At 62.1% G+C, this 56,944-nt stretch carries 54 protein-coding genes (2 of these 54 running past the window's edge); 37 read left to right on the top strand and 17 right to left on the bottom strand.

Annotation, left to right across the window (positions count from 1 at the left end):
• Both ACRTG1_RS00820 and ACRTG1_RS00815 read right to left on the bottom strand, forming a co-directional pair.
• On the bottom strand, positions 1-694 hold the 5' portion of the coding sequence (locus tag ACRTG1_RS00820; protein WP_432515548.1) for a phosphodiesterase. The gene continues 155 nt to the left of window position 1, outside the view; the window shows 694 of its 849 coding nt (coding positions 1-694); it begins with the start codon at positions 692-694; its stop codon lies off the left edge, out of view.
• Between the two features lie 212 nt (positions 695-906).
• A complete protein-coding gene (locus ACRTG1_RS00815; protein WP_222474168.1) occupies positions 907-1,800 on the bottom strand; it encodes a helix-turn-helix domain-containing protein in 894 nt (297 codons plus the stop codon).
• Between the two features lie 210 nt (positions 1,801-2,010).
• Here ACRTG1_RS00815 and ACRTG1_RS00810 point away from each other — a divergent pair, with 210 nt between their 5' ends.
• The 11 genes from ACRTG1_RS00810 (at position 2,011) to ACRTG1_RS00760 (ending at position 12,599) form a co-directional block, all read left to right on the top strand.
• Entirely contained in the window at positions 2,011-3,036 is a 1,026-nt protein-coding gene (locus ACRTG1_RS00810; RefSeq protein ID WP_432515547.1) for a TRAP transporter substrate-binding protein, read from the top strand.
• A 191-nt stretch (positions 3,037-3,227) separates the two neighbouring features.
• Positions 3,228-3,725 (top strand): TRAP transporter small permease, encoded by a 498-nt coding sequence (locus tag ACRTG1_RS00805; RefSeq protein ID WP_113156938.1) that lies wholly within the window; start codon positions 3,228-3,230, stop codon positions 3,723-3,725.
• Positions 3,725-5,011: a TRAP transporter large permease gene (locus ACRTG1_RS00800; protein ID WP_113156939.1), complete on the top strand. Its 1,287-nt coding sequence runs from the start codon at positions 3,725-3,727 to the stop codon at positions 5,009-5,011. The genes ACRTG1_RS00805 and ACRTG1_RS00800 overlap by 1 nt, the downstream gene beginning before the upstream one ends.
• A gap of 26 nt (positions 5,012-5,037) precedes the next feature.
• Positions 5,038-5,856 (top strand): dihydroorotate dehydrogenase electron transfer subunit, encoded by an 819-nt coding sequence (locus ACRTG1_RS00795; protein ID WP_432515546.1) that lies wholly within the window; start codon positions 5,038-5,040, stop codon positions 5,854-5,856.
• Complete coding sequence (locus tag ACRTG1_RS00790; RefSeq protein WP_113156941.1) at positions 5,850-6,794, top strand: dihydroorotate dehydrogenase; 945 nt, start codon at positions 5,850-5,852, stop codon at positions 6,792-6,794. Before ACRTG1_RS00795 ends, ACRTG1_RS00790 begins: the two co-directional genes overlap by 7 nt.
• On the top strand, positions 6,791-8,086 hold the full coding sequence (locus tag ACRTG1_RS00785; protein WP_432515545.1) for a Zn-dependent hydrolase: 1,296 nt from the start codon (positions 6,791-6,793) through the stop codon (positions 8,084-8,086). The genes ACRTG1_RS00790 and ACRTG1_RS00785 overlap by 4 nt, the downstream gene beginning before the upstream one ends.
• Before the next feature lie 101 nt (positions 8,087-8,187).
• Positions 8,188-8,883 carry an orotate phosphoribosyltransferase gene (locus tag ACRTG1_RS00780; RefSeq protein ID WP_113156943.1) on the top strand — a complete coding sequence of 232 codons (696 nt, stop codon included), beginning with the start codon at positions 8,188-8,190 and terminating at the stop codon, positions 8,881-8,883.
• A gap of 19 nt (positions 8,884-8,902) precedes the next feature.
• Positions 8,903-9,226, top strand: coding sequence for a hypothetical protein (locus tag ACRTG1_RS00775; RefSeq protein WP_113156944.1), 324 nt, complete (start codon positions 8,903-8,905; stop codon positions 9,224-9,226).
• Positions 9,227-9,455: 229 nt separating this feature from the next.
• The gene (locus ACRTG1_RS00770; protein WP_432515544.1) at positions 9,456-9,968 is read left to right on the top strand and encodes a TRAP transporter small permease subunit; all 513 of its coding nucleotides are present in this window, start codon (positions 9,456-9,458) and stop codon (positions 9,966-9,968) included.
• Positions 9,965-11,515: a TRAP transporter large permease gene (locus ACRTG1_RS00765; RefSeq protein ID WP_113156945.1), complete on the top strand. Its 1,551-nt coding sequence runs from the start codon at positions 9,965-9,967 to the stop codon at positions 11,513-11,515. The genes ACRTG1_RS00770 and ACRTG1_RS00765 overlap by 4 nt, the downstream gene beginning before the upstream one ends.
• A 25-nt stretch (positions 11,516-11,540) precedes the next feature.
• Entirely contained in the window at positions 11,541-12,599 is a 1,059-nt protein-coding gene (locus tag ACRTG1_RS00760) for a TRAP transporter substrate-binding protein (RefSeq protein ID WP_113156946.1), read from the top strand.
• A 72-nt stretch (positions 12,600-12,671) separates the two neighbouring features.
• Here ACRTG1_RS00760 and ACRTG1_RS00755 read toward each other — a convergent pair whose 3' ends face one another.
• Positions 12,672-13,640 (bottom strand): helix-turn-helix domain-containing protein, encoded by a 969-nt coding sequence (locus tag ACRTG1_RS00755; RefSeq protein ID WP_432515543.1) that lies wholly within the window; start codon positions 13,638-13,640, stop codon positions 12,672-12,674.
• 208 nt (positions 13,641-13,848) lie between these two features.
• Between ACRTG1_RS00755 and ACRTG1_RS00750 the strand changes: the two genes are divergently transcribed.
• The 12 genes from ACRTG1_RS00750 to ACRTG1_RS00695 all read left to right on the top strand — a co-directional run bounded on the left by ACRTG1_RS00750 (position 13,849) and on the right by ACRTG1_RS00695 (position 25,509).
• A complete protein-coding gene (locus ACRTG1_RS00750) occupies positions 13,849-15,795 on the top strand; it encodes an alkyl/aryl-sulfatase (protein ID WP_432515542.1) in 1,947 nt (648 codons plus the stop codon).
• 252 nt (positions 15,796-16,047) lie between these two features.
• Positions 16,048-16,809, top strand: coding sequence for an IclR family transcriptional regulator (locus ACRTG1_RS00745; RefSeq protein ID WP_432515541.1), 762 nt, complete (start codon positions 16,048-16,050; stop codon positions 16,807-16,809).
• A gap of 75 nt (positions 16,810-16,884) precedes the next feature.
• Positions 16,885-17,835 (top strand): tripartite tricarboxylate transporter substrate binding protein, encoded by a 951-nt coding sequence (locus tag ACRTG1_RS00740; protein WP_222474186.1) that lies wholly within the window; start codon positions 16,885-16,887, stop codon positions 17,833-17,835.
• Between the two features lie 17 nt (positions 17,836-17,852).
• On the top strand, positions 17,853-18,299 hold the full coding sequence (locus ACRTG1_RS00735) for a tripartite tricarboxylate transporter TctB family protein (protein ID WP_432515540.1): 447 nt from the start codon (positions 17,853-17,855) through the stop codon (positions 18,297-18,299).
• A gap of 22 nt (positions 18,300-18,321) precedes the next feature.
• A complete protein-coding gene (locus ACRTG1_RS00730) occupies positions 18,322-19,827 on the top strand; it encodes a tripartite tricarboxylate transporter permease (RefSeq protein WP_113156952.1) in 1,506 nt (501 codons plus the stop codon).
• Between the two features lie 19 nt (positions 19,828-19,846).
• Complete coding sequence (locus ACRTG1_RS00725; RefSeq protein ID WP_206553140.1) at positions 19,847-21,088, top strand: CaiB/BaiF CoA transferase family protein; 1,242 nt, start codon at positions 19,847-19,849, stop codon at positions 21,086-21,088.
• Entirely contained in the window at positions 21,085-21,963 is an 879-nt protein-coding gene (locus ACRTG1_RS00720; RefSeq protein WP_432515539.1) for an HpcH/HpaI aldolase/citrate lyase family protein, read from the top strand. The genes ACRTG1_RS00725 and ACRTG1_RS00720 overlap by 4 nt, the downstream gene beginning before the upstream one ends.
• A 57-nt stretch (positions 21,964-22,020) precedes the next feature.
• Positions 22,021-22,440: a hypothetical protein gene (locus ACRTG1_RS00715; protein WP_432515538.1), complete on the top strand. Its 420-nt coding sequence runs from the start codon at positions 22,021-22,023 to the stop codon at positions 22,438-22,440.
• 64 nt (positions 22,441-22,504) lie between these two features.
• Positions 22,505-22,999 (top strand): copper chaperone PCu(A)C, encoded by a 495-nt coding sequence (locus ACRTG1_RS00710; RefSeq protein ID WP_206544825.1) that lies wholly within the window; start codon positions 22,505-22,507, stop codon positions 22,997-22,999.
• The gene (locus ACRTG1_RS00705) at positions 22,999-23,604 is read left to right on the top strand and encodes an SCO family protein (RefSeq protein WP_299935776.1); all 606 of its coding nucleotides are present in this window, start codon (positions 22,999-23,001) and stop codon (positions 23,602-23,604) included. The genes ACRTG1_RS00710 and ACRTG1_RS00705 overlap by 1 nt, the downstream gene beginning before the upstream one ends.
• A 12-nt stretch (positions 23,605-23,616) precedes the next feature.
• Positions 23,617-25,044: a PepSY-associated TM helix domain-containing protein gene (locus ACRTG1_RS00700; protein ID WP_432515537.1), complete on the top strand. Its 1,428-nt coding sequence runs from the start codon at positions 23,617-23,619 to the stop codon at positions 25,042-25,044.
• Positions 25,045-25,134: 90 nt separating this feature from the next.
• Complete coding sequence (locus ACRTG1_RS00695) at positions 25,135-25,509, top strand: hypothetical protein (protein WP_113156959.1); 375 nt, start codon at positions 25,135-25,137, stop codon at positions 25,507-25,509.
• Positions 25,510-25,525: 16 nt separating this feature from the next.
• On the opposite strand, the gene ACRTG1_RS00690 is transcribed toward ACRTG1_RS00695, so the two are convergent.
• Positions 25,526-26,536, bottom strand: a complete 1,011-nt coding sequence (locus ACRTG1_RS00690; protein WP_206544822.1) for a sugar-binding transcriptional regulator — start codon at positions 26,534-26,536, stop codon at positions 25,526-25,528.
• A 210-nt stretch (positions 26,537-26,746) separates the two neighbouring features.
• Between ACRTG1_RS00690 and ACRTG1_RS00685 the strand changes: the two genes are divergently transcribed.
• The 5 genes from ACRTG1_RS00685 to ACRTG1_RS00665 are packed head-to-tail and all read left to right on the top strand — an operon-like array spanning position 26,747 to position 32,427.
• Positions 26,747-27,727, top strand: coding sequence for an ABC transporter substrate-binding protein (locus ACRTG1_RS00685; RefSeq protein ID WP_113156961.1), 981 nt, complete (start codon positions 26,747-26,749; stop codon positions 27,725-27,727).
• A 12-nt stretch (positions 27,728-27,739) separates the two neighbouring features.
• Entirely contained in the window at positions 27,740-29,443 is a 1,704-nt protein-coding gene (locus tag ACRTG1_RS00680) for an ABC transporter permease (RefSeq protein ID WP_113156962.1), read from the top strand.
• Positions 29,431-30,510 (top strand): ABC transporter ATP-binding protein, encoded by a 1,080-nt coding sequence (locus ACRTG1_RS00675; protein WP_113156963.1) that lies wholly within the window; start codon positions 29,431-29,433, stop codon positions 30,508-30,510. Before ACRTG1_RS00680 ends, ACRTG1_RS00675 begins: the two co-directional genes overlap by 13 nt.
• On the top strand, positions 30,510-31,697 hold the full coding sequence (locus tag ACRTG1_RS00670) for an MBL fold metallo-hydrolase (protein WP_432515536.1): 1,188 nt from the start codon (positions 30,510-30,512) through the stop codon (positions 31,695-31,697). Before ACRTG1_RS00675 ends, ACRTG1_RS00670 begins: the two co-directional genes overlap by 1 nt.
• Complete coding sequence (locus ACRTG1_RS00665; RefSeq protein ID WP_206544819.1) at positions 31,675-32,427, top strand: 5'/3'-nucleotidase SurE; 753 nt, start codon at positions 31,675-31,677, stop codon at positions 32,425-32,427. The genes ACRTG1_RS00670 and ACRTG1_RS00665 overlap by 23 nt, the downstream gene beginning before the upstream one ends.
• On the opposite strand, the gene ACRTG1_RS00660 is transcribed toward ACRTG1_RS00665, so the two are convergent.
• The 6 genes from ACRTG1_RS00660 to phnD form a co-directional block, all read right to left on the bottom strand.
• Positions 32,417-34,804, bottom strand: coding sequence for a dermonecrotic toxin domain-containing protein (locus tag ACRTG1_RS00660; protein WP_432515535.1), 2,388 nt, complete (start codon positions 34,802-34,804; stop codon positions 32,417-32,419). The two genes, ACRTG1_RS00665 and ACRTG1_RS00660, sit on opposite strands and share 11 nt — an antisense overlap.
• A 191-nt stretch (positions 34,805-34,995) precedes the next feature.
• Positions 34,996-36,666: a Na/Pi cotransporter family protein gene (locus ACRTG1_RS00655; RefSeq protein WP_206548650.1), complete on the bottom strand. Its 1,671-nt coding sequence runs from the start codon at positions 36,664-36,666 to the stop codon at positions 34,996-34,998.
• 598 nt (positions 36,667-37,264) lie between these two features.
• Positions 37,265-38,068, bottom strand: coding sequence for a phosphonate ABC transporter, permease protein PhnE (phnE, locus tag ACRTG1_RS00650; RefSeq protein WP_113156968.1), 804 nt, complete (start codon positions 38,066-38,068; stop codon positions 37,265-37,267).
• A complete protein-coding gene (phnE, locus tag ACRTG1_RS00645; protein WP_222474171.1) occupies positions 38,062-38,868 on the bottom strand; it encodes a phosphonate ABC transporter, permease protein PhnE in 807 nt (268 codons plus the stop codon). Before phnE (ACRTG1_RS00645) ends, phnE (ACRTG1_RS00650) begins: the two co-directional genes overlap by 7 nt.
• Positions 38,865-39,659 (bottom strand): phosphonate ABC transporter ATP-binding protein, encoded by a 795-nt coding sequence (gene phnC / locus ACRTG1_RS00640; protein ID WP_113156970.1) that lies wholly within the window; start codon positions 39,657-39,659, stop codon positions 38,865-38,867. The genes phnE (ACRTG1_RS00645) and phnC overlap by 4 nt, the downstream gene beginning before the upstream one ends.
• Positions 39,660-39,734: 75 nt before the next feature.
• The gene (gene phnD / locus ACRTG1_RS00635) at positions 39,735-40,736 is read right to left on the bottom strand and encodes a phosphate/phosphite/phosphonate ABC transporter substrate-binding protein (RefSeq protein WP_206544814.1); all 1,002 of its coding nucleotides are present in this window, start codon (positions 40,734-40,736) and stop codon (positions 39,735-39,737) included.
• A 226-nt stretch (positions 40,737-40,962) separates the two neighbouring features.
• Between phnD and ACRTG1_RS00630 the strand changes: the two genes are divergently transcribed.
• The 3 genes from ACRTG1_RS00630 (at position 40,963) to gndA (ending at position 44,065) form a co-directional block, all read left to right on the top strand.
• Complete coding sequence (locus ACRTG1_RS00630) at positions 40,963-41,778, top strand: HAD-IIB family hydrolase (protein ID WP_432515766.1); 816 nt, start codon at positions 40,963-40,965, stop codon at positions 41,776-41,778.
• Positions 41,778-42,548 (top strand): DeoR/GlpR family DNA-binding transcription regulator, encoded by a 771-nt coding sequence (locus ACRTG1_RS00625; protein WP_113156971.1) that lies wholly within the window; start codon positions 41,778-41,780, stop codon positions 42,546-42,548. The genes ACRTG1_RS00630 and ACRTG1_RS00625 overlap by 1 nt, the downstream gene beginning before the upstream one ends.
• Before the next feature lie 104 nt (positions 42,549-42,652).
• Positions 42,653-44,065, top strand: coding sequence for an NADP-dependent phosphogluconate dehydrogenase (gene gndA, locus ACRTG1_RS00620; protein WP_432515534.1), 1,413 nt, complete (start codon positions 42,653-42,655; stop codon positions 44,063-44,065).
• Between the two features lie 67 nt (positions 44,066-44,132).
• Here the strand turns inward: gndA and ACRTG1_RS00615 are convergent, their stop codons facing one another.
• The 4 genes from ACRTG1_RS00615 to trpB all read right to left on the bottom strand — a co-directional run bounded on the left by ACRTG1_RS00615 (position 44,133) and on the right by trpB (position 47,650).
• A complete protein-coding gene (locus ACRTG1_RS00615; RefSeq protein ID WP_113156973.1) occupies positions 44,133-44,675 on the bottom strand; it encodes a peroxiredoxin in 543 nt (180 codons plus the stop codon).
• A 184-nt stretch (positions 44,676-44,859) separates the two neighbouring features.
• On the bottom strand, positions 44,860-45,468 hold the full coding sequence (locus ACRTG1_RS00610; protein ID WP_432515533.1) for a LysE family translocator: 609 nt from the start codon (positions 45,466-45,468) through the stop codon (positions 44,860-44,862).
• A gap of 82 nt (positions 45,469-45,550) precedes the next feature.
• Complete coding sequence (trpA, locus tag ACRTG1_RS00605; RefSeq protein ID WP_432515532.1) at positions 45,551-46,381, bottom strand: tryptophan synthase subunit alpha; 831 nt, start codon at positions 46,379-46,381, stop codon at positions 45,551-45,553.
• Between the two features lie 48 nt (positions 46,382-46,429).
• Positions 46,430-47,650 carry a tryptophan synthase subunit beta gene (gene trpB, locus ACRTG1_RS00600; RefSeq protein ID WP_299935743.1) on the bottom strand — a complete coding sequence of 407 codons (1,221 nt, stop codon included), beginning with the start codon at positions 47,648-47,650 and terminating at the stop codon, positions 46,430-46,432.
• Positions 47,651-47,857: 207 nt separating this feature from the next.
• On the opposite strand from trpB, the gene ACRTG1_RS00595 reads away from it, so the two are divergent.
• The 6 genes from ACRTG1_RS00595 to ACRTG1_RS00570 all read left to right on the top strand — a co-directional run bounded on the left by ACRTG1_RS00595 (position 47,858) and on the right by ACRTG1_RS00570 (position 54,612).
• A complete protein-coding gene (locus ACRTG1_RS00595) occupies positions 47,858-48,841 on the top strand; it encodes an AraC family transcriptional regulator (RefSeq protein ID WP_432515531.1) in 984 nt (327 codons plus the stop codon).
• 200 nt (positions 48,842-49,041) lie between these two features.
• Positions 49,042-50,499, top strand: coding sequence for an FGGY family carbohydrate kinase (locus tag ACRTG1_RS00590; RefSeq protein ID WP_432515530.1), 1,458 nt, complete (start codon positions 49,042-49,044; stop codon positions 50,497-50,499).
• A gap of 40 nt (positions 50,500-50,539) precedes the next feature.
• Positions 50,540-51,454 (top strand): sugar ABC transporter substrate-binding protein, encoded by a 915-nt coding sequence (locus ACRTG1_RS00585; protein WP_224873706.1) that lies wholly within the window; start codon positions 50,540-50,542, stop codon positions 51,452-51,454.
• 11 nt (positions 51,455-51,465) lie between these two features.
• A complete protein-coding gene (locus ACRTG1_RS00580; RefSeq protein ID WP_432515529.1) occupies positions 51,466-52,986 on the top strand; it encodes a sugar ABC transporter ATP-binding protein in 1,521 nt (506 codons plus the stop codon).
• Complete coding sequence (locus tag ACRTG1_RS00575) at positions 52,983-53,912, top strand: ABC transporter permease (RefSeq protein ID WP_113156980.1); 930 nt, start codon at positions 52,983-52,985, stop codon at positions 53,910-53,912. Before ACRTG1_RS00580 ends, ACRTG1_RS00575 begins: the two co-directional genes overlap by 4 nt.
• A gap of 4 nt (positions 53,913-53,916) precedes the next feature.
• A complete protein-coding gene (locus ACRTG1_RS00570) occupies positions 53,917-54,612 on the top strand; it encodes a GntR family transcriptional regulator (RefSeq protein WP_206548989.1) in 696 nt (231 codons plus the stop codon).
• A gap of 52 nt (positions 54,613-54,664) precedes the next feature.
• On the opposite strand, the gene ACRTG1_RS00565 is transcribed toward ACRTG1_RS00570, so the two are convergent.
• The 3 genes from ACRTG1_RS00565 to ACRTG1_RS00555 form a co-directional block, all read right to left on the bottom strand.
• Entirely contained in the window at positions 54,665-55,192 is a 528-nt protein-coding gene (locus ACRTG1_RS00565) for a hypothetical protein (RefSeq protein ID WP_432515528.1), read from the bottom strand.
• A gap of 44 nt (positions 55,193-55,236) precedes the next feature.
• A complete protein-coding gene (locus tag ACRTG1_RS00560; RefSeq protein ID WP_206546406.1) occupies positions 55,237-56,022 on the bottom strand; it encodes a hypothetical protein in 786 nt (261 codons plus the stop codon).
• A gap of 98 nt (positions 56,023-56,120) precedes the next feature.
• Positions 56,121-56,944 carry the 3' portion of a response regulator transcription factor gene (locus ACRTG1_RS00555; protein WP_432515527.1) on the bottom strand. It continues 169 nt past the right edge of the window, so 824 of the gene's 993 nt are visible here — the last part of the coding sequence; its start codon lies off the right edge, out of view — the gene reads right to left on this strand; it ends in the stop codon at positions 56,121-56,123.

Raw genomic sequence — 56,944 nt, 5'->3', positions numbered from 1 at the left:
GGCCATCAAGGCGCAGCGCTTCGCCCGGCATACCCGGCAGGTGCGCGTTGACGTCGTAATGGTTGCCCGAAATCGTGGTCAGCGGGATGCCGTGCCACAGGCCCGTGGTCGGGCGGTGAACATGGCCGGCGATCACCTGACGCACATCGGGATGCGTCTTCAAAACGTCGCGGAACGCCTCGGACTGCTGCAGCTTGATCTGGTCGACCGGCATGTGAAGATCGTTCGCATGGTGATGCATGACAATGATCACTGGCCGATCCTGCGCTTCTTCCAGTCGCGCGGCGAGCCAGGCAAGGCGCTGTTCGCAGAGCACGCCGCTGACGATTTCCGGCTCGCTGGAATCGATGACGATGACGCGATAGCCTTTCACGTCGATGGCCTTCTGGATGTGGCCGTTCTCATCATCATGCAGCGTGCCGAAGATTTCCTTGAACCGGTCGCGATGGTCGTGATTGCCGAGCGTCAGGACGACCGGCATTTTCAGCTGGTCGATCATGCGGTCCAGAATGGCGTATGCCGGGACTTCGCCACGGTCGGCGAGATCGCCAGCGAAAATGCAGAAATCCGCGTCGCCATGGTTCATGTTGGCGCTGTCGATAGCGGCCTGAAGACGCTTCGTGGTGTCCAGGCCATTGGTGGCCTCACCTTCCGGCGAAAGGTGGATATCGCTCATGACGATGAATTTCAGCATGACTGCCTCGTTTGCGAGATAAATGACAGGAAGCCTGATCGGCGCCTGGCAGCCGGGTATCATCGCTCTGTGTCGCGCCGCTGACAGATTTCTTGCAGTTCGGCGACAGGCATGTGAAGGGCGCACGCAAGGCGTCGCCGCCCGCCAATTCTTCATGGGCGCGCTGTTGAAAATCAGTCGGCTTTATTCACGGAGGGGAGGCTGGACGCGCCTCAGGCGTCCACAGGGATCGCGTATTTCTCGATCATGGTTTCGAGATAACTCGCGGCTTCGTCGCCCTTCAGGGCATCAGCCCAAAGACCTTCAGCGATATCCTCGTGAAGCGTCATGGCTTCCGGGGCGGAGGTGATCAGCGCCACCCCGACGCGGATGTTGGGCTGTTCGCCCAGCCGGAAAGGGCTGATCGCCAGCACCGAGCGGTCCTGCTGGCGGAAGATCTGAAAACTTGTCGCCGGAACCGGCTCGCGCACGATGCCGATCTGTATGCCGATGGGCTGCTCGCGCAGCATGGTCAGAATGTACTCGGCCTCGCGGCGCGCCTGCATGCGGCGCTTGTTCACCACGTCCGGCGGCAGGTCGTGCCGGCCGATCAGACCGTGAAGCAGGAACCCTTCCAGATCTGCCGAGGCGATCAGGCTGACGATCAGTGGGCGGCGCAGGCGAAACGCCTTCTTTCGCGCCCGCAGAATGTCGATAAGCGCATCCACCACCTCTCCGGAACGGCCTTCCGGATCGACCTCCGGCGGCACGGATTCCCGCAGCACTTCCTGCAACGCATCGTCATAGGCGTCAGACGTCAGGAGATAGGAGACAGGGCTGAACAGGCCGATCACCTGCTGGCAGTCATCTTCGAGCTGGCGCATGCGCTCAAAGAAGGCAATGGCGCTCGACACGTATTCCACGCCGACGCCCATCAGGCTGGGCAGCGATACGCCGAGCTCGTCGGCGATGCTGGTCAGCATCTCGATCTTGCGAATTTCGCCTTTTTCAGCGCGGTAGAGAGCGGCGCGCGAGATGCCGAGCTTCTCTGCCAGTTCGTCGGGAGCAAGCCCTTTGCCGAGGCGGTAAGCGCGCAGGCGGGCGCCAATGTCGCTGAATCTGATCAAGTCGCCCTGTGACACGCTTTTTTCTCGCAAGTTTCAACTCCTTCCGTTATCGGGTGCCCTGTATCGGCTTGTCAACGGACATGCTCAAATAAGCACGGAAAGCTCATTAATTGGACGAAAGTTCCATTCGTCTCATTTTTGAGAATTCCGTTGACAGGCTATGGTTGGGCTCGTAGGCTGCTTTTTCAAAAAAGCAATGGAGGCGGAACAATGAAACATCTCATTCGTAAACTGGCTGCAACGACCGTTATGGGCGTGGCTGGCGCGGCATTCGCGACAGGCGTCTGGGCGGCGGATTTCGTTGCAAAGATCGGTCATCTTGAATCGGCGCAGCAGTCGCGTCACGTGTTCCTCGACAAGGTCGCCAAGCTCGTGAACGAGCGCACCGATGGCGCGGTCGAGTTCCAGATCTTCCCGCAGGGCCAGCTCGGCCAGCAGCGCGAAATGACCGAAGGCGTCCAGCTCGGCACGCTTGAGGCGACCGTCGCGCCGGCAGCTTTCCTCGGTGGCTTCAACCCCGCCGTTTCGATCATGGACATCCCGTACCTGCTCCCCGACAATGACGAGACCGCGCAGGAAATCCGCGGCGGCGCGTTTGGCGAGGCGCTTTGCGAATCGTTCAATTCGCGCGGCGTGACCTGCATCGGCCTGTGGCCGAACGGCAAGAAGAATTTCACCTCTTCCAAGCCGCTCGCAAGCCTTGAAGACTTTGCCGGCCAGAAGTTCCGCGTCATGGATTCCAACATCCTGATCGAGCAGTTCAATTCGCTTGGCGCATCGGCGATCGCCCTGCCGTTCGGCGAGCTTTACACCGCCCTTCAGACCGGTGTTGTCGATGGCGAGGAAAACCCGCTCGACACCATCCAGCGCATGAAGTTCTACGAAGTGCAGAAGCACCTCGTTCTTTCCGATCATGGCGCGATGGAAGACGTGATCCTCTTCAATCCGGCCTGGTGGGCAAGCCTGCCGGCTGAGCACCAGAAAACCATTGTCGACACGTTCAATGAAGTCATCCCGGAGCTGATCGCCCACAAGGCTGCGGCCGTTGCCACAGCCCTTGAAGAGATCAAGGCATCGGGCATCGACATCCGCGAGATGAGCGCCGAAGAGAAGACCGCGTTCCGCGACAAGATGTATCCGGCCGGTCGCGCAGCCTATGTGGAGCGCGCCGGTGAAGAGGGCGAGAACCTGATCGCCATCTATGAGAAGGAATATGAGGCCGCCACGGCGCAGTAAGCACGGATACGCCCCGCGCCCATTCGGGCGCGACTGGCGATCCACCTTGTTGCGGGGCATCGGGCCGAGCGAAAACGGTTTTCGCCTGACGGTCCAATGCCCCGGCCTTTCACCGAACCAAAGCATTGACTTTCATATGTCGGGCTCCCCGTGAGCCCGGCAGCGGTTCCCTTTTTCCAAGGAATGAGACCTTGAAAGCACTTGCCATCATCAGAACAGCCGAGCGCATAGCAGCGGTCTCCATCTTCCTTGTCATGGTCGCGCTCTACTTCATGAATGTGCTGGCGCGCCAGGTTGGCGGCACTTTCGCCTCCGAGTTCGCCTGGGTTGAAGAAGCCGTGCGGCTGATGAGCCTTTTCCTCGTCTTTCTCACGGTCGGCCTTGCCCTTGAGAAAGGGCGTCACGCCGGTGTTCACACCTGGCGCGACCGGATCGCACGGGCCACTGGCCTGCCGATCAGAAAGATCATCGACGCGGTCGGCTTCGTGTTCTGCATCTATCTTGTCTGGCTCGGCTACCAGATGACCGCCTTCGTTTACGGCATGGGCCAAAAGAGCCCGACACTGAACATCCCGGTCTTCTGGATTTATCTCGCGCCCACAATCGGTTTTGCGCTCATGGCTCTGCGCTTTGCGCTCAGCTTCTTCGGCCGCATCGATCGTTTCGCCGGACAGGCGTCGGAGGAATAATGATCCTTTTCGCACTCGTCATCATCGTCGCAGTCATGCTGCTGGTTCTCGGTTTCGAGATGTTTCTCGTGCTGGGCGTGCCGGCGCTCATGATCAAGGAATTCTTCTACGGCAACCTCCCTGATCCGGTGGTTATTCAGAAAATCCTGGGCGGCATCAATCACACGACGCTTCTGGCCATTCCATTCTTCATTCTGGCTGCAGAGCTGATGGGCGAGGGGCAGATCGCCCGCCGCCTGACAGGTCTCGTCAAGGTGCTGGTCGGTCATCTGCGCGGCGGCATGGGCTACACCACCATTGGCGGCTCCATGGCGTTCGGCTCGGTCTCCGGTTCCGCACCGGCCACGGTCGCGGCCATGGCCCGCATGGTCTACCCGGAAATGCGCAAGGCCGGCTTCAGCGACAAATTCTCGCTCGGCCTGATCGTTTCCAGCGCCGAGACGGCGCTGCTCATTCCGCCGTCCATCACCTTCATCATCTATGGCTGGATGACGGGCACCTCCGTTGCCAAGCTGTTTGTCGGCGGTCTCGCCGTGGGTCTGGTGCTCGGTCTGGCTTTCGCCATCATGGCGGCGCTCGAAGCGCGACGCTCTGGCGTTGAGCGCGGTCCGCGCACGAGCTGGAAAGAACGCGTCATTGCGATCCGGGACGCCGGCTGGGCGCTCGGCATGCCGATCATCATTCTGGGCGGCATTTACAGCGGTTATTTCACGCCCACCGAAGCGGCGGCCGTCAGCGTCGTTTACGCCATTTTCGTTGAAGGCGTGATCTTCCGTGAGCTCACCTGGCGCAAACTGGTTGCAATCACCGAACGCGCCGCGATCTCCACCGCGATCATCTTCATCCTGTTGGCGATGGGCGGCCTCCTGTCCTACTTCATCACGCTGGCGCAGGTGCCGGCGGCCATCACGGGCTTTCTGGAAGCGATCCAGGCCGGGCCGATCGTGTTCCTGCTGATCGTCAATATCAGCTTCCTGATCGCGGGCATGTTCATCGACCCGAACTCGGCGCTTCTGATTCTGGTTCCGCCGCTCTATCCGGTGGCCATGGCGCTCGGCATCGATCCTGTCCATTTCGGCATGATCGTCACGCTGAACATTTCCATTGGCATGATCACGCCGCCCTTCGGGCTCGATATTTTCGTGGCGTCTTCGACCCTGTCGAAACCGGTGCTCACGATCATCTCCGGCCTCTGGCCCTTCATCATCGCGAACCTCATCGTGCTCGCGATCATCACATACGTGCCGGATATCTCCACCTTCCTGCCGAACCTGGTGTTCGGATGACGGGGATTCCAGAAAGGATTGAGCCGATGGACGCAGTCCCGTCGATCAAGGCATTCGAGTTGCCGCTTTCCGTGAAGAGCAACGACCCGGTCAATGGCGAGTATCGCCGTCTGGTGCTCGCCGCTCCGCAGGATCTTCTTGCGCGCTGCCGTGCCGGCCAGTTCTTTCACCTCCTGTGCCCGCAGGCGGGCGGCGAGACGCCTTATCTGCGCCGCCCGATGAGCATTTACGGCTTCTATCCCGATCAGGGAGAGCTGCATTTCCTCTACAAGGTCACAGGCGCCGGCACCCGCGCCCTGGCCACGCTGGCGCTCGGCGACAGGCTCAATGTCCTCGGGCCGCTTGGCGAACCCTTCACCATTGCCGACGACTGGCAGAATCTGGTTCTGGTGGCGCGCGGTGTGGGGCTTGCAACGCTTGCTCCGCTTGCGCTGGAGGCCAATCGGCTTGGCCGCAGGCTCACCGCGATTTGTAGTGCCCGCCACCCCGACTATCTGATGTCGACGGACTATTTCGCCTCACTGGGCGCAGACGTCATCACCCTGACCGACGCGGAAGGCACGTCGGATCTGGGCAATCTGGAACAGGTTATCGAGGGGCTGGTCGCGGCAGGCCGCGCCGACGCGTTCTACACCTGTGGCTCAAACCGCATGCTCCGGCTTTTGCAGACCATCGGCGAACGTCATGGCATTCCCGGGCAGATCGCGCTTGAGCAGCAAATGGCCTGCGGCATCGGCATGTGCCATTGCTGCGTGCGTCCGTTCAATCGCGGCGACCGGCAGGTGCATCTCAGAGTGTGCCGCGAAGGCCCTGTCTTCGACATGATGGAGGCGATCGCATGGTAGATCTTTCGGTCGATATCGGCGGGCTCAAGCTCAAGAACCCGATCATGCCGGCATCCGGCACCTTCTCCGAAGATCTCGCGGAGGTGTTCGATCTGGACCGGCTTGGCGCGCATGTGACCAAGACAATCACCCGTGGCTGGCGCGACGGCAATCCGACGCCGCGCGTCTGCGAGGTGAACGGGTCGATGCTCAACTCCATCGGCATTCCGAGCAAGGGTGTTGGCGCGTTTCTTGAAAAGGTCGTGCCGTTTTACGCCCATTACGAGACGCCGCTGGTCGTCTCGATTTCCGGCAACACGGCCGATGAATTCGCCACCCTGTGTTCCGAGGTCAGCGTTCCCGGCGTCGCGGCCATCGAGGTCAACATCTCGTGCCCGAACATCGAGGAAGACGGCAAGGCCTTTGCCATTCGTCCGTCCTCCACGCATGACGTGATGCGCAAGCTGCGCGCGGCGACGGACCTGCCGCTCTGGGCGAAGCTCACGCCCAACACGGGCGAAACGTCCGAAGTGGCGCGCGCTGCGGAAGAGGGCGGCGCCGATGCGCTGGTGGTGGCCAACACCATCCTGTCCATGGCCATCGACATCAACACGCGGCGGCCCAAGCTCGGCAATCTCATGGGCGGTCTGTCCGGCCCGAGCCTGAAACCCATTGCGCTTCGCATGGCCTATCAGTGCGCCCGCGCGACCAATATCCCGGTCATCGGCTGTGGCGGTATCTCCACCATTGAAGACGTGATCGAATACCTGATCGCCGGCGCATCCGCCGTGCAGGTCGGCACCGCAACCTTCATTCATCCCACGGCCATGATCTCGCTGATCGACGGGCTGGAAGACTGGCTCGCAGGGCAGGGACTTTCCTCCGTGCGCGAACTGGTCGGGTCCGTGATCGACGGCGAACAGGACGAGGCCGTTGTCTTCATGGAAGCAGCGCCATGAACGCCCAGCCCGCCTCTTTCGCCCCCGGCCATGCGATCGCCCATGCGACCGACCGCGCGCTTGCAGAGCGTCTGTTCGGCGACATCGCGCACATGTCGCCCGATGTCGAAGGCGTCAGCCGTCCGGCCTTCTCCGAGATCGAGACCAGAACGCTCGAATATCTCGAGAATGTGGCGCGCGCCGAGGGGCTTGAGGTCTGGTACGACGCGGGCTGCAATGCCCGGTTCTCGCTGCCCGAAGACCGCGACGCGGAGCGTTTCGTCGTCGTCGGCTCGCATGTGGACAGCGTCCCCTTCGGCGGCAATTTCGACGGGCTGGCCGGCGTCGTCGCGGGTCTCGTCTGCCTAATCCGCGCCCGGCGCGAAGGCCGCCGCTTTGCAAAGCCGGTGCATGTGCTTGCCATGCGCGGCGAGGAAAGCGCCTGGTTTGGTCCGTGCTATATCGGCTCCAAGGCGCTGACCGGCACACTCGCAACGCCTGAAATCGAAGCCCGGCACAAGGGCGACGGCCGTACGCTGGAAGCGCATATGGCCGATATCGGCCTGCCGGTCGAAGACATTCGCGCGGGCAAGCCGCTGATGGATGTCAGCCGCATCGAGGCCTATCTCGAACTCCACATCGAGCAGGGGCCGCTGCTGATTGGCAAGAATATCCCCGCAGCCGCCGTTTCCGGCATTCGTGGCAATATCCGCTACCGCTCCATCACCTGCTACGGTGAGGCCGGTCATTCCGGCGCAGTGCCCAAGGCCTATCGGCGCGATCCCGTTCTCGCCATGGCGGATCTTCTGGTGCGGCTCGACGAGAGCTGGACGACGATCCTCAACAAGGGCGACGATCTGGTGCTGACGAGCGGCATCGTGGCGACCGATCCCGAAAAACACGCCATGTCGCGCATTCCCGACAGCGTGTCCTTCAGCCTCGACATGCGCAGCCAGAAGCCCGAAACGCTGGATGAGATGCGCAAGCTTCTGACGAGCGAAATGCGCGAGATCGAGCGCGACCGGCGGGTCCGCTTCGAGCTGGGCGAAGAGCTTCGTGTCGAACCGGCGCTGTGCGACAAGGGGCTCGTCGCAGGCCTTGAAGAGGCCATGCGCCAGGTCGGACAGGAGCCTTTCGTCATGCCGAGCGGCGGCGGGCACGACGCTGCCGTGTTCGCCGCCGCCGGCGTTCCTTCCGCCATGGTGTTCGTGCGCAACCGCAATGGTTCCCACAATCCCCAGGAAGCGATGGAGATCGAGGATTTCCTTGCCGGCGTGGATATTCTCTTTGCTTTCCTTGCGGGGGCGGAGTGACTGTGTGGTTTCTTATGGAAACGAATCCCTGCATTGCCGGGCTGGCTCAGGCAGGAGATAGCTGTTAGCGAAAAGGCCCGATCAACGAACAGGACCACGACATGTTCTCCAACACCTTCCCGGACCAGTCCGCCATTTCGCAGATGGTCGCCCGCATGCTTCTGGAGATCGAGGCGGTGCATTTTCGCGCCGAACAGCCGTTCACGTTCACGTCTGGTCTTGCAAGTCCGGTCTATATCGACTGCCGCAAGCTGATTTCCTATCCGCGCGTTCGCGCCGCAATCATGGATTTCGCGGCCTCGATCATCTTCCGCAATGTCGGCTTCGAGCAGTTCGACGCGATTGCGGGCGGCGAGACGGCCGGCATTCCCTTTGCCGCGTGGCTCTCCGAGCGGATGGGCCTTCCCATGCAGTATGTGCGCAAGAAGCCGAAAGGCTTTGGCCGCGATGCGCAGATCGAGGGCGCATTGAGCGAAGGCGCGCGTGTTCTTCTGGTCGAGGATCTGACCACCGACGGCGGCAGCAAGATCAAGTTTGCAGAAGCGGTCGCGCGCACCGGCGCCCGGGTCACCGACACATTCGCCGTTTTCTACTACGACATCTTCCCTGACACGCCGAAGCGGCTTGAAGCCGCCGGCATGCGGTTGCATCATCTCGCCACGTGGTGGGATGTGCTCGCCGTCTGCAAGGAAGAAAACCGTTTTTCGCCGGAAACGATCGCTGAGGTCGAGAGCTTCCTGAATGCGCCGACCGTATGGTCGGCGAACCACGGCGGCATTTCAGAACTGCCGCAGTAAATGCCAAAGGACTTGGATCATGTTTGATACGTTTTTGAAGGATCTGAACGAGCAGGGCGGAAGCGTTCGTGCCTATGAAGGCTGCGCGGTCAAGGCTCATCAGCGGATCACCAGCGAGCCGGAAAATGCGGCCGCCCTCCTGCTGATCGCCTATGCCGCCCAGCGCTTCGTCGAGGCCTATGACGACCAGCCGCTCACCATGACGGCTGCCGACGAGGAGCTTGAGCTGTTCTCCGAAATCGTGAACACGCTCGATGCAGCCTATAAGGACGGCTCTGACGATGAAAAGTTCGCAGCGCTGAACAAGGCCTCCGCGCGCCTCGCCGCAACGATCAAGAGCTAAGCGCACAGTCGTTCAAGTCCATGAATGCGATCCGCTCGCCGGTCCTCTCCGGCGAGTGTTTTCGTTGTGGGCGCCTGTAAAAGGCCCGAAAGCCTTCTCGCTCCTGGTGCGCGCTCGCATGCGGCCTCGCCGATCCCCTGTGATCGCGTACCCAACCATGGGCGAATAGACATTTCCTTTCCATGGCGCATGCGCTAGCTTCGCGCCGGAATTCGGATGGGAGCCGGTTTTGCATTTGTATTTAAGGTTCTGCGCCGGGCTGGACCGGCTGGCGACGGCTTTTTGCGTGCTTGCCTGCCTGGCCCTGACGGCAAGCGTGCTTGCCATCGTCGTGATGCGCTATGGTTTTGGCATTGGTTTCATCGAACTGCAGGACTTCGCTTCCTACGCCTTCGCCGTGCTTCTGATCTTCTCCGTGCCGGTTTGCCTGCGCCGGGGCGGCCATGTGCGCGTCGAGGTGCTTTCCGAGAACCTTTCAACCGCCTATGCGCGCATTGCAGATGCAGTGGCGGTGTTTCTGTTTCTCGTTCCGGTGTTCGGCCTCATCATCTGGGCCGACTGGGCGGATCTCGCCTATTCCTGGTCAATCCGCGAGGCGTCCGTGGAAACCGGCGGTCTGCCCGGCCTCTTCATCGTGAAGACGGCGCTGCCCCTGGGCGCTGCCATGATGATTCTGCAGGGCATCGCCATGGTGCTTGAGCCGCGCGCCGACCACACTGCCGACGGCGAGCCAAGCCTATGACCCTTTCGGAACTGTTTCTGTGCCTGATGCTGGTCGGGCTCTTCGCCGGTATTCTGAGCGGCATTCCCGCCATGCTGGCCATTGCCGGCGTGCCCTTCGTCGTTGCAGTCATCGCCAGCTTCTTTGGCGCGTTCGACCTGTCCTTCCTAGATTTTTTCCCCAGCCGTGTCTGGGGTGTGATGAGCAACACGCTTCTGATGGCCGTGCCGCTTTTCATTCTGATGGGCGTGGTGCTGGAGCGTTCGCAGCTCGCCGAACGCATGCTCGAGGTCCTGCGCGACATGCTCGGCGCATCGCCGCGCGGGCTTGCCCTTTCCGTTCTGCTTTTCAGCGCGCTGATCGCAGCCTCCACGGGCATTGTCGGCGCAACCGTGGTCATGCTCGGGCTTGTCAGCCTTCCCGCCATGCTTCAGGCCGGCGTTTCGCCGCGCGTGTCGAGCGGCATCATCTGCGCCAGCGGCACGCTCGGCCAGATCATCCCGCCCTCGATCCTGCTGGTTCTGCTCGGCGACCAGATCGGCAACACCTATCTGGAAGCGCAGCAGAAGGCGGGCAATTTCGCGCCTGACGCCGTGTCCGTCGGTGATCTCTTCGCCGGTGCGCTGGTGCCAGGCCTGCTGCTTGTCGGGCTTTACGGGCTCTACATTCTCTTCACGCTGCGCGGCGCGCAGAAAGCCGTTGCAAAGGATGAGCGCAAGCCGGTTCCGCTGAACCGCATTCTCGGCACCTTCCTGCCGCCGCTGCTTCTGATCGTTGCCGTTCTGGGCTCCATTCTCGGCGGTGTCGCCACCACCACGGAGGCAGCCGGGCTGGGGGCGATTGGCACGATCCTTCTTGCCGCCTTCACGCGCGGTGAAATCGGGCCGGCGGGGCGTCTGCTCATCATCGCCGCGGTTATCGCCGGCGGCGTGCTCGTCGTGTTGCGCGCGACCGGTCTTCTGCCGCCAGCGACCCTTGGCGCGCCGGCCGGCCTGCTCGGCCTTCTGGCCAGCGCGTTGATCGGCTTCGGCGTTCTCTTTGCCGGCTGGCGGCTTTTCAGAACCGATGTTCTCGTGCCCGCCGTCATCGATACGCTGCGCATCTCCGGCATGGTGTTCGGCATCGTCATCGCCGCTTCCATGCTGTCGCTGGTGTTCCGTGGTTTCGGTGGCGACGAGCTGGTGGCCGGCTTTCTGGAGCAGGTTCCGGGCGGCAAATGGGGCGCACTCGCCCTCGTCATGGTGGTCGTGTTCTTCCTTGGCTTCATTCTGGAAGCCGTGGAGATCATCTACATTGTCGTGCCGCTTTTGGGAGCGCCTATTCTGGCCACGGATTTCTCTCCGGTCTGGTTTGCGGTCCTGCTTGCAATGAACCTGCAGACCTCGTTCCTGACGCCGCCCTTTGGCTTCGCGCTATTCTATTATCGTTCCGTTGCGCCGCGCAGCATCACGACCATGGAGATCTACCGCTCGGTAATCCCGTTCGTGGCCATTCAGTTGATCGCTCTGGCGCTTCTCATCACGTTCCCGGCTGTGGTTACATGGCTGCCGGACATGCTCTTCAGATAGTCGTTGTTCAGGAGGAAACCCCGACATGAAACGCAGAACATTTCTCACAGCAGGCGCGGGCGCAACGGCCGCAGCACTCGCCACGCCAGCCATTGCGCAGGGCAAGATCGAGTGGAACCTGCCCACCAGCTTCCCCAAGAACGCACCGGGCGTTGGCACCAATGTCACCAACTTCGCCGAGAAGGTCGCCGCCATGTCCGATGGCCGGCTGAGCTTCAAGGTTTTCGGCGGCGGCGAGCTCGTTCCGCCCTTCGGCGTCGAGGATGCCGTGCAGCAGGGCAAGGCCCCGGTCGGCCATAACCCGCCTTACTATGCAGCCGGCAAAAACCCGGCCCTGCACTGGTTCACCGCCGTGCCGTTCGGCATGACGGCTGCCGAGCATTACGCATGGCTGCGCTATGGCGGCGGTCAGGAGATCTGGGACGACATCTACGCCCAGCGCAATCTGAAGCCGCTCTATTCCGGCAATTCCAACACGCAGAGCGCCGGCTGGTTCAAGTCCGAGATCAATTCGCTGGACGACCTCAAGGGCCTCAACATGCGCATTGCCGGCCTCGGCGGCGAGATGTATCGCAAGCTTGGCGTCAACGCGGTTCTGATGCCCCCGCCGGAAATCTTCCAGGCGCTTCAGTCCGGTGCGCTCGATGCGGCCGAGTGGGTCGGTCCGTTCCTCGATCAGGCTTTCGGCCTGCAGAAGATCACCAAGAACTGCTACCTGCCGGCTTACAACGAACCGAGTGCAGCGCTCGCCATCGTCTTCAACAAGGATGCCTGGGCCGAGCTTTCGCCCGATCTGCAGGCAATCTGCGAGGCTGCGGCCCTTGCCGCCAGCCAGGAAGCGCTTGCCCAGTTCGATTATCACAATGCGCGCGCCATGGCGTCGCTGGAGGCCGATGGCGTCATCTTCCGCGATGTGCCGGACGATGTGGCCGAAGGCCTCAAGGGTGCATGGGAAGAAGTGCGCGAAGAGCTGACGGCGCAGAGCGAAGACGTTGCCCGCGTGCGCGAGAGCTATGACGGCTTCCTGGCCGAGAGCGTGAAATACGCCAACGCCATGAACATGCCGCTTCTCCAGCGTCGCTGATAATCCGCGCACGTTAAAAGACGCGCCGCGCTTCCCCGGGAACCATCCCATGGGAGGCGCGGCGTTTTTCGTTCAGACCAGGAGGGGCGTGACGGTCTCTATCGCGTTCTGCCGCAATGTCTGCGAAGGCAGTTCGCCGAAGAGGGCGGCATAATCACGCGCAAAGCGCCCGCCATCATAGAAGCCGAGTTCGTGCGAAATCCGCGTCACGTTGTTTGTGAAGGCATCGGCAAAGAGAAGCATACGACGCGCCTCGTGCAACCGGCGGCGGCGGAGCAGGGCGTGGACGGTGCAGTCGAATTTCGCCCGTACCGCGCGCTCCAGCGTGCGTTCGTGAATGCCGGCCATCCTGCAAAGTCCGGCAACCGTCAGGCGCGGTTCGTCTGAGGCTTCAAGAAAATCATACATGCGGGCAATGGCCGAATTTCCGCGCCGGTCCGGCCGGGCCTGTTCCTGCCGGCAGGCCTCGAGAACGAGCGGCTTGATCGCACCGACCAAATCGGCACGCAGCATGTCGCCGAACGCTCTGTCTGGTTCTCCTTCGCCCGTGTGCAGCGCATCAAGACAGACCCGCCGCAGGGCGCCGGCCTGCCGGTCCGTCAGGTGAATGGGGCGACCGTTCTTGCAGGCGTCGAAATGATCCCAGAGATCGGCGAATTCCGGCGCATAGCGTTCATCCGTACCAATCAGGATGACGATCTGGTCGTGGCCGGCAGCCGTGGTGCTGTCCAGCTCTCGATAGAAGCTGTGGTGAAGGTTGTGTTTGCACAGCGTTCGCCCCCAGAAGGCCGACTTGTCGCACAGACCCGCAAGCGGCAGGGCGAGCGCAAGAGCGTCGGGCGGTGTCGTGCCGCGCAGCCGCATATCCGTATGGTACTGATCCCGGTAGATGGCGATGCCGTCGAGCTTCAGAAACGCGATGTCGCAGCCGAACGGGCCGGCCTCCAGCGGCTCGACGGTCAGGTTCCACGGGCGGATTGCCGCCTCGTAGAGGCTGGGTTCCTCCGTGGAGAAAAAGCCGGTTCCTGCGCGCTCGCTCACAAAGTTTTCCTCCCCGAAAACTTGTCGGAAATTACGTAGCAGGCTGGCTAAGTTTCGAAATACTCAAACGCCATGGCTGAACGGTTTCCGCGCCCCGTGCCCGTGAGTGGTTTTGCACAAGACCTCTCATGGTAGCGCCGAGCGCGGTCTTCGTACAGGCATTTGGACTGCGGCAACCGCCAGCGGTTCCTGTTTGGGGAGAAGAAGCATGCAAAAGACATCCGCAAAGCCGGTCGTGCGCCGGCTTGAAACGACACATCTCAAACCACATCGAAACAAGACATTGTCCCTGCTTGCCGGCGCTGCCTGTGCGCTCTTTCTGGCGCAGGCGGGCGATGTTCGACTGGTATCCGATGCGATGGCGGACGAGGCCGAAGTCGAGCGCCTGATGGCAGGCTATGAGGCTTTCAAGCCCAATCTCGCGCCCATTGTGCTCGATCGCGGCGACAATCTCGCCTTCACGGAAGCCTCGGACACGATCCATCCCGAACAGACCGCGTTTGCCCGGCAGATGCAGCGCGGCATCTATATGCCGGTCAAGGACAAGGTCTATGTGGCGGTTGGCTACGGCATCACCAGCACCACGATGGTGGTTGGCGATGACGGCGTCATCATCATCGATCCGGGCGAGAATGACGATTTCGGCGCGCTGGTCATGGAGGAGTTCCGCAGCTTAACCGACAAACCCATCAAGGCCATCGTCTACACGCACCGCCACCCAGATCACCCGTTCGGCTCCAAGGGTCTCGGCGTGACCGAAGAGGACGTGAAGTCTGGCAAGGTGAAGATCTACGCCCATGACAGCTTCATGGAATATCTGGTCAATGACGCAAGCGTGGTCGGTCCGATCCTGTCGATCCGCACCGCGCTCGCCAGCACGCTGCTCGATGTCGGCCCGGAAGGCCGTGTGCATCAGGCGCTTGGGCCCACATTCGATTCCGGCCCGGTGTCACTTTTACAGCCGACGGACACGTTTGACGAAATGCTGGACGTGACAATCGCCGGTGTGCGGATGGTCATGTTCCACGCCTATGGCGATGCCGAGGATGAAATCGGCGTCTGGTTCCCGGAGATGAAACACCTGCACGGATCGGAAACGCTCCAGGGCGAGTCCTTCCCCAACATCTACACGCTGCGCGGCACCAAGTTCCGCGATCCCGTGGAGTGGTATACGGGCGTCGACCGGCTGCTCGAGTATGCGCGTGAGGCAGACAGCTATTCCGGCTCCCACATGCGTCCGTGGGTCGGTAACGAGTTCATTGTCGAGCGCATCACCAATTATCGCGACGCGATCCAGTATGTGCACGACCAGACCGTGCGTCTCATGAACATGGGCTACACGCGGGAGGAACTGGCAGACACGATCCGCCTGCCGGAGCATCTGGCCAATGATCCGTGGCTTGGAGAGTATTACGGCACTGTCGCACACAGCACGCGCAACATCTATGGCGGCTATCTCGGCTGGTATCAGGCAGATCCGACCGAACTCGCCACGCCGGGCTTCGAAAAGAAGGCCGCGCTTTATGTCGAGGCGCTTGGCGGCCGTGACGCGATCATGGAGAAGGCCCGCAAGGCGCTCGATGAAGGCGAATATGGCTGGTCGATGGAGCTTCTGACCCATGCCGTCCGCGTTGATGGCGAGGACATGGAAGCCCGTGCAATGAAAGCCGAGGCGATGCGTGAATGGGCCTATCAGCAGCCCAATATCTACTGGCGCGGCCTTGCGCTTGGCGGTGCTCTGGAACTGGAGGACAAGCTCGACTATTCGCGCATCTGGAACTTCGCCGCTCCCGACATCATCAAGGCGCTTTCGCCCGACGCCATCATCGAGTCCGTTCGGGTGCGGCTCGATCCCGAAAAGGCGGCGGACGCGCACATGACCATCGGGTTCCGGTTCACGGATATCCAGGACGACAGCGCGCTTGAAATCCGCAGGGGCGTGGCGGTCTTCCATCCTAAAAGCCCGGAGAAAACCGACGCCACCATCGTCGCGACCAAGGCGCTTCTGGATGACATTCTTCTGGAGCAGACCACGCTTGCCGATGCACTGGCCGAAGGCTCGCTGACCATTGAGGGCGACGAGAAGGCCATCGAGCGCTTCTTCGGCTATCTCGATCCGCCGAGCGCCGATCCGATCAAGCTCGTCGTGCGCTGATTCAGACTGATCGACGCTATGCAGCCGCAGACCGCCAATCCGGTCTGCGGCTGTTTTCGTTTGGGCATGCTGTTTGTCGCCTGCACCTTATCCACGGTCAAAACACGCAAAAGCCGATGCTTTCCAGTCACTTGCCGGCCCTCTTCTTTGCCGGCTTGACGCCGCCGCCAATAGTCTCTACCAAATAACTGTTCTAAATAAAGAACTAGTTCAGCATACTGAACTAGCGGAGGCCGAGGAGGAGGCAGCCAGGTGAGTGGTCGCGGCGCTGAGCGCATTTTGCTTTTGTTGGAATGGATGGCCCGTCAGGAAGGCGCGGTCTCGTTCTCCGACGCCGTCGCTGCACTGGAGCTTCCCAAGAGCAGCGCGCTCGGCCTTTTGCGCATGCTGGTCGATCTTGGCTATGCCGCCCGCGAGGATGACGGCCGCTATCGTCTTTGCCGTCTTCCCGGCGAGCCGGATGACGCGCATCAGGCATGGGGCACACTTGCGCGCCTCACCGATGCGGTTCTGCACACGGCAGTGCGCGAGGCGGGCGAATCCGGCTTTCTCGCCGTGCTCGATGAAGACGACCGCGTTCGTTACATCTCCAAGCTCATGCCCGAGCGCGAGATCAGATATGACCGCGACATCACCGTGTCGCGCAGGGCGCATCAGGTCACGAGCGGCATCGTGCTTCTGACCGGCCTTTCCGCCGACCGGCTTGCCGCGTATGCCGCGCGTGCGGCTGAAGAAGCCGGCAATCCGGATCTGCGCGAAGCCATTCTCTCAAAAGTGGAAGACGCGCGCGCGGCCGGCCATGCAGTCAATCTGCGTGGCGTGGTCGAGGGTGCTGCGGGCGTTGCAGCTCCCGTTCTCGATGCAGACGGATGTGTGCGCGCCGCACTCAACATTGCCGGCCCCGCCGACCGCATGGCCGCAAACATCGATCAGGTCATTGCCGTGACCTGCGAAAGCGCAGCGCAGGCCACCGCCGCGCTGACCGCCTTTCGCCACAGGCTGCCGGCCCGGTAGCCACCCGATCCGCACGCAATGCGGTTCCAACATCACTCAACCAGACGATCATCAGGAGGAAACGACGTGAAACATATGCTTAAATCCATGGGTATGGCTGCCGCCGTGCTCGCTGCAGCACAGGCCGCTCCGGCCAGCGCGCAGGAATTCCCCGAGCGCGGAATCGAGTTCGTCGCCGGTTATGGTCCGGGCGGCGGTCACGACACCATGCTGCGCTCCATGGCCAAGATCATGCAGGAAGAGGGCATCATCGAGACGCCGATCAACGTGATCAACAAGCCGGGCGGCAGCTCCGCCGTGGCCATGGGCTACCTGAACTCGCGCGCCGGTGACGGTCACTACCTCATGTCGGTGACCTCCTCGCACATCACCACGCCGCTCACCTCCAACATCGGCCTCGACTTTTCCGATTTCACGCCGATTGCGCGTCTGGGCATCGACCCCGAGCTGCTCGTCGTCAACGCGGCGGGCCCCTACAAGTCCATCGACGACCTGCTCAAGGCCGACAAGGTTCTGAACGTTGGCGGCACGGCCACGGGAAGCATCGAGCACATCGTCGCCATCCAGTTCCAGAAGCAGACCGGCAAGAAGGTCAACTTCGTGCCGTTCCAGGGCGATGGCGATGTGGTTGCAGCACTGCTGAGCAACCAGCTCGACTTCATCGTCACCAATCCGGGCACGGCCCGCGACTTCATCGAGGCAGGCAAGTTCAACGCGCTGGCCATCAGCACGGAAGAGCGCATCGACGCGCTTCCCGATGTTCCGACCTTCAAAGAGCAGGACATCGACATCACGCTCAGCCTCTATCGCGGCGTCACCGCTCCGGCTGACATCAGCGATGAAGCAAAGGCCTATCTCATCGAGAAGATGACCGAGCTGAACGAGAGCGCTGCCTGGAAGTCCGGCTATCTCGACCCGAACTCCGTGGTTGAGGGTTTCATCACCGGTGATGAATTCGAGGCCTATCTCGAAGAGACCCAGGGCGTCTATCGCGAGACGCTCACCGAGCTCGGCATCATTAAATAAGTGACTGGAGAGGGCTCATGAAACTGTCGGAAATCGTCCTGCTTGCGGGTCTCGCCGTCTTTTCGGGAGTCCTCCTCATAAGCAGTCTGGATATGCCTTACGGCTCGGAGCAGAGCTTCGGGCCGGGGTATATCCCGCTCAACATCGCACTTGTCGTTCTGGGTCTGATCGGCATCCTCGCCGTCAAGGCTTTCATGGCCGGGCGCAAGCCCGGCGCGGACGGCAGCGCCGTCATCGAAGATCTTTCTTCGGCGCTCCCGGTGGCCGCCGTTTTCGTTCTTCTGGCGGGCGCGATCTACGCCATGAGCTGGGGCAGCATTCTTGCGCCGCTTGGCGTGCTGATGATCATCCTGTCGTGGCGCTTCAACGGGCATGGCTTCGTAAAGTCCTGTCTGGTCAGCGCCGCCATTCTGGCCGTCATCTACACGATCTTCAGCCTCTGGCTGAAAATCCCGCTTCAATAGTCTTCCTGAAAGTCGCTCTCCAATGGACGCACTCACTCAACTCGCGGGCGGTTTTTCGGAAGTTCTGACCGTCTACAACATTCTGCTGATTTTCCTTGCCGGCATGATCGGCACGGTGGTCGGCGCGCTGCCGGGGCTGGGGCCGTCGGCAGGCATCGCGCTCATGCTGCCGCTGACCTTCGGCATGCCGCACGCTTCGGGCCTGTGCCTGCTCACCGGCGTCTACATGGGCACCATGTATGGCGGCCGCATCACGTCGATCCTCATCAACACGCCGGGCGACGCCCCCGCCATCATCACCGCCATGGAAGGCTATCCGATGATGCTGCGCGGGCAGGGCGGTCTGGCGCTCGGCCTTTCGGCGTTCTCGTCCTTCATCGGCGGTTTCTTCGGCCTGGCCGTTCTGATCTTCTTCGCGCCGGTGGTCTCGTCCTACGCGATCTATCTCGGCGCACCGGAATATTTCCTGCTCATGCTGCTGGGGCTCAGTACGATCATTCTGCTGGCCGGCGACAACATGGTGAAAGCCCTGCTGATGGCCTGTGTCGGCGTTCTGGTCTCCACCTTCGGCAGTGACTACATTTCCGGCCATATCCGCTTCGCCTTCACGCCGGAGCTGATCGAGGGCATCGACTTCGTCGCCATCATCATCGGCCTCTACGGCCTTGGCGAAGTCTTCTACAATCTCGAAAAGCGCGTGCGCATCGATCTCGGCAAGCCGAGCTTCAACATCCGCGAATACATCCCGCCGGCATCCGCCATCAAGGAGAGCGGCGGCGCAACCGTGCGCGGCTCGATCCTCGGCACCGTCATCGGCATCCTGCCGGGCGCCGGCGCAACTGTCGCGACCTTCCTCGAATATGCCCTGGAGCGGCGCATTTCGCGCAAGCCGGAAGAGTTCGGCAAGGGCGCAATTGCAGGTCTCGCCGGACCGGAAGCCTCCAACAATGCTTCGGTTCCCGGTTCGCTGATCCCGCTTATCACGCTCGGCATTCCCGGCTCCGGCGGCACGGCCATCATGCTTGGCGCGCTCATCATGTTCGGCATGCAGCCCGGCCCGCTTCTCATGATCAAGTCGGGAGACGTGGTCTGGGCGATGATCGCAGGTCTTGTGCTGGCGAACATCTTCCTGCTCTTCTCGAATGTGCTGTTGATTCCCGTCTTCGTGAATCTTCTGCGTTCCGTGCAGGGGCATCTGGCAAGCGTCGTCATCGCCCTTTGTGTCGTGGGTGCGTTCTCGCTTGCCTACAGCACGTTCAACATATGGGTCGCGCTGGTGTTCGGCGTGCTCGGATATCTGATGAAAAAGGCGGATTATCCCACCGGCCCGTTCATTCTGGCGGTTGTCCTTGCTCCGCTCGCGGAAAACTATTTCCGCCAGTCGATCATGCTGGGGCAAGGTGACTGGGCGATCTTCATCGACCGGCCCATCTCGCTCGGAATCATCATTGCCATGGTCGTCCTTGGCGGACTGGGCATGGCGACGAAACGCTTCATGAAGCGCCGCGAACCTGCGGCGCGCGCCTGAGACTACAAGAAGGAAGACTATGGCCGACCGTGCCTGGAAACCCGTCGATTTCACGCCCGATGCAAAAGGTCCGCTGAGCGGGATCGTTGTGCTTGACCTGTCGCGTCTCGTGGCGGGCAACATGACCTCGCTTCAGATGGCCGATTTCGGGGCCGAGGTCATCAAGGTGGAACCGCTTCCCGCAGGCGATCCCCTGCGGGCGTGGAAGCAGGGCGGCCATGCCACTTTCTGGAAGGTCTATGGCCGCAACAAGAAGAGCATCGCGCTTGATTTTCGCAAGGAAGGCGCGCTGGATCTTCTGCGCCGGCTCATCGCCCGCGCCGACGTGATGATCGAGAGCTTCCGGCCGGGCACGCTGGAAAAGATGGGGCTCGGGCCGGATGTGCTCAAGCGCGAGTTCCCGGGACTGGTTCTGCTCAGGGTTTCCGGTTTTGGCCAGAGCGGCCCCTACAGCCCGCGTCCCGGTTTCGGAACGCTGGTCGAGGGCATGTCCGGCTTTGCACACCGCAATGGCGAGGAAGGGGGCGATCCGCTGCTGCCGCCGCTGGCCCTCGCAGACATGATTTCCGGCCTCTACGGGGCCAATGCCGTGATGATGGCGCTGCGCGCGCGTGACCGCGACGGGCATGGTCAGGTGATCGACCTGTCGCTGCTTGATGCGATGGTTTCCGTGCTTGGGCCGGAGCCGCTCGACTACCAGATCACCGGCAAGCCCAAACAGCGTGTCGGCAATGGGTCCAACACGTCGAGCCCGCGCAATGTCTACAAGACGAGCGACGGGCACTTCATCGCCATTTCCGCGTCCATTCAAAAAACCGCCGAGCGCCTGTTCCGCAGCATCGGGCGCGAAGACATGATCACCGACCCGCGCTACGCCACCAACGAGCAGCGGGTTTCGCGCCGGCATGAGGTCGACGCAATTGTCGGTGGGTGGATCGGGGCGCGCAGCCGCGCCGAGGTTCTGGAGATTTTCGAGAAGGACGGCATCACCGCCGCGCCGCTTTACGACGTGGCGGACATCTGCGCCGACCGTCATTTCATCGAGCGCGGCATCTATGTCGCTGCACCGGATGAAGAGCACGGAAGCGTGCCCATGCATGCGCCCACGCCGCGCCTTTCCGAAACGCCGGGCACCCTGCGCGGTCCGGCCCCTGCGCTGGGCGCACATTCGCGCGAAATCCTGCGGGCGGCCGCGTTCTCCGATGCCGAAGTCGATGGCTTCGTCACCGCCGGCGTCATCAACGACGGAGCAGATGCATGAGGCAGACAGCAAACCAGCCACGCTGGCGCTCGCTTCTCTATGTGCCGGGCAACAATGAGCGTTTCATCGGCAAGGCCCAGACCCGTGGAGCCGATGCGGTTGTGCTCGATCTGGAAGACAGCGTCCCCGATCACGAAAAGGCAGCCGCCCGCACGATGACAGCGGCGGCGCTGCCGACCCTCGCCGCAGGGCCATCGGATCTGCTGGTGCGCATCAATGGCGGCATGCGGCTTGCCGTGCCGGATCTTGAAGCTGTGGTTCAGCCCGGTCTGCGCGGCATCTTCGTGCCCAAATGCGAAGCTGCGGAAAAACTGCGCCTCATCTCCGAGATGCTTTTTGACCTTGAGGCCGAACGTGGCCTGCCGGCCGGCGAAATCGCTCTGGTGGCGATGATCGAGACCCCGCGCGGTCTTGAAAACGTGCATGACATTGCGCGGGCCGATCCACGCCTTTGCGGCATGATCCTCGGCAGTGAGGACTTCGCCACAGCCACCGGCATGCAGCCGACGCCAGAGGCGCTGCTCGCGCCGCGCCAGCAGATCGTCTTTGCCGCGCATGCAGCCGGCATCGCGCCTCTGGGGCTTCTGGACAGTGTCGCCAATTATGGTGATGCGGAGCATCTTTCCGCAGTGGCTCGCCGGGCGCGGGCCTTCGGCTTTCGCGGCGCAACCTGCGTGCATCCGGCAGCCGTCGCGCCTCTCAACGCGGCATTCCTGCCGTCGGATGAGGAAACAGATTGGGCAAAGCGCGTCGTCGCGGCGATGGAAGAGGCCCACGCACAGGGCAGGGGAGCCGCCACGCTCGACGGGCGCATGATCGACAAGCCGATGTTGGATCGCGCGCGGGACATTCTGGCGTCTCGGCCCGGGCATTGAGCCAGTTGCGGCGTCCTGCATGGACGCCGCATTCGCCGCAGTGACACGGCGACGGAAATGTGTCACGACGCTTTCATGAAGTTCATGCGCGACATGTTGAAGGATCGTCTCGCGGCGGGTCTCATGGCCGGCCTCCTGGCCTATTTCCTTCTCATGCAGGGCTTTGCAGCGGCCTTTGCGCAGGGAAACATGGCGGGTGCGGATGGCATTCCCGGCTTCGTCATCTGTAATCCGAGCGGCATCGGGCCGGAAACGGGCAATGGCCCTGCACCCGCCCGCAGTCCGCATGATTGCTGCACAACCCTCTGCCAGGCCGGCTGTGCGGTTTCACCCGCATTGCCCGGCGACCATGCCGGGCTCGACTGCGCCTTACGCGCGCCGCTTGCAGCGGCAACACTGCCCGCGCCTCCGGTCTTCCACCCCGTCACGCTCGGTTTTCTGGCCGACGCACGCGGCCCTCCATCCTTCTCCATCTGACGCAACAAACCCTTTTCACGGCTGCGCATTCATGCGCCCGTATCTGCGCTTATGGAGATAAGACATGCGCTTTTTCACCCGCACTTTCACGGCAGCAATGCTGTTCATCGCCGCTCCCGCATTCGCCGGCGACTACACGCTTGGCAATCTTGACATCGACCAGCCATGGACCCGCGCCACGCCGCCCGGCGCAAAGGCTGCGGGCGGCTTTGTCACCATCGCAAATGGCGGTGAGGAAGACGACCGGCTGGTCAGCGCCGAGGCCGCCTTTGCAGGCCGCGTGGAGCTGCACACGATGGACATGACCAACGGCGTCATGAAGATGCGTCATCTGCCCGAAGGCATTCCGGTTCCGGCCGGCGAGACGGTCAATCTCGCGCCCGGCGGTCTGCATGTCATGTTTATGGAGCTCAAGGAGCCCATCGCCGAAGGCGCGCCCGTTCCGGTGACGCTGACCTTCGAGAAGGCCGGCACGATCGAAGTTGAAATGTCGGTTGCAAAGCCCGGCGCACCGGCTCCAAACATGCACAAAAACATGCACGGCAACGGCAAGAGCTGATGTCCCGTCGTTCGTTATCGATCCTGGCCGGCGCGGTTTTCGCGCTGGTCCTTGCCATCGTCGCAATGGTGACGATGAACATCTCTCCCACCGGCCGGTCCGGTGGGGGAATGGGCACCGCCGATATCGGCGGCCCCTTCACGCTGACCGCAGAGGATGGAACCACCGTCACCGAGGCCGATTTTCTCGGCAAACCGACGGCAATCTTCTTCGGTTTCACCTTTTGCCCGGATGTGTGCCCGACCACGCTCTATGAATTATCGGGCCTCATCGATGATCTCGGTGCGGATGCGGACAGGCTCAACTTCGCCTTCGTATCCGTTGACTGGGAGCGCGACGGGCCGGAGCAGCTGGCGCTCTACACGTCCAGTTTCGATGATCGCATTCAGGGACTGGCAGGCACCGAAGAGCAGATCGAAGCCATCACAAAGGCCTATCGCGTCTATTACCGCAAAGTGCCCACGGATGATGGCGACTACACCATCGATCACACGGCTTCGGTCTATCTGATGAATGGGGAGGGTGGTTTCGTCGGCACGCTGTCTTACGGCGAGGCGCACGATTCCATGCTGGAGAAGCTCAGGCGGCTGGCTGCCAAGGGCTGACGGGAGGAAATCATGACACATGTCGATACGCCGGCGCTTGAGGAAGCTCCGGCGCGTACTGTCGTGGACAGAACGCTTTCACGCAAATTCTACATGGCAGCGTGGCGCTGGCACTTTTATGCCGGCCTCTATGTCGCGCCGTTTCTGGCGATGCTCGCGGTGACCGGCCTGATCATGCTCTGGGTCAGCGCACTCGACGGGCGTGACGGCGAAAAGATCACGGTCACGCCGCAGGGCGAAGAGACGTCAATTCTTGAGCAGGCTTCGGCGGCGCAGACGGCGCTGCATGAGGGGCATGTGGTCGAATATATCGCTCCGACCGCGCCAGACCGTGCTGCCGTGTTCCGCGTAGACAGCGGTGGCGAGGCAAAGCTGGTCGCCGTCGACCCTTACACCGCAGAGGTGCTGGACATCTGGAGCCGCCAGGCCGGCTGGTATGACTTCGCCTCGGACATTCACGGCACGCTGCTGATCGGCGATCTGGGCGACCGGTTGATCGAGATCGCGGCCGGTTTCGGCATCGTGCTCATCATCACCGGCGCGTATCTGTGGTGGCCGCGTGACGGGCAGGGCGCAGGACGCGCCTTCCGGCCCGACCTCAATGCGCGCGGCCGCTCCTTCTGGAAGAGCCTGCACAAGACCACCGGGTTATATGCTGCAGCGCTTCTCCTCGCCTTCCTCCTGAGCGGCCTTTCATGGGCCGGCATCTGGGGCGAGAAATTCGTGCAGGCATGGAGCACGTTTCCGGCGGAGAAGTGGGACAATTTGCCCCTGTCTGACCAGACGCATGCATCCCTGAATCACGGTGCGACCAAGGATGTGCCCTGGGCGCTGGAGCAGACGCCACTCCCTGCCTCTGGTTCCGATGCTGGTGTGGCCGGCGTGCCGGGTGCGTCTCCCTACAATCTGGACCAGATCGTCGCCTTCGGGCGGAGCCTTGGCTATGAGGGCCGGTTCCGCGTCGCCACGCCGCGCGGCGACACTGGCGTGTGGACGCTCGCGCAGGATTCCATGAGCAATGATTCCACCGATCCGACCTCCGACCGAACGGTGCATGTCGACCAGTATACGGGCAATGTTCTGGCCGATGTTCGTTTTGCCGACTATTCACCTGGCGGCAAGGCGATGGCGGTTGGCATCGCCTTTCACGAAGGCGACATGGGCATCTGGAATCTGGCGCTGAACACGGCGTTCTGTCTGGCGGTCCTCTTCCTGTCGGCCAGCGGCATTGTCATGTGGTGGATGCGCCGTCCACCGCACGCGCTGCGTCTGGCCGCACCGCCCATGCCGGCAGACATGCCGCTGTGGAAGGGCGCGGTGGCGCTGATGCTTCTGGTGTCGCTTCTCTTCCCATTGGTGGGCGTCACCCTGCTGGTTCTGCTCGCTCTGGACGTGCTTGTGATCCAGCGCATTAAGCCGCTTGCACGCCTTCTTGGCTAAGGGCCTGCTTGAAAGTGGTATCGCCGGGCGGCGCTTTCCGATTGAGCGTCGCCCGCTCTCGTCCTATGATCGCCGCGAATGGAGAGTGCGATGCATAGCGAAAAGCCCCCGAGAGTTTCGTCTCTGATCAACAAGGTTCTGGCCAACGCGCCACAGCCGAACGATATCCGCCTTCTGGCGCAGCGTCTGCATGACCACGCGCTTGAGCCGCGTTCGACGCCGGAGGAGACGCAGGCGCTCGTGACGGATCTGGGTTACAAGAACATCGCGGCCTTTTGCGAGGCCGCCGGCCTTCCGAGCCATCTCGCAGACCGTTGGGAGCGCTTTGGCATTTCCGGCGAAATGCGGCAGGTGCTTCTGCTTCTCGCGGCCCAGCGCCGCGCCATGCTCGAGGCCGTGCGCGAGTTCGAGACCATCACGCATGTGGGTCTCGATGACTTCATGCGCGAGCGCGGTCTGATCTGACCGGGTGAGGGGCCGCTCAGAGCCCCTCTTCGTCTGCTTTTTCCAGCAACATCCGCGCTGTGGCGGCATCCGTAACGAGTGCCGCTGCAGACACTGTGCGCAGCGCCGCCAGAATGGCCGTGACCTTCTGCTCGCCACCGGCGGCCAGAATCACGTGCGGAATGCGCGCCACCACATCGAGATCGATGGCCATGATGCGCTGGTTCACCTCATGGTCGACCAGCTGGCCTGCCGCATTCACAAAATAGCAGAGAATGTTGGCCACCGCGCCCTTGTCGCGCAGTGGATCGATCAGCTTCTTCGGAACGATGCCATGGCGGAAGATCGTCGCGTCGGGTGAAACCGCGCCAACCGTCAAAAGCGCGATGTCCGCCTTGGCGGCGCGCTCGCGCACATCGCGCAGTGAGGGCTGTTCCCAAAGGCGCTCACGCAGTTCGGGGTCGTCCACCACCACCGGCGCGCTGATCTGATAGCTGTCCACCTTCAACCGTTCCGCCACCTTGGTGGCCACGATGGACGGATTGATCCATTGCGAATGCGGAAGGCTGCCCACAAGCCCGATGACGGTCGAGCCGGAAAGATCGCGCTGCGCCATGAAACTCAGGCTGGAATGCAGTGTCGCGCCGCCGCCGATCGCCAGTGTCATGCCGGGTTGCATCTGCTCTTCGAGATAGCGCGCCACCGCATGTCCGATCGAGCGTTCCAGATTGTCGGCTTCCTGCGGGGCGGGCACCACGATGGCGCTTTTCAGGCCCCAGCGCTTTTCCAGCTGCCGCTCCAGCGCCACCTGTTCGGCGGTGTCGGCATTGATGGTGGTCACCACCATGTGGTTCTCGGCGCTGGCGGCCAGCGCGCGCATCACCTTCATGCGGCTGACATTCAGCAGGCTGGCAATCTTCTCCTGTGTCAGGCCCTCCACATGGTAGAGCCAGGCCATTTTCACATTGATGTCTGCGGAAGACAGCGTCGGCTCATCAGCCGGCTTCTTTTTCCTTTTGCGCGCCACGGCGGTGATTCCCTCTCTCATCGCGTCAAGGTTTTAGCACAATGTTCGGCACGTCGCGGCGGCGTTGCCGGGCGAAAGGCGCGAAATTTTATTGCGTTCTTTTGTTATTGACGACAAACATATGTTCATATTCAATGATGAGGCGCTTTTGTTACAAGCCTGTCATATTGCGCATGCAGGGGAGGAGCTCCGGCGTTAAATGTCCGGAGAAGCAAACAGAGGAGTAACCCCATGGTACGCCAGTCCACCATTCGCTCGGTTGCGTTTGCAGCCGCATTGCTCACGTCCACCGCGGCTTTTGCCGAGAACCTGGTGCTCTACACGTCGCAGCCCGACGCTGACGCCGCCGAGACCGTTGACGCCTTCAAGGCGGCTAACCCGGGCATCGAAGTCGAGATCTTCCGTTCCGGCACCAGCGACCTGATGACCAAACTTGCAGCCGAGTTCGCTGCCGGTAGCCCGCAGCCCGACGTTCTCCTCATCGCTGACGCCGTGAGCATGGAAATTCTCAAGAAGGACGGCCACCTGATGGCTTATCCCGAAGCCAATGTGGAAGGCTTCGAGGAAGCGGCCTACGACGCCGACAAGACCTATTTCGGCTCCAAGCTTATCACCACCGGCATCGCCTACAACACGGCCGCTGCCGAAAAGCCGGAGCATTGGTCCGACCTGACGGGCGAGGCCTACAAGGACCTCACCATCATGCCGAGCCCCCTTTATTCGGGTGCAGCAGCCTATCTCCTGTCCGCGTTCGCAAACCGTGACGACCTCGGCTGGGACTATTTCGAGAAGCTGAAGGAAAACGGCCACGTTGCCGTGCGCGGCAATGGCGCTGTTCTGAAGTCCGTCGCAAGCGGTGAGAAGGCCTATGGCATGCTCGTCGACTTCATGGCCATGAACGCCAAGAAAGACGGCTCGCCCATCGAGTTCGTGTTCCCCGAGGAAGGCGTCACCGCCGTCACCGAGCCGGTCGCCATCATGTCGACCGCGAAGAACACTGACGCAGCCAAGAAGTTCGTCGACTTCATTCTCTCCGACGACGGCCAGAAGCTGGCTCTTACGCAGGGCTACCTGCCGGCCAAGCCTTCGGTCGGTTCCCCGGACTGGCTGCCGGAAGGCACCGAGATCAGCATCATGAAAGTTGATGTGAAGAAGGTTGTTGACGAGATCGCCGGCAACAAGGAGAAATTCTCCTCCATGTTCGGCGGCTAAGGACACATCTGAATGACCGCTATTCGCAAGGAACGTCAGGGCCAGGAGATGGCCCTGACAGCGGGGATCGTCGCGCTTATCGTCATCTTTTCGCTGCTGCCAATGGCGCGGCTTTTGCAGGAAGTCATCCTGCCTGGCGGTCAGTTCTCGCTTGATATCATTCGCAACGGCCTGATTGATGAAACGACCTGGCGCGCCACCTGGAACACGCTGGTGGTGGGCCTTGGCGGAACGCTGTTCGCGCTGGTTCTGGGCGTGGCCGTCGCCATTCTCGTTTCACTGTCGGATGTGCGTCAGCGTCAGGCTTTCGTCCTGTGCTTCGTCACGCCGCTCATGATTGCGCCGCAGGTGACCGCGCTTGCCTGGCTTCAGCTTTTCGGCCCCTCCAGCCCGCTCCTGAACATGCTGGGCATGGCTCCGCCGCTCGGCACGCGCAATCCGCTTTATTCGCCCGAAGGCATCGTCTTCCTGCTCGGCATCCAGTACGCGCCGCTCGTCTTCCTGATCGTGCGCGCCGGCATGCGCAAGCTGCCGCGTGAACTGGTCGAGGCCGCGCAGTCCAGCGGCGCCGGCTGGGTACGGGTGCTCGGCACCATCATTCTGCCGCTCATGACACCTTCCATCGTGGGTGCAGCGGCGCTCACCTTCGTTTCCTGTGTCGGCAATTTCGGCATTCCCGCCTTCCTGGGCATTCCGGCAAACTATCTTGTGCTGCCGACGCTCATCTATCAGCGCCTGGCCGGTGGCGGACCGGATGTCCTCTCCGATGTCGCGTTCCTTTCAGTGCTCATCGGTATCATCGCCATGGTCGGCATCGTCATGCAGGACCGCATTGCGAGCCGGCGCGATTTCCGCATCACGTCCACCTCGCTGCCCGCAGCGCCCTACCAGCTGGGCGCATGGCGTCTGCCGGTGGAGCTCGGCATGTGGGTGCTGATCGCGTTCATCCTCGTTCTGCCGCTGGTGGGGCTCATTCTCACCTCGCTGGTGCGGGGCTATGGCGTGACGCTTTCGGCTGAGACGGCAACGCTGGAGAACTATTACTTCGTCATCTTCCAGCACGCTGCGGCAAGCCGCGCCTTCCTGAACAGCCTGTATCTCTCGGCTGGGGCGTCCATCTTCGCCGTCTTCGTTGCGATCCCGCTCGGCTATGTCATCGCCTGGGGCAACAAGCGCTGGATCAAGGCGCTCAACCTCGCCATCGAGCTGCCCTATGCGCTGCCGGGCGTGGTGCTGGCGATTGCCTCGTTGCTCCTGTTCCTCAAGCCCATGCCGATCACCGGCATCCAGATCTACAACACGGTCTGGATCATCCTCTACGCCTATCTCGCGCGCTTCCTGATCCTGGCCGTGCGGCCGACGATCACGGGCTATTTCCAGCTCGACCGGGCGCTTGAGGAGGCTGCGCAGGTAGCCGGCGCAGGACTGTTCACGCGTCTGCGCACCATCATCTTCCCGCTCATCGCTCCGGCGGCCATTGCCGGCGGCCTGCTGATCTTCATGACGGCGCTGTGCGAGCTGACGGTTTCTGCGCTCCTGTGGTCCTCCGGTTCGGAGACCATCGGCGTTGTCATCTTCTCCTTCGAACAGGGCGGAGATTCCAAATATGCGGCGGCGGTTTCCGCCATCATGGTCGCAACCACCTTCCTTCTGATGCTGCTCGCCAGCCTCTTTGCAAACAAACTACCGGACGGAGTTCTTCCATGGCGGGACTGAGCATTAACAACGTCACCAAGGCCTTCGGCGACACCAAGGCGCTGGACAATGTGTCCATCGATGTCGCGGATGGCGAGTTCCTCGCCGTGCTTGGCCCTTCCGGCTGCGGCAAGACCACGCTTCTGCGCATGATCGCCGGTTTCGAGACCGTCACCGGCGGCAATATTCGCATCGGCGACCGCGAGGTCTCCACTGCCGAGGCCAACACGCCGCCGGAAAAGCGCCGCGTGGGCATTGTCTTCCAGAACTACGCGCTCTGGCCGCATATGAGCGTGTCCGAGAACATCGGTTACGCGCTCAAAGTGGCGCGCGTGCCCAAAGCGGAGCGTGAGGAGCGCGTGAAAAACGCGCTGGCGCTCGTCAACATGGAACAGTATGGCGACCGCCGTCCGGCCAATCTGTCCGGCGGTCAGCGGCAGCGCGTGGCGCTGGCGCGCTGTCTCGTCGCCGAGCCGCGGCTGGTGCTGTTCGACGAGCCGCTGGCCAATCTCGATGTGCATCTGCGCGCCTCGATGGAAGACGAGTTCGCCGACTTCCACAAGCGCACCGGCACGACCATTCTCTACATCACCCACGACCAGGCCGAGGCCATGGCGCTGGCAGACCGTATTGCGGTCATGGATCACGGTCGCCTGATGCAGCTTGCCACCCCGCGCGAGCTCTATCATGAGCCGGCCAACGAGATGGTCGCTTCCTTCATCTCGCAGGGCATGGTTCTGCCTGCCGATGTCGAGACCGAAGAGGCGGACGGCCAGTGCCGCGTGCGCGTGCTTGGCCAGGAACTGGTCGTGCGCTGCCGCAAGGGCGAGAAGCCGCGCAAGGACGCGCGCATTTGCTGCCGCGCATCGCAGATCACATCCGTAGGGGCGAGCCAGCCGGGCTTCGAGGGCACGATCACACGCGCCGTTTATCGCGGCGGGTCTGCACGCATCGAGTTCGAGCCTGCTTCCGCGCCACAGCTCGGCCTGCATTTCGACCAGCCCGATCCGGTGTCCTTCGAGGCCGGTCAGCGGGCCAGGCTTGCCATTACATCGGGCTGGCTCATCCCGGCTGATGGTGCAGCCTGATGTTAACGGTCGATCTTCAGGGCGGGTTCGGCGAAAAGGGACGAACCAGTGTTGCGGTCAGCGATGGCAACACCCGGATCATGCTCGATGCCGGCATCAAGGTGGGTGCGACAGGGGATGAATATTACCCCGTGCTCGCCCGCCCGGTCGGTGACATCGACGCCCTGTTCATCTCGCATGCCCATGAGGATCATATCGGCGCGCTGTGCCGCCTGATCCGCGAGGGCTATACCGGCCCGATCTACATGACTGCGGAGACCCGCACCGAGATGCCGGCAACGCTTGCCCAGTATGCGGACGCGGCAGAGCTGTGGGAGTTCATGCCGAAGGACGCGCAGATCCGGCTTTTCGAGCCGGGCGAGCGGCTTTCTGCCGGCGCGCTCGCGATTGAAACCGGCGCATCCGGCCATGTGGTCGGCGGGGTCTGGTTCTCGGTCGAAGGGCAGGGGCGGCGCGTGGTCTACTCAGCCGACATCGTGCCCGAAAGCGCTGTTTTCCCGATGCAGCCGCTTCCCTCCTGCGACCTTCTCATCCTCGACGCCTCCTATGGCGCAGATCCCATTCCCGGCACGGAACGCGCCCAGCGCATTGCCAAGTGGGTTGCGGACTATGCCGATGGCTGCCTTCTGCCGACACCGCTTTCAGGTCGTTCGCTGGAGCTGATCGCCGCCATCGATGTGCCGTTCGCCATCGAGGCCGGCATGCGCGAGGCGTTGTCTGCGCAGATCCATGCGCCCGGCGCCGTGCATGAAGACCGTGTTGACGTTCTTGCCGGACGGCTTGCCGCCGCACGCGACTGGAATGTGGGAGAGGCGCTGCCTGCATGCCCTCTGCTGGTCCATGACGGTATGGGTGTCGCCGGGCCTTCCCGTCCGGCGCTCGCCGCAGCAGAGCTTGCCGGCTATCCGATCCTGTTGAGCGGGCACCTGCCGAAAGGCTCGCCCGGCGCACGGCTCGTAGACCAGGGCGCAGCGGCCTGGATCCGCATGCCGACGCACCCCACGCTGCCCGAGAATATTGCGTTATGGGAAGCCGCCGGACGTCCGGCGCTGATCGGCCATTCCTGTGATGCGGCCGCGCTCGACGCGCTTCATCAGCACATTCCCGCCCTTCTGACCGGCGCTCGCACCGGTGACACCTACCAGATCGACAAAGAGACGATATATGCGCATTCTGATTTCCAATGACGACGGCATCGAAGCTCCCGGCATTGCGCTGGCGGCCAAAGCGGCATCCCTCCTGACGGACGACGTCTGGGTGGTCGCGCCGGACGGCAAGCGCACGGCCGCCGGCCCGTCGCTCACGGTCGCGCGCCCGATCACCATGCGCCGCCTCGGCGAGCGCCGTTTCTCCTGCTCGGGCACGCCGGCCGATTGCATCGTGACGTCCATGGGCTGGCTCTTCAACGATGGCAAGAAGCCCGATCTCGTTGTTGGCGGCGTCAATGACGGGCGCAATGTCGGTGAGGATCTCGCCTATTCCGGCACGCTTGGCATCGCCCGCGAGGCGACCTTCTGGGGCATTCCCGCCATCGGTTTCTCCCGCGTGAAGGAGGCCAATGTGCGCGAAGGGGACGCCGCATGGCTGGCCCGCTTCATCGAACGTCTCTGGCAGACGCGCAGCGAGTGGGCCATGGAAGGCCATTGGCTCAGCGTCAATCTTCCGGCCGATCTGCCAGCCCCCATCGCCCAGCCGACCATCGGTCGCGACAAGATTGCGCGCAAGACCGAGATCGTTCGGGAAAATGGCGACGAGATCGAGCTGATCGTGCCACGCGGCCGCGCGCATTCAAGCCGCAAGGGCGATGAGAACAGCCTCATCGCCGAAGGCTTCGCCACCATGAACCGGCTGAACTGGTTCGGCGAAACCCAGCTTGGCGGCGCGTTCATGGAAGGCCTGCGGGCCGCTACGAAGTAGAGCCCGTCGCGACGGGTGCTGTTTCACCCCCTTCCGGATCCGGCAGCGCATCGATCCATTCGCGGATGCGCTGCCAGTTTTGCCGTGACGGGCTGACGGGCTCGATCTCGCCGTCCTTCAGGTCAATCGCTTCGAGCGGATCGATACCGTATGGAATATTCGATGACTGTGCCGGCAACGGCCCGTCATGAAGCCTGAGACGCCCTTTTGAATAATCGGAAAACACCTGCAGCGGCACGCCATAACTGGTGTTTATGTTCGGTGAAGCGACGATGTCCGCAATCATCTTCCGCACCTTCGGATCGGTCGAGTCGAGCAGGTAGACATTCTTTGCCAGCGGCGGGCGAAAATGCACTTCATCAAAGTGTTCGATGTCTTCACCGCCGCCATCAAGATTGGCCGCGACGCGGCCGTCTTCAGTCACGATTGCGTATTGATAAAGGGGGTTGCGTGACCACCTGTCCCTGCGCCACGCGGCCAGAACATTGTCGCTGCCGATCAGGGAACCGCTGCCGATCGTCGCCGGCTCATTCAGCATGTTGGAAATTGCGTTGAACTCGTATGAAGGGCGAAACACACCGGCGTTCAGCAGCTGTTCCGGGCGGAAATCATCCACCCGATAGACAAGATGGTGATTGCCAAATCGCCCCGTCTCATCCGGCTCACGCCCAAGATCCTCGAATTTGTGACGCAGGGCGTCGACGCGTTCCTTCATTCGCTCAACCACGTCGTTCATTGCATCGTAGGCAATGTCTTCCGGTAGCTCAGACAGGACGTAGCCCATGCTGTTCATCGTCATCTGCGCCCGGCGGCTAAGCGCTCCCCGATAAGGAGGACGATCAACAATGGGTTGCTCTGTACCTGTCGCCAGATGTGGCGGCTCCGCCACTGGAGACAAATCGCCTGTTCGCTCTGCAATCGACCGTGCGCCGGCGCTCAACGCGCCACCAATCAGTATGGCGCTTCCCGTGAGTATGGCAGACTGGCTTGCTGCGCTGCGCTGTTCATAGGTGTCGCCGGTCACAGCCCGGTTGGTCTCCAGCGCCAGCTCGCTGCCGAGATTGCCCACCAGAAAGGCGCCCTCCAGGCCCGGCACAAGCATCGTGACGGGCCAGAACACATCGTTGAATGTCTGTATTTGCTCCAGCCATCGGTCGCGCGACACTTCGCTGTCAGACTTGATCAGCGTGTCGGCATCGCTGTTGCTGCGCGCGCGCATATTGTTTGCAAGCACATGGAAGACATCACCGGAGACCCGAAAGTTCCGCGTGTTTATGCCTGACTGCCAGGCGCCCGTTCCCAGCTTCTTGAGAGCGTTTCTGACACCCGTATACCAGACCCCGTCCTGGCGACAGTAGAGCGAGAAATGCCGCTCCAGCATTTTCCGGCCCTTCCTTGAGGAGGCCTGCAGCCTGATCCATTCTTTCAGCGCATCCTCGCTCTGGAATTCATGCAGGGCTTTCTTTTCACCCGGCAAATAGAGAATGGTGCGCCCACTCTTGTCGCTGAGCAGCAGAATATCGCTTGAGGCGTAGCCGTTTATGTCAAGACGGCGAACAATCGTGTCTTCGACGGGGACGGCGCTCTTGCCGAGGCCAGAGAGAGAAATCCAGCTTTGTGGGTCGGCGAGGTCGACCGAGACACTTCGGGCGAGAGCGTGCCCTTCGGGCGAGAGAAGCATCTCTTCCTTCGCCCTTGCGACTTCTGCCAGAAACTGTGCTTCTACGAGAATGCGCACATCCTGGAAATGGTCCTTCCAGAAGTCGCGGAGCCGATCCTGCACTCTGGCCTGAAAATCTTCCGCCCATATCGCGTCCCGAAGTGCAGCGACCGAGAGTGGAAACTCGTTTGGCGCTCCGTAGAATGCCTCGCCTTTGCCCGCTCTGTAGACGCCGGCATTGAGCTGGAGATCGGATGGCAGCATCTCCTGCATCGTCGCGCCAAAGTTTCTCAGAAGAAGCTGGGTGAGCGATATCGAGGTCTTCGGACTGTCTGCATGTTCCCAGCCCGTGAAGCTCGTTCGCGAGGATTGCGCCGCAGAGAATGTGTTCAGGTAGAGGTGATCCGGGTCGACCGTCTTGCCCGTGAGGCGCTTGACGATTGCGCTCATTGCCTCGCGCGCCATCGCCTTGATGTCCGGCATGTCTTTCCGGGTGCGCGCGGCAGTCTTGTTGATTGCCCTGTAGGTTTGGTCCGTGACCAGCGTCGACAGTGAGGTCGACAGGCCAGTGCCACGAATTGTCGACACGGTCGGAGTTTCGATGCGCTGTTTGGGTTGTGAATGGGACGGGCGCGTGGGGGGCGGCGCTTTTTTGGGAGGGATGTCAGCGTTGATGATGACGGGAGCACGAGCTCCGGAAACACGGTAGGTCGTCATTGTCACTCTTGTCTTGGGTGCAACCACAGAAGACAAGATGACCTGTTTATCAAATCAAACCATTGCCTTCATCTTATATTCTCCAATACTATTCTGCATAATATCATTTTATCATCTCTCCGTTTTCGAGATCTATATTCATTTATATTCGACTGATCAACGGGTGAACCCCAATCAAGTGGAGTAAAGATTCAGTCCGGCTTCAGCCGCGAACCGCTCAGAAGACCGCGCTCTTCGAGCACGGGATAGGCAAATGTCGCGAGAAGCGAGTTGATCTGCTTGAGATCGCGGATCGTGTCGAGGTGGATCGAACTGGTCTCCACACTCTGCTCCGTTCCCTGGCGCAGACGCTCGAAATGGCGCTGGCTCGTTTCCTTTTCCACGTCGCGAAGCCGGTCCTTTTCCATGACCAGTTCGCGCGCGGTCTCCGTGTCCTGTGTCACGAGCAGATTGAACGCAAGCCGCGCATTGGCCAGAACCGAAGCATGGAAACTGGCAAGCTCGCGCCAGCCTTCCTCGGTGAATTCCACACCACGCTCCATCTTCTTCTCGACATGCGCAAGCATGTTGCGAACGATGATGTCGCCGACCTGCTCCAGCTTCACGCAGACACCGAGCAGTTCCTGACAACGGCGGGAATCCTCCTCCGTCATGTCCTGTCGCGTGATGCGCGCCAGATACAGTTTGATGGCGGCATGACGCCGGTCAACCGTGTCGTCAACGGCGGCAAGCGCATCGATGGATTTGCGGTCGGCCTTTTCATAAAGCTCCAGAATGCGGCACAGCATGAACTCGACGGTCTCGCACATGCGCACCGTTTCGCGTGTCACATTGGCAAGCGCCTGATGCGGGTTGTCGAGCGCGGAGGCGTCCAGCGCGCTGGCTTCCGCCAGAAGAGGTTCCTCTTCCTTGTCCTTCTCCGGTGGAGACTGCAGCGCGACGATCGCCTCGGTCGCCTTCAGGATCAGCCGCGAGAGCGGAATGCCGGCAATCAGGATCAGAACGTTGAAGGCGATATGGGCGTGGATGATGCGATCTGCGGGATCGCTCCCCAGCTGCTCCAGCGTGGGCGCGAAGACAATGAAGGCCACCAGCAGAACGACCGAACCCAACCCGCGCATCAGAAGGTTGCCAAGAGGCACCACGCGATAGGCGGGCGGCGAACTGCGGGTGAGCATGGGGGCGATGAACGAGCTGCCCAGATTGACGCCCAGAACCATCACGATGCCCAGCTCCGGTGAGACGATGCCACGCGCCGCAAATGTCGTCAGCAGCAGAACAGCCGCGATGCTCGAATGGAAAAGATAGGTCACCACGGCTGCAAGCAGGAAGGCCGTGATCGGATCGCTGGAAAGATAGCCGACAATGATCGGCACGATGGTGCTCTGCCGCAGGGGTTCGGATGCCTCGCCCATCATTTCAAGCGAAAGGATGAGCAGTCCGACACCAACCAATATGCGCCCGAACTGCCGCCACTGCCGGCGCTCTGTCGCGAGAAAAATGCTTGTGCCGAACAGAAGGCACAGCGGCACGAGCAGCGTCAGGTCGAAGCTCAGGATCTTGACGACAAGTGCAGACCCCACTTCCGCACCGCGCACGGCAAGAATGCCGGAAAGGCCGGTAACAATGCCGAGCCCGGCAAAGGAGCCGACAAGCAGCGTAACGGCGGTCGAGCTCTGCAGGGCGATGGAAAGCAGAAGGCCGGTCAGTGCCGCCAGAACCGGGTTTCCCAGCGTCTGCCGCAGACGCTGGCGCAACACATTGCCATAGGCGCGCTCGACGCCCGTGCGCACCATGCGTGTTGCCCACAGGAGCAGGGCCACTGCGCCAGCCATGTGCAGAAAGAAGACGGAACCGCTCATATCACCTCAATTAAGCCCTGCAGAAAGCGGACCTGATCATATTTAAAGCCTGTCTTTGATGCCATCGATGAGGCCATTCCGAGGCGCGTGTTCGATGGATGCGGAGCAGCTTTGATACCCATATGTTACATTTGATATTTTTAAATAGCAAATGTTCAAAATCGTGCCAATATGCAAGCTGCAGGTTCGGAGTTCTGAAGTCGTCCAGAAAGCCTAGTTGACGAAGCGCTCATTTAAAAAAGAATAAAAAGGCCGATTAGTTTTTTATATCTGCTATATTATAAATATTTTTAAATAAATAGCCCTGTTATAAATACAAATAACTTATTATCTACATCGATAGACTCTCCTTTAAGCTCTGGCAGCAGCGGAACGCCGGCACGTGACGTCGCCACGAGCGTCATTGCGGCCGGTGGTCTTGGCCTGGCCGTTGGAAGCCCCATCGGAGCTGCGGTCGGTGCCGCCATTGGCACGGCCGCTGGCGCTGCTCTCGGCGCCGTGGCCGGCGGTGCGAGCGGGGCCATTATCGCTCAGGTGTAAGCCGACAACATTGTCGCATTGTTGCCGGGTGCCGGCCGTTGGGCCGGCATCTCCCTGTCTACATGATCCGCTTGCGCAGCCAGGCTGAAACAACCTCACCCAGAACCACCAGCGCCAGAATGGCGAGGAGAACGGTGGCCGCTTCCTGCCAGTTGAACGTGTCAATGGCGCTTTGCAGGATGAGACCGATACCGCCCGCGCCGACAAGGCCGAGCACCGTCGATTCCCGCAGATTGATGTCCCAGCGCAGGATCGCCACGGCCCAGAAGGTGGGCATGACCTGCGGCACGATTGCGTAGAGAATGACCTTGAGGCGCGATGCGCCGGTCGCTTCCAGCGCTTCCACCGGTCGCCGGTCGATCTCCTCGATGGCTTCGCCAAGAAGCTTGCCGATGAAGCCGATGGAGCGGAACATGATGGCGATGATGCCCGCCACGATGCCGGGACCGAAAATCGCCACGAACAGCAGCGCCCAGATGATCGTGTTCACCGAACGACTGGAGACCAGAATGAGACGGCCAAGCCAGAGCGTCGCCGCATTGGGCGTCGTGTTCTGCGCCGAGATGTAGGCGACGGGCAGGGAGACGAACACGGCGATTGCCGTGGCGATGGTGGCGATATTCACCGTCTCCAGAAGCACCCACAATATGTTCGGCAGGTTCGTCACATCCGGCGGCACCATGCGGCTGAACAGATCGCCCATCTGCTGCGGCGCGTCGAACACCCAGGGCCAGATCACATCAATGCTGGTCAGGGCCCAGACAATGGTGATCACGGCAAGAAGGAAGATTGCGTAGCGCTGCAACCGCTCACGCGGGGTGTAGCGCGCCCACTCTTCCGGGGTCGTGTCCATGCTCACCATATCCGTTTCCTGATCTGGCCGCTGATCGCCTCGCTCACCAGAATAACGGCGACGATGACGATGGTGATGGCCAATGCGAAGTCATAATCATAGCGCCCGAAGGCGTTTGCGAGCGTCGAGCCGATGCCACCGGCGCCCACAATGCCAACCACTGCCGAAGCGCGCAGATTGCTGTCGAGCTGATAGATGCTGAGGCCGATCTGACGCGGCATGATCTGCGGAAAAACCGCGTAGATCAGTGTCGGAAAATAGCCCGCACCCACGGCGCGCATGGCTTCCACCTGACCCCAGTCGATCTCCTCGATGCGCTCGGCCAGCATCTTGGCGACAAAGCCAATCGAATAGACGATCAGCGTCAAAACGCCCGCGAACGGACCAAAGCCGACCGCCTTCACGAAGATGATTGCCACGATGACCGGATGGAAGCTGCGCGCCACGATGATGAGGCCGCGTCCAAGAAGAAAGATCGGGCGCGGCGCGAGGTTCCTGGCGGCCATGAAGGCGATGGGGATGGAGAGCAGAACACCACCCACCGTTGCCAGAATGGCAATCTTCAGGCTTTCAAGAAAACCGTCGATGAGAAGCCCGCTGCGCTCGAAGCTTGGCGGAAACGCGCCATTGAAGATGCGCGCGGCGCGCGTCATGCCCTGTGCTACGCGGTTCCAGTCTATCGGCAGCATGAACACTGCCCAGCCGATATAGAGCGCCACCGCGATGAGCAGCCCATAACGCAGCACGGGATTGGCGATCATCGGCGGTTTGCGCCAGGTGTCCGGCACGGAAGAGGTTGTGGTGCTCATGCCTTCTGAGCCCTCAGCGGCGTGACATTGTCCATCTCGCCGCGCTCTTCAGCCGGCACACCGGCATAAATTTCGTCCATGGCCGCCTTGTCGAGCGCGTCGGGCTCGGCATCGAAAATGATGCGGCCATAACGCATGCCGACGATGCGGTCGGTGTATTGCTTGGCTTCCGCCACATTGTGAATGTTGATCAGAACCGGCAGCGAGAATTCGCGCGAGAGCGCCCGCAGCAATTCCATGATCTGCTCGGACGTCTTCGGATCGAGCGAAGCCGTCGGCTCGTCGGCAAGCAGGATTTCCGGTTCCTGCATCAGCGCCCGCACAACGCCGACGCGCTGGCGTTCACCGCCGGAGAGTTCGTCCGCCCGCTTGTTGGCGTAATGGGCGATGCCCACGCGCTCCATCAGTTCGTAGGCGCGGCGGATATCTTCTTTAGGATACCGCCGGAAGGCTGCACGCCACAGCGGCAGATAGCCGAGCCGGCCCGACTGCACATTCTCCATCACGGTCAGCCGGTCCACCAGATTGAAGCCCTGGAAGATCATGCCGATGCGCCGGCGTGCCGCGCGCAGCTTCGCGCCCTTGAGGTCGGTCAGCATCAGGCCGTTTAGCTCGATCGTGCCGGAGCTCGGCTCCACAAGCCGGTTGATGCAGCGCAGCAGCGTGCTCTTGCCCGCGCCGGAAGCGCCGATGATGGAGACGACGCTTTCGCCCGGCACCTCCAGGTCCAGCCCTTTGAGAACCGGCGCGCCATTGCCATAGCGCTTCACCAGCTGCGAAATTTTCAGCATGCATCAACTCCGAAAACAGATGAGTGAAAAAAGCGGGCGGAGACCAAGCCCCGGGGTCTCACGCCCGCAGTAACGTCACTCTTTTGCGAGGCCCTGCGGCGTATATTCCACGCCATTCGCCTTCTGGATCTCGCGGATCACGGCCCAGTCCTTCTGATAGGTCACGGGCACGAACTTGCTCACGCCCGAGAACTCCTCGCCAAGCGCGGTGCCTGCGAAATCAAAGGAGAAGAAGGCCTCCTTGATCTTTTCCACCAGTGCCGGATCGAGGTCGTGCGCATAGGTGTAGGAAGTGGTCGGGAACGGATCGGACTCCCAGACAATCTTCACCTCTTCCGGATCGTAGAGATCGCGCTCGGCCATGCGGTCCACGACTTCAGAAGCCACCGGTGCGGCGTCATAGTCGCCAGCCACCACGCCCAGCATGGACTGGTCGTGCGAGCCGGAATAGACAACCTCGTAATCCTGCTCCGGCACAACGCCGAGCCCGGGGAACAGCGCGCGCGGTGCGAGATTGCCCGAGTTGGAAGTGGGCGAGGTGTGGGCAATGCGCTTGCCCTTCAGGTCGCCCATCTCGTTAATGCCGGAATCCTTGCGGGTGTAGACCTGCAGCTTGTAGCCGAAGCGGCCGTCTTCCGATCCCATGATGGCGAATGGCACAGCGCCGGCGAGATTGACGGCAAACGGCGTCGGACCGGTCGAGAAGCCGGCAATATGCAGGCGGCCGCTGCGCATCGCTTCCACCTCGGCAGAGTTCGACTGCACGGCGAAGAACTGCACGTCCTTGCCGGTCACGTCCTCCAGATGCGCGATGAAGGGCTCCCAGATGTCCTCATAGATCGCGGGGTCTTCCACCGGCGTGTAGGCGAAAACCAGCGTGTCAGGGTTGGAAAGCTTTGACGGGTCGCTCGGCGTGTCCGCCACCAGATCTTCATTGGCGTCGCAATACATCGCGTCCAGCTGGCCGCGATTGGCGCAATCCTGCGCCTGCGCGGCGGTGCCGGCCAGCAGTGCGGACAGGCCAAACAGCGCCGCTGCGGCGCCCCCGGCAAAACGGGTGTCGGTCGTCATGGGCATGTTCGTTTCTCCTCCAATGTGGGCTTTTCGGCCCACCTCTCCCTTTCAGACGCGATGGAATGCATCCGATTGCAAAAATCGTATCGAATTTTTGTGGTAGTTTGCAACATTCAAATATTCAGAATTTGGAAAACCCTCGAAAACGCAGAAAAATGCAGCTACAAGCTTGGCAAAACGCTCAGTTTTGGAGAAGCATGCGGTGGCGGCAGTGACGGCGAAAAACGTGATGACCGGGGTTCCGGCTCCGAAACCCTTTGGCGAAATGTCCGCCGCGCGGCTGGCCGGCATTGAATTCGTTCTCACCGATATCGACGATACGCTGACCACCGAAGGCCGTCTTCCGGCACAAGCCTATCACGCGCTGGAACAGCTCCATGAGGCGGGCATCACGGTTGTGCCGGTCACCGGTCGCCCGGCCGGCTGGTGTGATCTCATTGCCCGGCTCTGGCCTGTCGATGCGGTTGTCGGCGAGAACGGCGCGTTTTATTTCGCCTGCTCGCCACAGGGCGGCATGACCCGCGAATTTGCACAGTCTGCCGAGGAGCGGAGCGAGGGCCGTCGCCGGCTGAATGTACTCGCCGATGTCATCTTCAGGGCGGTTCCGCGCGCGCGTCTTTCTGCGGACCAGACATTCCGCGAGGCGGATCTCGCCATCGATTTTGCCGAAGACGGCCCGCGCCTCGACGACGCCGAGATTGCCCAGATCGTGACCTCTTTCGAAGAGGCCGGCGCTGTTGCGAAAGTGTCATCCATTCATGTCAATGGATGGTTTGGCCAGTACGACAAACTGGCGATGACCCGTAGCCTGTTTACCCGGCGTTATGGCCTCGACCTCGAAAAGGCGGGTGACAAAGTGATTTTCGTAGGCGATTCCCCGAACGACGCACCCATGTTCGACTTCTTCGAAAACAGCATTGGCGTGGCCAATTTTGCCGACTTTCAGGACGGCACGGTCACGCCGCCCAAATGGATCACGCAGAATGCCGGCGGCGCAGGGTTTGCCGAAGTGGCCGACGCGATCCTTCAAGCCAGGGAGAGCTGATGGCGCGTCTCAGGAAAACCGCCCGCCGCGAACAGATCCTTCTGGAGTTGCAGCACCATCCACATGTGCGCACTTCAGAGCTTGCCACGCGGTTTGGCGTGTCGACCGAAACAGTACGCCGCGATGTCGAGGCGCTCAGCCAGGAAGGGCTGATCCGCCGGGCCTATGGCGGCGCTTCCATCGCGCCGATGGGCGCACAGCCGCCATTTGGAGAGCGCGACCGGGCGCGTATCGAGGAGCGGGCCATGATCGCGGCCCGCGCCGCCGAACTGGTTCGCCCCGGCGAAGTGCTGATGATCGACGCCGGCTCCACCACGCATCAGTTTGCGCTCAGTCTTGCCTCAGTCGCACGCGACCTAACGGTTCTCACCAACAGCGTCGCCGTCGCTTCCGCCCTGGCGCAGAACGAAACCATTCAGGTGGTCATCTGTCCGGGCGATTTCATGGCCCGCGAGGTGGGCATCTACGGCGCTGAAACCATCGATTTTATCGCCCGCTACAACGCCAACCGCGCCTTCATCGGCGCGAGCGGGCTGACAGCCGGGGGCATCACCGAGGTCAACCGGCTTGCCGTTGGCGTCAAGCGCGCCATGCTGCGCCAGGCGCTGGAAAGCTACCTTCTCGTCGATCACTCCAAGTTCGACGTCAACCTGCTCGCCACGGTCGAGCCGCTTTCCGCGCTCACCGGCCTTGTCACCAACGAGCAGCCAACCGGCCCCCTGGCGAAGGCGCTTTCCGATGCCCGCGTCGAGGTGCATGTCGCCGGTTGATTCACAACACTTTCCACACTGGCGCGGATGCATCGAAACATCGTCTGGTGCATAGTGCCGCCCCAAGGTCAGAACCCACTTCTGACGAACCGGAGAATTGAAGAATGTCGAAAGCGGATATCGGCCTGATCGGCCTCGGAGTCATGGGTGCGAACCTCGCCCTCAACATCGCCGAGAAGGGGCACACGATCGCCGTCAACAACCGCTCCACGCCTAAGATCGACGCCTTTGTCGAGCAGGCCCGCACCGAAGGCCTGGCCGAGCGCGTCCTGCCAGAGGCAGACCTCGCTGCCTTCGTGCAGTCGGTAAAGAAACCGCGTTCCATCATCATCATGGTCAAGGCCGGCAAACCGGTCGACGACATGATCGAGCAGCTTCTGCCATTGCTTGATGAGGGCGACGCCATTCTGGAATGCGGCAACTCGCTCTTCAGCGACACGCAGCGCCGTTTCGATTATCTGAAGCCCAAGGGCATCGGATATCTCGGCGTCGGCGTTTCCGGTGGCGCCGAAGGCGCGCGCCATGGCCCCTCCATCATGGTCGGCGGTTCCAAGGCGCAATGGCATGACGCGGAAGCCGTGCTCACCTCCATTGCCGCAAAATTCAAGGGCGAGCCCTGCGTTGCCTGGCTTGGAGAGGGCGGGGCCGGCCATTTCGTCAAGACGATCCACAACGGCATCGAATATGGCGACATGCAGATGATCGCCGAGGTATATGGCGTGATGCGCGACGGGCTCGGCATGGACGCTGCAGCCTGCGCCGAGGTTTTCAAACGCTGGAATGAAGGCCCGCTCAACTCCTATCTGATCGAGATCACGGGGCATGTGCTCGAAGCCATTGATGGCGAGAGCGACAGGCCGCTCGTGGACGTCATTCTCGACAGGGCAGGGCAGAAGGGCACCGGCGTCTGGTCGGCAATCGCCGCACAGGAACTCGGCGTGCCGGCAACGGCCATCGAGGGTGCAGTCGCAGCCCGTTCCATCTCGTCGCGCAAGCAGGAGCGCATCGCGGCGGAAGCGCTTTACGGCAAGCGCGAAGGCAAGGTCGATATCTCCATCGACGATCTGGAAAAGGCGCTGCTTGCCGGCAAGATCGTTTCTTACACGCAGGGTTTCTCCGTCATCGCCCGCGCGTCCGAAGAACAGGGCTGGGGGCTTGAACTTGCCACCATCGCCAGGATCTGGCGCGCCGGCTGCATCATCCGCTCCCGCTTCCTCGACCAGATGGCGAGCGCCTTTGCCGGCGATGCGGCCACCAATCTCCTGATGGTCCCGGATTTCGCGGAACTGATGAAAGAAGCAAGCCCCGCGCTTCGCCGCGTGGTCGCCACCGGCGCGCTGGGTGAGCTGCCGCTGATCTGCCTTTCCTCGGCGCTTTCCTATTTCGACAGCTACCGGCAGGCGCGCGGCACGGCCAATCTCATTCAGGGCCAGCGCGACTTCTTCGGCTCCCACGGCTTCGAGATCGAAGGGCGCGGAGCGGATCTGCACGGCGACTGGCCGTCTCTGGTCGAATAGGCCGCATAAAGAAAAAGGCCCGGGTGGCGATGCCATCCGAGCCTTTCAATTCGATGCTTCAAAAAGCTTAGGCAGCCTGCGCTTCGCCGGCCTTCAGAGCTTCCAGAACGGTCTGCGGCGAGGAAACGCCATAAGGATCGCTCTCGCAATTGTCGGAGAAGCCTTCTTCCTCGAACCACTTCTCGATCACGCCGTTGTTGACCACGGCGGCGTAACGCCAGGAGCGCATGCCAAAGCCGAGATTGTCCTTGGCAACGAGCATGCCCATCTTGCGGGTGAACTCACCCGAGCCATCCGGAATGAGCTTGACGTTGTTGAGGCCCTGAGCCTTGCCCCAGGCGTTCATCACGAAAGCGTCGTTGACGGAGATGCAGTAGATCTCGTCGATGCCCTCGGCCTGGAATTCCGGGTAGAGCTTCTCGAAATCGGGAAGCTGGTAGGTCGAGCAGGTGGGGGTGAAGGCGCCCGGCAGGGAGAACAGGACAACGCGCTTGCCGCCAAAGAAGTCGGCAGTCGTCTTGTCTTCCCAGCGGAACGGGTTCGGGCCTTCGATCGACTCGTCGCGAACGCGCGTGCGGAACGTGACGTCGGGAACTTTTCTCACGGTCATTGCTAATCCTCTGGCACAAACAAAGCTGATCCCGACCTGAGCCGGGCAGCCTGGATATGGAAATCTTGAACTCCGGCTGCCGGGAGGGTGCGCCGGATGAGACGGCCGGAATAGAGCATTTTGTCGCGGCGAAGTGAAGGCCCGACACTGCGGCAATCCGCAGCATTTTTCCCTTGATTCCGTGCTAATTCCGCGAAACTGCCATGGTTCCGCCAGAAACGATCAGAACCGCCCCTACCAACCGGTTCAGATGGACGAAAACGCGCTCGGATTTCAGCAGTTTGCCAAGCACGACGCCGCTGACCACGTAAAGCGCGACAGCAACCACTTCGAGCGCGAGGAACACCCCGCCCATGGCGGCAAGCTGGCTCCAGGCCGGCTGCGATGCGTCGATGAACTGCGGGAAGAAAGCGGTGAAGACGGCAATCGCCTTCGGGTTGCTGATGGCAATCACGAAATCGCGGCGCATCAGTGTGCCAATGGCGGTATCCAGCGAAGTAGCGTTCGCCAGCGCGCGCGCCTTGCGCCAGAACTGGATGCCCACATAAATGAGATAGGCCGCACCCACCAGTTTGATGATGGTGAAGGCCGTGGCAGACGCCGCCAGCACCGTGCCGAGCCCGACAATGGTGACCGCGATCAGGAAAACGAAAGCCGGCATGCGGCCAAGTCCACCCAGAAGCGCCGGCACAAAGCCAAGCCGCGCCGCGTTGGAAAAGGTCAGCATGTTGTTCGGGCCGGGGGCGCAGTTCAACGCGAAACAGGCCGGAATGAAGATCGACCAGGCAATCATCTGGGGTATCCTTGGCGAGAAAGCTGCGGCGATCCTTAAACAGATCGCCGGATTGGGCCAAGAATTCAGATCGGGAAAAGCGTTACGCCATCTGCTTTGAGCGCACGCCGTCCGCAAGCCCTTTGACGAGGGTCGCAACGGCCTCGGCGGGGTCTTCGATCCTGTTGCCATCGGCGTCGTAACACTGTGCGATGGTCGCCACGATGGCGCTGCCGACGACAACACCGTCCGCGACCTCGCCAATCGCCCGCGCCTGGCGCGCCGTCTTCACCCCGAACCCGACGCAGATCGGCAGGTCCGTGTGTTCCTTGATGCGCGAAACCGCAGCCGAAACATTGTTCGTGTCCGGCAGGGCCGAACCCGTCACACCCGTCATCGACACGTAATAGACGAAACCCGACGTGTTCTCCAGCACCTTCGGCAGGCGCTCTTCGTCGGTCGTCGGCGTGGCAAGACGAATGAAGTTCAGCCCCGCTTTGATGGCCGGAACGCAAAGCTCCTGATCCATCTCCGGCGGCAGGTCGACGATGATCAGACCGTCAATGCCCGCTTCCTTCGCATCGGAGAGGAAGCGGTCCACACCATAGATGTAGATCGGGTTGTAATAGCCCATCATCACGATGGGTGTGTCGTCGTCGTCTTCCCGGAAATCCCGCGCCATCCGGAGCGTCCTGGAAAGCGTCTGCCCGCCTTTGAGCGCGCGCAGGCCGGCGGCCTGAATGGCCGGGCCGTCGGCCATCGGGTCGGAGAAGGGCATGCCCAGCTCGATCACGTCGCTGCCCGCCGCAGGCAGCGCCTTCATGATCGACAGCGCGGTCTCATAGTCCGGGTCGCCGCCCATGAAATAGGTCACGAGCGCGGGACGGTTCTCTTCCTTCAGCCGCGCAAAGCGGCGGTCAATGCGGGTGGTCATGGGAGGATGCTTTCTCTTCGGACAGATTGTGGGTTCGGATCCTGCGGCTCAGATCTCCATGCCGAGCATCTTTCCAACGGTATGCACGTCCTTGTCTCCGCGACCGGAGAAATTGACGATCATGATCTGGTCCTTGCCCATGGTCGGCGCAAGCTTGATCGCATGGGCAATCGCATGGGCCGATTCCAGCGCCGGGATGATGCCCTCAAGACGCGTCGTCATCTGGAACGCCTCAATCGCCTCATCGTCCAGAACGGGCGAGTAGATCACACGGCCTGAATCCTTCAGCCAGCTGTGCTCCGGCCCGACACCGGGATAGTCCAGCCCCGCAGACACCGAATGCCCGTCGAGGATCTGCCCGTCATCGTTCTGCAACAGATAGGTGCGGTTGCCATGCAGCACGCCCGGACGGCCAGCCGTCATGGAAGCGCAGTGCTCGTCGCCCTCCAGCCCGTGGCCGCCAGCCTCGACGCCGTGGATCTCCACCTGGCGGTCATCGAGGAAGGGGTGGAACAGGCCGATGGCGTTCGAGCCGCCGCCCACCGCCGCCACGATGGCGTCGGGCAGCCGGCCCTCCAGCTCCTGGATCTGCTCGCGCGCTTCCGTGCCGATCACCGACTGAAGATCGCGCACCAGCTCGGGATAGGGATGCGGGCCTGCAGCCGTGCCGATCAGGTAATAGGTGTCCTCGACATTGGTCACCCAGTCGCGCAGCGCCTCGTTCATGGCGTCTTTCAGCGTGCCATGCCCCGAAGAGACCGGCTTCACCTCGGCGCCCAGAAGATGCATGCGGAAGACGTTCGGCTTCTGCCGCTCCACATCGGTCGCGCCCATATAGACCACGCAGGGCAGGCCGAAGCGGGCCGACACGGTGGCCGAGGCTACGCCATGCTGACCGGCCCCGGTCTCGGCGATGATGCGGGTCTTGCCCATGCGCTTGGCGAGCAGGATCTGGCCGAGGCAATTGTTGATCTTGTGCGAACCGGTGTGGTTCAAATCCTCGCGCTTGAAATAGATCTTCGCGCCGCCCAGATGCTCGGTCAGGCGTTCTGCGAAATAGAGCGGCGAGGGACGGCCCGTATAGTGACGGCCGAGATATTCGAGCTCCGCTCGAAACGCCGGATCGTCCTTGGCCTCGTTCCAGTGTTTCTCCAGATCGAGGATCAGCGGCATCAGCGTTTCGGCAACGAACCGGCCGCCGAAAATGCCGAACATACCGTCATCATCCGGGCCAATCCGGAAGGAATTGGGTTCAATGGGTGCAGTCATGCGTGCGCGTCCCCTTGTTGCTTTTCGCCCATTCACACATGGCGGACAGGGACAAGTCAAACACATGTCTCACCGCAAGACTTTCAGCAATTTATTGAAATATCTACCAAAATCACCGTCCGCCGATGTTCGATTACCCGCGACTTGTCCCTTTCGCGGCTCAGCTTCCAGTGGACAGGATGATCCCGCCTGATATCTTTACGCCCCATGGTGGTGACTGATCTCATCGACGCGTCGCAAAGGCTTGGCCGGGTTCCCGGCCTGCATTCGCTTGACGTTGCGGAGGCTGAGGCCGCCATCGGCGCGCGCTACAGGCCGCATCGCCTTCTGATGCCGTCCGGCGAAGCATCGCTCGACTTCCGGCACCATGCCGTCGCGGGCGAGGGGGCTTCTCTCAATCTCCTGCGCTATGGCCCCGACATCGAGGTCGAAGCCGGCATTTTCGACACGTTCTACATGCTGGAGTTCCCGCTTTCCGGCGGAGTGGACATTCTCTACGGGCGCGACCGTGTCGCGTCGCGTCCGGGTCATGGCCTCATCCTGTCTCCCGGGCCGTTCGTGCGCTCCAACTGGCGTCCGAGCACCACGCAGGTGATGTTGCGGCTGGAGCGCGATTTCGTCGAGCGTTCCTGGCAGCGTTACACGGGCGATCCGGTGCGCCGCACGCCGTTCTTCAAGCCGGAGATCGACCTCGACACGCCGGTCGGGCGGCGGCTGGCGCGTCTCTTCGGGCTCATGGTCGCGGAAGAAATCGAGGCCGCCGACAGCACGGCTCTTTCGCCCATGCCTCTCGTCAATGCGGTTCTGGAAACGCTCTTTGCCCATGTGCCCTGCCGCGAGGCAGAGCCTTCGGCGCTCGCCGCCGCCGGTCCGCTGCCGCACTATGTGCTGAGCTTCAAGGCGCTGCTCGACGATCCGTCAGCGCTTCCGCTCACCGTATCGACGCTGTGCGAGCGACTTGAGGTGTCCCAACGCACGCTGACCACAGGCATGCGACGGTTCACCGGGCTCTCCCCGCATGATTATCTCACCATGCGCCGCATGGAGCATGCCCGGCTTCTGCTCGAGCATGGCGATCTGCCGGTCGCCACAATCGCCGCCCGCGTCGGATACGCCCATGCGGGACGGTTCGCCGCCGCCTTTCGGCGTTACTGCGGGCACAGCCCCGCACGCTCCAGAACCCTTTCCTGACGCATTTTCGGAAGCATCTGTCCCATTCGGGAAGCGAAATGCAGCTGTGCGCCGCCCCGGCGTTGACACGGGACGCGTCCAGACCTGCACTCACGGATCACCGCGCAAGAAAAAACGGGAACTGACCTTGCAAAAAGGCGCGTGCGCGGCGACACGGTGGGCAACATTGTTTTGTCCACTCCGTGAGAGGGAGGGTGGTTTTGAGCCGGGCTGTTCTGGCAATCGATATCGGGTCTTCGGCCCTGAAAGCCGTTCTGTTTTCGCAGGACGGCGCAATGCTTGCCACGCGCTCGGCGGCGATCTCCACCGTCTCCGGTGCAGACCGTTCGCAGACCCAGAACCCGGCAGACTGGTGGGCCGCGCTGGTCAGCGCGCTTGCCGATATGCCATACAGGCCGGATGTCGCGGCGCTGGTTTTCACCGGCTCCATGCAGAACCTGATTGTTCTCTCGCCCGAAGGCGAAGCACTCGCGCCCGCCGCGCTCTATTCCGACCGCCGCCTCGATGAAGACGAGATTGCCGCGCTCGAAGCCCGCCTGCCGGGCGATTATGCAAAGCGCGTCGGCAACCGTCCGGACCCTGCGCACACGATCTTCAAGCTCATGCGGCTTGACCGTTTCGCACCGGATCTTCCGGGCGAACACCGCTTCTTCTTCGGCGCGAAGGATGCCGTCACATTCAGGCTCACGGGCCGGGCCGTGATCGATCCCACCGTTGCCTCCACCACAGGCCTGATGAACATCGCAGAGCGGTGCTGGGATGCCGAACTGCTCGCCACTGCCGGTGTTGAGGCGTCGCGCCTGCCCGAAATTCTCCCGGCCGATGCGATCGTCGGTCCACTGCGCGCGGAAGCTGCCGCAGCGCTCGGCCTTGTCGCGGGCATCCCGGTGTTCAATGGCGCGGGCGATGCCGCGGCCGCCACCTGGGGCGCCGCCGCTGACGAACCGGGCCGGGCCTACGCCTATCTCGGGACCACCGGCTGGGTTGCGGCCACGCTCACCATGCAGGATGCCGCGCCCCCGCGTGACATCTACACGCTTGCCGATCCGGTCCATCCCGACCGCGCAATCATCATCTCGCCATTTCTGACGGCGGGCGCGGCCATGGACTGGCTCGCCGAAATCACGGGCGAGAGTGTCGAAGCCCTGCTGGAAGCGGCTGTGATGGCGGACGATGCGCGCGCCGCGCCGCTCTTCCTGCCCTATCTCTCCGGCGAGCGCGCTCCATTCGAGGATCAGCGCGTGCGCGGCGCATTCCTTGGCCTCGACCGCACCCATGGCAAGGGCGCAATGGCGCGCGCCGTGCTCGAAGGCGTGGCCTTCGCCATCCGCCACAATCTGGAAACCGCCGGCCTGCCGCCGTCGCCGCTCACCGTCATTGGCGGTGCGGCGCGCGATGCGCTCCAACGGCGCACGCTCGCCAATGTTCTGAAGCGCGAGATCGCCTTTCCCGATGCAAGTCAGGAGATGACGGCGCTGGGCGCGCTGCGCATGATCGCCGCAAAGGCCGGTCTCTCACTTGCCGCCATGGATGCGCCGCCCGTTCTCGCGCCTGATACAACCAATGACGCCCCTCATGCCCAGCGCTGCGACAGCCGCTATGAGGCCTATCTCGCAGCATCCCGTTTCGCGCGGGAACAGGCCCGCCTGCTGACGTAAACGAAAGAAACGAAAACCGTTCAACGGATCGGAGGAAATGATGAAACGCCTGCTTCTCACCACAGCCGCACTGGCCGGTCTTGCTCACGCAACTACGGCCAATGCCGAGGACATCGCGGTGCTGACGCCCTATTTGAGCTCCGTTGCCACCAATGAAATGGTCGAGACCTTCACGAAAGAATCGCAGGCGAAGGGCTGGACGGTCAATGTGGTCGACACGCGCGGCGACTTTCAGCAGCTCGCAAGCCGTGTGGAAGACGTCACCAATGCGGGCGCGGACGCCATCGTTCTGGTCAGCGTCGATCCCAACCAGATCGGCGATCAGGTTGCAGCCGCGGCCGGCAAGAACATTCCCGTTTTCGTGCTGGACGGCGCGCTTGCCGATGGCGTGACCGCCAACATCACCACCGACAATTTCGCGCTTGGCACCATCCTCTCGGACTATCTGTTCGAGGCGCTGGGCGGCGAAGGCAAGATCGTCAAATTCTTCCACTCGGCGCATCCGGGCGTTCGCCAGCGTGAGCTGGCGCTGGATGAAGCGCTGAAGAAGGATCCGGATTTCGAGGTCATTGCCGAGCATTACGTGCAGGTGCCGGGCCCCATCGACAATGCGCGGCAGGCCATGGAGACCTTCATTCGCCAGTATGGCGAGGAGATCGACGGCGTCTGGGCCGCCTGGGATGAGCCCGCCGTCGGCGCGCTGCTCGCCATCCAGAGCGACATGCCCGATGCAGACATCGTCATCGCCGGCATTGACGGCAACCCGCAGGCGATCGACCTGATCGAACAGTGCACCAACCTCGCCGCCACGGTGCGGCAGGATTTTCCGGGCATTGCGAGCGCCGCAGTCGGTGAGATAGAAACCGTTCTGGGCGGCGGCGAACCTTCCTCCCGCGAGATTTTCGTGGAGGCCAAGGTGATCGACCGCGAAACGCTCGGCTCAAACTGCGAGTAAAACCCGCAAAAATGCTGGAGATCGCAGGGCTCACGAAACGGTTTGGCGGCGTCACGGCGCTCGATGGCGTGCGCCTCGACGTCGCCGCCGGCCGTGTGCATGCCCTTCTGGGGGAGAACGGGGCCGGCAAGTCCACCCTGCTCAAATGCCTCTCCGGCGTGCACCGGGCGGATGCCGGCGCAATGCGCCTTTCCGGCAGGGATTTTGAGCCTGCCAGTCCCCGCGCGGCGGAAGCCGCCGGTCTGCGCTCCGTGCATCAGGAACTCAATCTCGTTCCCGGCTTTACGGCCTATGAAAACGCCTATGTGGGCCGGGCCTATCCCCGCCGTTTCGGCCGCGTCGACTGGAAGGCGATGCGCACGCGCTTCGCGGCCCTGCGGGACCGTTACAGTCTCGACCTGGATATCGACGCGCCGGTTGGTCGCCTCTCGGTTGCCAAATGCCAAATCGTGGAGATCCTGCGCGCGCTGATGGACGATGCGCAGGTGCTAATCCTGGACGAGCCCACCGCCTCGCTGAGCGAGGATGAAGCGACCGTCCTGCGCCGCATCGTGCGCGATCTGGCCGATCAGGGTTGCGCCATCATCTTCGTGTCGCACCGGCTCGACGAGGTGTTCGCGCTGGCCGATGACTACACGGTGCTGCGCAATGGCCGATCTGTCGGCAGCGGGCGGATCGCCGACACCTCGCGCGACGGGATCGTCGCGCTCATGGCGGGCGAGGCGTTTCGGCATGAACGCCATGGCGATGCGCGCGCGCCGGGCGAACCCGTTCTGGAGCTCTCGAATTTTCGCGCGGGCTCAGGCCGGTCGCCCATCGATCTGACCGTGCGCGCCGGCGAGATCGTCGGGCTCTACGGCGTGGTCGGCAGCGGGCGCTCAAGCCTGTTGCAGGCGATCTGGGGGGCGGCCGGACAGGCGCGGGGCCATATCGCGCTCGAAGGAGCATTGCTCCCACCATCCGGCATTGAAAGCCGCAAACGCGCCGGCGTCGCCTATGTCTGCGAAGACAGGCGCAACACCGGTCTCGTCATGCACCATTCCATTCTCGACAATGCCGTCCTGCCGCATCTGGAGCGGCATCGCGCGATGGAGGCCCTGCCGGTCGTTTCCTGGCGGCGGGCGCGGTCCGGCGTTCGCTCCGCGCTCGAAGGGCTCAGCGTCAAATATGGCGGCCTCGGCGACCGCATCTCGACCCTGTCGGGCGGCAATCAGCAGAAGATCATGATCGGCCGCTGGTTCGATCCATCGCTGAAACTGTTCCTGCTCGATGAGCCGACGCGCGGCGTGGATGTGCGTTCCAAGGCCGAAATCCATGCACTGTGCAATCGCCTTGCGGGCGAGGGCGCGGCCGTTCTCTTCGCCACCAGCGATCTTGAAGAACTCCTGATGCTCGCAAGCCGCGTCGTGGTCATGGCGCAGGGGGCCGTCACGCTTGATGCGCCCAACAGCGCCGTCACGCGCCAGTCCGTCATCGACGCCACCTTCCATGCCCCGCCGCCTGCGCCTTCCCAGCCGGAGACACGACCTTGAGCTTTTCCGCCCGCTACGGAACCCTGATCGGCCTTCTGGCCATCGTCGCCCTTTTTGCGGCGCTGTCGCCGGAGGCATTCGCCAAGGGCTCGAACCTCATCAACATCACCCAGCAGATGTCCCTTCTGGCCATCGTTGCGCTGGGGGCCACATTCGTCATGTCGCTGTCGGAATTCGATCTTTCGGTCGGCGCGGTGGTTTCCATGGCGGGCATTGTTTCCGTCACGCTGTTCGGGGCGGGGTGGGGCATCGTGCCGGTCATGCTGGTCACGCTCATTGCGGGTTTCGCCGTCGGCGCAGTCAGCGGGCTCGCCATCGCCACCTATCGCATGCCCAGCTTCATCGTCACGCTTGCCATGGGCACCATTGTCGGCGGCATCACCTACTGGATCAGCGATGGCGCAACGCTCTTCGGAAACATTCCGGTGGGCTTCCGCGATCTGGGCCGCGGCTATCTCGCCGGCATTCCCGTTCTGACCCTCTGGGCGCTCGCGGCAACACTGTTTGCGGCCTTCATCCTCGACCACACGGAGCTTGGCCGCCGCATCCTCGCCATTGGCGGCAACCGTGAGGCCGCGCGCCTGACCGGCGTGCGCATTGTGCCCAACAGTGTTTGGGCCTTCGGCCTTTGCACGCTCTTTGCCGCCCTTGCGGGCCTGCTTCTCACAGCGCGCCTTGGCAGCGCCCATCCGACCGGCGGCAACGGTTTCCTGCTTCAGGCCTATGCAGCTGTGTTCCTCGGCATGACCGCCTTCCGCGACGGGCAGGCGAATGCGCTCGGCACGCTTCTGGGCGCGGCGATCATCGCCGTGGTCGCCAATGGTCTCACCATTCTCGGTGTGCCGAACTACCTGCAGGACATCTTCACCGGCTTGATCATCATCGGCGCTGTGCTGGTGCGCAACATCGGCGGCAGGACGGCCTGAGCGCATGGGTGCGGATCACGCCTATCAGCGTCTCGCCAACCGGCTCATCAGCGAGCTGACCGGCGGTCTGTGGCGCAATGGCGATCCGCTGCCATCGGAAAACGCGCTGGCCACGGCCTATGCCGTCTCACGGCGCACCGTGCGTCAGGCGCTGGAGCTTCTCCAGCGCGAGGGCTTCGTTTCCAAAGGGCAGGGGCGCAGCACGGTCTACCGTGAACGCGCCATCGGGCGCAGCAGCGAAAAGCTGGTGGATTTCCCCACCGCTGCGCGCGAAGCGGGCTTTCGCCCCTCCACACGGCTCGTCTCCACCGCGCGTCGTCAGGCATGCCTGTCAGCCGCCCACGCGCTGAACCTTCCGCTTGGAAGCGAGGTGTTCGAGATCCGGCGGGTGCGCCTACTGGAGGGCCGTCCGGTGGTTCACCAGACCTCGCTTCTGCCCGCGGCTCTGGCCCGGCGGCTGGACGTTGCCAAACTCGCGGACACGTCGCTCTACACCATGCTTCGCACGGCGCTCGCAGGCGAGATATTCCTCGCCCGCGAACATGTTTCGCTGCTCACGGCCTCGGCGGAAGAGGCCGAAGCGCTATCGATCCCACAGGCCTCGCCGCTGCTTCGGGTACAGCGCGTCGTGGTCGACAAAGATGGAACGCCGGTCGAATATTCCAACTCGGCGCTGCAGGATTCCTTTTTCCGCTTCTAAAGCATTTCCGCTTTTTCCGGAATTGCTCCAGGCACTCACGCGCGGAGCACTGCTATTGCGCATGGAGCGCCGTGTCGAACCTGCCCGACACCTTCACGCATTTGCTCGTATCCGCTTCGGAAAACGGCCCGTCCTTGCGGCAGATGGACGTGTCGAAACTCCCGGTCACACGCGCTTCGCCATCAAGGCTGAGACTGTCGAGCGTGATGCCGGCATGCCCCGCATTTTCGTCACTGATATAGAAGGGGCTGTCCATCCCTTCCGGCCACCAGCTGATGCTACCGGTGATCATCTGCGCCGAGGCGTCCGTTCCCAGCGCCGTAAAGTCGATCACCAGCATGTTGTTGAGGCGCGACTCTGCTTGCGGGCCCATTGCCTGAACCGAGACAGTCACGGAGGGGCCAACAGGCACGAAGGTCGCCATGGCCGAGCCTTCGGAGGGGAACGCCAGTGTCTCGCCCGTATATCCGGTTCCATCGATCGTTGCCGTCACGCTGCCGATCCTTTCGCCTTCCAGCGCCATGGCGGGGAATGTAACGAGCGAACCTGCCAGCAAGAGAAGGCGCAGAGTGGGCTTCATGTAAGTGCTCCTGGGTTGTTCAGGGAAAGGTGAGGGGACCGGAATCACGGGAAATCCCAGTCCTTGTGGCTGATGCGGAAAATGCGCGGTGTACCGTCCGGCTGATCGGGATCAATACGCAGGGCGTATTCGGTGCGCTGCGCCCGCCCGAAATTCACACAGTCCACAATGACGGTGATCATGCCGCGATACATGGGCTGCGTGGGATGGCGACGCGGCTCTTCGCATGCGCCGTCGAAATCCTGAGCGCCATAAATGGGGTCGGCCCCCGCAGCGCCGGATATGAAGCGCTGCACGATGGCTTTCTGGAAGAACCGCCCGGCCCCCGTGCGCGTGTAAAGCTCGGTTCGAATACCCTGTTCCTCAAGCGAACGCAGTTCGTACAGCGCGCGCACCAGCCCTTCCGATCTGGCGATCAGGTCGCCGCCAGGCTCCACGGAAACGCGTTTGGCCGGCTTTTGTGGTTTTGCTGGCTGTCCAAAATCAGGCCGCAGATAGTTCGCATTGACCCAGCCCGCCCGGATCAAAGCGCGATCCTGCATCAGGCACCAGCGCGGCGGCAACGCCCGGCGCTGCGCTTCGCTCATGCGCTGAAAATGTGCCGGCGGGATGTATGGAACGCATGTGACCTGTTTCAGGCCGCCTTCATTGCTGCGGAAACGCTCAATCACCGGATAGCGTGTGCCCGGGCCCATACGCGCGTTGAGCGCGTCATTTCTGGAGACGCCAACCACCCGCCAGCTATCGGGCCCATGCCCGTCGATTTCAGCCGAAGCCGGGGCCGACATTGCTGTCAGCGCAAACAGGAACCCCGCGATCAGTTTTCTCATTCCATCGTGCCTTTGCTTCGTTTCCGCCCGCCGGCGCGCTTCGGCCGGGCAGGGCGAAAGAAGCGGCGATAAAGACAAAAGGAAATAGTGCAGATGCACTACGGTCTTGCGCCCGGGGCTTTCGGTGTGTCCGGAGCGGTGAACTGGCCAAAGGTCGCCAGGTGCAATTGCACCAGCTCTGTCCGGCTGGCGACGTGCAGTTTTTCAAAAATGTTGGCGATGTGGTTGCGCACCGTGGAAGGGGCGATGGCCAGCTCCGTCGCGATTTCCCGAAAAGTCAGCCCGGTGACGTAGGAACGCACGATCTCCATTTCGCGAGGGGTCAGGCGCGCAAATGCGCCAAGTGGTGTGAGCCGCACGAGATAATGCGCACCCCGGCGCTCGGCGCTGGCAAGAAGCGCCGTGCCCTGCCAGGCGCCGGTCTGCACAAGCCCCTCCCACATCCCATGCGGCAAGCGGTTGGAAAGCGCCCCTTCTTCGCGCGCCAGCTCCGAAAACCGGTCGAGGCCCACCAGAATCCAGCCGCCCCGATCCACAAGGCCGATGGCTTCGCTCTCGCGGCCGTGACGCATGAGCGAGGATTGCCGGTTGATGCGAAGCGCTGCCGAGAGATGCGGCACGATCACGTTCTTCATCATCCGGGAGGCGTCGCAGAAGACGTTTGTTCTGGCTTCGGAACAGAGGCCCACAAAGCTGACATAGCCATCCAGAGGCTCGGCCGAGATCGTCGCCATCATCTGCCGCGCTCCAAAGCGCCGCCAGTGATCATTATAGGCGATGCTGTCCCGATAATTCCGGATATCGTCGAAACGGGCGGCTTTTCCCAATTGCCCCAGCGTGATGTCGCAGAAGGCATCCTGATCGGCCACCTGAGACCAATCATTGAGTATCTCGGGCGACTGCTCATAGGTAACCAGATCCG

Source organism: Nitratireductor sp. PBL-C9 (genome assembly GCF_050877045.1).
Lineage (GTDB): Bacteria > Pseudomonadota > Alphaproteobacteria > Rhizobiales > Rhizobiaceae > Nitratireductor > Nitratireductor aquimarinus.
This window is presented reverse-complemented; position numbering and strand designations above follow the sequence as displayed.

Coding starts and splice junctions, on each gene's coding strand:
- ACRTG1_RS00630 (WP_432515766.1), top strand. CDS start 40,963: ATGACCGGGGTTCCGGCTCCGAAACCCTTTGGCGAAATGTCCGCCGCG.
- ACRTG1_RS00670 (WP_432515536.1), top strand. CDS start 30,510: ATGTTAACGGTCGATCTTCAGGGCGGGTTCGGCGAAAAGGGACGAACC.
- ACRTG1_RS00685 (WP_113156961.1), top strand. CDS start 26,747: ATGGTACGCCAGTCCACCATTCGCTCGGTTGCGTTTGCAGCCGCATTG.
- trpB (WP_299935743.1), bottom strand. CDS start 47,650: ATGACTGCACCCATTGAACCCAATTCCTTCCGGATTGGCCCGGATGAT.
- ACRTG1_RS00780 (WP_113156943.1), top strand. CDS start 8,188: ATGTTCTCCAACACCTTCCCGGACCAGTCCGCCATTTCGCAGATGGTC.
- ACRTG1_RS00665 (WP_206544819.1), top strand. CDS start 31,675: ATGCGCATTCTGATTTCCAATGACGACGGCATCGAAGCTCCCGGCATT.
- ACRTG1_RS00725 (WP_206553140.1), top strand. CDS start 19,847: ATGGCCGACCGTGCCTGGAAACCCGTCGATTTCACGCCCGATGCAAAA.
- ACRTG1_RS00580 (WP_432515529.1), top strand. CDS start 51,466: ATGCTGGAGATCGCAGGGCTCACGAAACGGTTTGGCGGCGTCACGGCG.
- ACRTG1_RS00585 (WP_224873706.1), top strand. CDS start 50,540: ATGAAACGCCTGCTTCTCACCACAGCCGCACTGGCCGGTCTTGCTCAC.
- ACRTG1_RS00800 (WP_113156939.1), top strand. CDS start 3,725: ATGATCCTTTTCGCACTCGTCATCATCGTCGCAGTCATGCTGCTGGTT.
- ACRTG1_RS00570 (WP_206548989.1), top strand. CDS start 53,917: ATGGGTGCGGATCACGCCTATCAGCGTCTCGCCAACCGGCTCATCAGC.
- phnC (WP_113156970.1), bottom strand. CDS start 39,659: ATGCTGAAAATTTCGCAGCTGGTGAAGCGCTATGGCAATGGCGCGCCG.
- ACRTG1_RS00750 (WP_432515542.1), top strand. CDS start 13,849: ATGCAAAAGACATCCGCAAAGCCGGTCGTGCGCCGGCTTGAAACGACA.
- ACRTG1_RS00610 (WP_432515533.1), bottom strand. CDS start 45,468: ATGATTGCCTGGTCGATCTTCATTCCGGCCTGTTTCGCGTTGAACTGC.
- ACRTG1_RS00795 (WP_432515546.1), top strand. CDS start 5,038: ATGGACGCAGTCCCGTCGATCAAGGCATTCGAGTTGCCGCTTTCCGTG.
- ACRTG1_RS00705 (WP_299935776.1), top strand. CDS start 22,999: ATGTCCCGTCGTTCGTTATCGATCCTGGCCGGCGCGGTTTTCGCGCTG.
- ACRTG1_RS00595 (WP_432515531.1), top strand. CDS start 47,858: ATGGTGGTGACTGATCTCATCGACGCGTCGCAAAGGCTTGGCCGGGTT.
- ACRTG1_RS00700 (WP_432515537.1), top strand. CDS start 23,617: ATGACACATGTCGATACGCCGGCGCTTGAGGAAGCTCCGGCGCGTACT.
- ACRTG1_RS00695 (WP_113156959.1), top strand. CDS start 25,135: ATGCATAGCGAAAAGCCCCCGAGAGTTTCGTCTCTGATCAACAAGGTT.
- ACRTG1_RS00615 (WP_113156973.1), bottom strand. CDS start 44,675: ATGACCGTGAGAAAAGTTCCCGACGTCACGTTCCGCACGCGCGTTCGC.
- ACRTG1_RS00675 (WP_113156963.1), top strand. CDS start 29,431: ATGGCGGGACTGAGCATTAACAACGTCACCAAGGCCTTCGGCGACACC.
- ACRTG1_RS00775 (WP_113156944.1), top strand. CDS start 8,903: ATGTTTGATACGTTTTTGAAGGATCTGAACGAGCAGGGCGGAAGCGTT.
- phnE (WP_222474171.1), bottom strand. CDS start 38,868: ATGAGCACCACAACCTCTTCCGTGCCGGACACCTGGCGCAAACCGCCG.
- ACRTG1_RS00760 (WP_113156946.1), top strand. CDS start 11,541: ATGAAACGCAGAACATTTCTCACAGCAGGCGCGGGCGCAACGGCCGCA.
- phnE (WP_113156968.1), bottom strand. CDS start 38,068: ATGGTGAGCATGGACACGACCCCGGAAGAGTGGGCGCGCTACACCCCG.
- ACRTG1_RS00785 (WP_432515545.1), top strand. CDS start 6,791: ATGAACGCCCAGCCCGCCTCTTTCGCCCCCGGCCATGCGATCGCCCAT.
- ACRTG1_RS00790 (WP_113156941.1), top strand. CDS start 5,850: ATGGTAGATCTTTCGGTCGATATCGGCGGGCTCAAGCTCAAGAACCCG.
- ACRTG1_RS00710 (WP_206544825.1), top strand. CDS start 22,505: ATGCGCTTTTTCACCCGCACTTTCACGGCAGCAATGCTGTTCATCGCC.
- ACRTG1_RS00660 (WP_432515535.1), bottom strand. CDS start 34,804: ATGACGACCTACCGTGTTTCCGGAGCTCGTGCTCCCGTCATCATCAAC.
- ACRTG1_RS00625 (WP_113156971.1), top strand. CDS start 41,778: ATGGCGCGTCTCAGGAAAACCGCCCGCCGCGAACAGATCCTTCTGGAG.
- ACRTG1_RS00810 (WP_432515547.1), top strand. CDS start 2,011: ATGAAACATCTCATTCGTAAACTGGCTGCAACGACCGTTATGGGCGTG.
- ACRTG1_RS00565 (WP_432515528.1), bottom strand. CDS start 55,192: ATGAAGCCCACTCTGCGCCTTCTCTTGCTGGCAGGTTCGCTCGTTACA.
- ACRTG1_RS00715 (WP_432515538.1), top strand. CDS start 22,021: ATGTGTCACGACGCTTTCATGAAGTTCATGCGCGACATGTTGAAGGAT.
- ACRTG1_RS00720 (WP_432515539.1), top strand. CDS start 21,085: ATGAGGCAGACAGCAAACCAGCCACGCTGGCGCTCGCTTCTCTATGTG.
- ACRTG1_RS00740 (WP_222474186.1), top strand. CDS start 16,885: ATGCTTAAATCCATGGGTATGGCTGCCGCCGTGCTCGCTGCAGCACAG.
- ACRTG1_RS00735 (WP_432515540.1), top strand. CDS start 17,853: ATGAAACTGTCGGAAATCGTCCTGCTTGCGGGTCTCGCCGTCTTTTCG.
- ACRTG1_RS00730 (WP_113156952.1), top strand. CDS start 18,322: ATGGACGCACTCACTCAACTCGCGGGCGGTTTTTCGGAAGTTCTGACC.
- ACRTG1_RS00690 (WP_206544822.1), bottom strand. CDS start 26,536: ATGAGAGAGGGAATCACCGCCGTGGCGCGCAAAAGGAAAAAGAAGCCG.
- ACRTG1_RS00680 (WP_113156962.1), top strand. CDS start 27,740: ATGACCGCTATTCGCAAGGAACGTCAGGGCCAGGAGATGGCCCTGACA.
- ACRTG1_RS00560 (WP_206546406.1), bottom strand. CDS start 56,022: ATGAGAAAACTGATCGCGGGGTTCCTGTTTGCGCTGACAGCAATGTCG.
- ACRTG1_RS00655 (WP_206548650.1), bottom strand. CDS start 36,666: ATGAGCGGTTCCGTCTTCTTTCTGCACATGGCTGGCGCAGTGGCCCTG.
- ACRTG1_RS00765 (WP_113156945.1), top strand. CDS start 9,965: ATGACCCTTTCGGAACTGTTTCTGTGCCTGATGCTGGTCGGGCTCTTC.
- phnD (WP_206544814.1), bottom strand. CDS start 40,736: ATGCCCATGACGACCGACACCCGTTTTGCCGGGGGCGCCGCAGCGGCG.
- gndA (WP_432515534.1), top strand. CDS start 42,653: ATGTCGAAAGCGGATATCGGCCTGATCGGCCTCGGAGTCATGGGTGCG.
- trpA (WP_432515532.1), bottom strand. CDS start 46,381: ATGACCACCCGCATTGACCGCCGCTTTGCGCGGCTGAAGGAAGAGAAC.